Annotated in this window: 40 protein-coding genes and 1 pseudogene (1 of these 41 running past the window's edge); 19 read left to right on the forward strand and 22 right to left on the reverse strand. The window is 38.6% G+C overall.

The genetic code is table 11. From position 1 onward, the window contains the following. Positions 1 to 459: 459 nt before the first annotated feature. The 4 genes from I6F66_RS01440 to I6F66_RS01455 all read right to left on the reverse strand — a co-directional run bounded on the left by I6F66_RS01440 (position 460) and on the right by I6F66_RS01455 (position 3,536). A complete protein-coding gene (locus I6F66_RS01440) occupies positions 460 to 927 on the reverse strand; it encodes a glycine zipper 2TM domain-containing protein (RefSeq protein ID WP_008134100.1) in 468 nt (155 codons plus the stop codon). A 178-nt stretch (positions 928 to 1,105) separates the two neighbouring features. After that, complete coding sequence (gene lpoB / locus I6F66_RS01445; protein WP_165735115.1) at positions 1,106 to 1,726, reverse strand: penicillin-binding protein activator LpoB; 621 nt, start codon at positions 1,724 to 1,726, stop codon at positions 1,106 to 1,108. Between the two features lie 11 nt (positions 1,727 to 1,737). Then, a complete protein-coding gene (locus I6F66_RS01450) occupies positions 1,738 to 2,163 on the reverse strand; it encodes a YcfL family protein (RefSeq protein ID WP_007582549.1) in 426 nt (141 codons plus the stop codon). A gap of 8 nt (positions 2,164 to 2,171) precedes the next feature. Then, positions 2,172 to 3,536, reverse strand: coding sequence for a COG3014 family protein (locus I6F66_RS01455; RefSeq protein ID WP_165727387.1), 1,365 nt, complete (start codon positions 3,534 to 3,536; stop codon positions 2,172 to 2,174). A 511-nt stretch (positions 3,537 to 4,047) separates the two neighbouring features. On the opposite strand from I6F66_RS01455, the gene I6F66_RS01460 reads away from it, so the two are divergent. Further along, complete coding sequence (locus I6F66_RS01460; RefSeq protein WP_165740186.1) at positions 4,048 to 4,917, forward strand: DMT family transporter; 870 nt, start codon at positions 4,048 to 4,050, stop codon at positions 4,915 to 4,917. Positions 4,918 to 4,940: 23 nt separating this feature from the next. Here I6F66_RS01460 and I6F66_RS01465 read toward each other — a convergent pair whose 3' ends face one another. The 7 genes from I6F66_RS01465 to I6F66_RS01495 form a co-directional block, all read right to left on the reverse strand. Continuing rightward, positions 4,941 to 5,627 carry a M15 family metallopeptidase gene (locus I6F66_RS01465; RefSeq protein WP_197208527.1) on the reverse strand — a complete coding sequence of 229 codons (687 nt, stop codon included), beginning with the start codon at positions 5,625 to 5,627 and terminating at the stop codon, positions 4,941 to 4,943. Continuing rightward, complete coding sequence (gene dapE, locus I6F66_RS01470) at positions 5,627 to 6,757, reverse strand: succinyl-diaminopimelate desuccinylase (RefSeq protein ID WP_197119732.1); 1,131 nt, start codon at positions 6,755 to 6,757, stop codon at positions 5,627 to 5,629. Before dapE ends, I6F66_RS01465 begins: the two co-directional genes overlap by 1 nt. After that, the gene (locus I6F66_RS01475) at positions 6,757 to 7,101 is read right to left on the reverse strand and encodes an ArsC family reductase (RefSeq protein WP_165727391.1); all 345 of its coding nucleotides are present in this window, start codon (positions 7,099 to 7,101) and stop codon (positions 6,757 to 6,759) included. The genes dapE and I6F66_RS01475 overlap by 1 nt, the downstream gene beginning before the upstream one ends. Before the next feature lie 4 nt (positions 7,102 to 7,105). Next, positions 7,106 to 7,603 carry a PTS glucose transporter subunit IIA gene (locus I6F66_RS01480; RefSeq protein ID WP_165740194.1) on the reverse strand — a complete coding sequence of 166 codons (498 nt, stop codon included), beginning with the start codon at positions 7,601 to 7,603 and terminating at the stop codon, positions 7,106 to 7,108. Positions 7,604 to 7,606: 3 nt separating this feature from the next. Further along, positions 7,607 to 7,993, reverse strand: a complete 387-nt coding sequence (locus I6F66_RS01485; RefSeq protein WP_007582563.1) for an ACT domain-containing protein — start codon at positions 7,991 to 7,993, stop codon at positions 7,607 to 7,609. Between the two features lie 226 nt (positions 7,994 to 8,219). Beyond that, complete coding sequence (gene pta, locus I6F66_RS01490) at positions 8,220 to 10,379, reverse strand: phosphate acetyltransferase (protein WP_165727393.1); 2,160 nt, start codon at positions 10,377 to 10,379, stop codon at positions 8,220 to 8,222. Between the two features lies 1 nt (position 10,380). Continuing rightward, positions 10,381 to 11,595, reverse strand: a complete 1,215-nt coding sequence (locus I6F66_RS01495; protein ID WP_165727394.1) for an acetate kinase — start codon at positions 11,593 to 11,595, stop codon at positions 10,381 to 10,383. 284 nt (positions 11,596 to 11,879) lie between these two features. On the opposite strand from I6F66_RS01495, the gene yfbV reads away from it, so the two are divergent. Beyond that, the gene (gene yfbV, locus I6F66_RS01500) at positions 11,880 to 12,326 is read left to right on the forward strand and encodes a terminus macrodomain insulation protein YfbV (RefSeq protein WP_024596543.1); all 447 of its coding nucleotides are present in this window, start codon (positions 11,880 to 11,882) and stop codon (positions 12,324 to 12,326) included. Here yfbV and I6F66_RS01505 read toward each other — a convergent pair. From I6F66_RS01505 to xthA, 3 genes are read right to left on the reverse strand one after another with little or no spacing between them, the layout of a single operon-like run. After that, positions 12,323 to 13,138, reverse strand: coding sequence for a putative RNA methyltransferase (locus I6F66_RS01505; protein ID WP_197208529.1), 816 nt, complete (start codon positions 13,136 to 13,138; stop codon positions 12,323 to 12,325). The two genes, yfbV and I6F66_RS01505, sit on opposite strands and share 4 nt — an antisense overlap. Then, on the reverse strand, positions 13,135 to 13,782 hold the full coding sequence (locus I6F66_RS01510) for an energy-coupling factor ABC transporter permease (protein ID WP_165727396.1): 648 nt from the start codon (positions 13,780 to 13,782) through the stop codon (positions 13,135 to 13,137). The genes I6F66_RS01505 and I6F66_RS01510 overlap by 4 nt, the downstream gene beginning before the upstream one ends. A gap of 5 nt (positions 13,783 to 13,787) precedes the next feature. Then, positions 13,788 to 14,594: an exodeoxyribonuclease III gene (gene xthA / locus I6F66_RS01515; protein WP_165727397.1), complete on the reverse strand. Its 807-nt coding sequence runs from the start codon at positions 14,592 to 14,594 to the stop codon at positions 13,788 to 13,790. 240 nt (positions 14,595 to 14,834) lie between these two features. Between xthA and I6F66_RS01520 the strand changes: the two genes are divergently transcribed. The 4 genes from I6F66_RS01520 (at position 14,835) to rluB (ending at position 17,626) form a co-directional block, all read left to right on the forward strand. Further along, positions 14,835 to 15,266 carry a hypothetical protein gene (locus I6F66_RS01520; RefSeq protein ID WP_007582577.1) on the forward strand — a complete coding sequence of 144 codons (432 nt, stop codon included), beginning with the start codon at positions 14,835 to 14,837 and terminating at the stop codon, positions 15,264 to 15,266. Positions 15,267 to 15,493: 227 nt separating this feature from the next. Beyond that, positions 15,494 to 16,015, forward strand: a complete 522-nt coding sequence (locus I6F66_RS01525; protein ID WP_165721507.1) for an EF-hand domain-containing protein — start codon at positions 15,494 to 15,496, stop codon at positions 16,013 to 16,015. A gap of 151 nt (positions 16,016 to 16,166) precedes the next feature. After that, positions 16,167 to 16,757 (forward strand): SMC-Scp complex subunit ScpB, encoded by a 591-nt coding sequence (gene scpB, locus I6F66_RS01530; RefSeq protein ID WP_024592539.1) that lies wholly within the window; start codon positions 16,167 to 16,169, stop codon positions 16,755 to 16,757. Continuing rightward, on the forward strand, positions 16,754 to 17,626 hold the full coding sequence (gene rluB / locus I6F66_RS01535) for a 23S rRNA pseudouridine(2605) synthase RluB (RefSeq protein ID WP_007582584.1): 873 nt from the start codon (positions 16,754 to 16,756) through the stop codon (positions 17,624 to 17,626). Before scpB ends, rluB begins: the two co-directional genes overlap by 4 nt. A gap of 83 nt (positions 17,627 to 17,709) precedes the next feature. On the opposite strand, the gene I6F66_RS01540 is transcribed toward rluB, so the two are convergent. Next, positions 17,710 to 18,456, reverse strand: coding sequence for a YciK family oxidoreductase (locus I6F66_RS01540; RefSeq protein WP_007375386.1), 747 nt, complete (start codon positions 18,454 to 18,456; stop codon positions 17,710 to 17,712). A 206-nt stretch (positions 18,457 to 18,662) separates the two neighbouring features. Here I6F66_RS01540 and I6F66_RS01545 point away from each other — a divergent pair, with 206 nt between their 5' ends. Continuing rightward, on the forward strand, positions 18,663 to 21,092 hold the full coding sequence (locus I6F66_RS01545; RefSeq protein WP_165741769.1) for a VolA/Pla-1 family phospholipase: 2,430 nt from the start codon (positions 18,663 to 18,665) through the stop codon (positions 21,090 to 21,092). 100 nt (positions 21,093 to 21,192) lie between these two features. Beyond that, on the forward strand, positions 21,193 to 22,209 hold the full coding sequence (gene sohB, locus I6F66_RS01550) for a protease SohB (RefSeq protein WP_197208531.1): 1,017 nt from the start codon (positions 21,193 to 21,195) through the stop codon (positions 22,207 to 22,209). Positions 22,210 to 22,305: 96 nt separating this feature from the next. Here the strand turns inward: sohB and I6F66_RS01555 are convergent, their stop codons facing one another. Further along, a complete protein-coding gene (locus I6F66_RS01555; RefSeq protein ID WP_007582590.1) occupies positions 22,306 to 23,640 on the reverse strand; it encodes a dicarboxylate/amino acid:cation symporter in 1,335 nt (444 codons plus the stop codon). A gap of 193 nt (positions 23,641 to 23,833) precedes the next feature. Here I6F66_RS01555 and I6F66_RS01560 point away from each other — a divergent pair, with 193 nt between their 5' ends. Both I6F66_RS01560 and topA read left to right on the forward strand, forming a co-directional pair. Further along, positions 23,834 to 27,157 carry a hypothetical protein gene (locus tag I6F66_RS01560; protein WP_165741797.1) on the forward strand — a complete coding sequence of 1,108 codons (3,324 nt, stop codon included), beginning with the start codon at positions 23,834 to 23,836 and terminating at the stop codon, positions 27,155 to 27,157. A 248-nt stretch (positions 27,158 to 27,405) separates the two neighbouring features. Continuing rightward, on the forward strand, positions 27,406 to 30,114 hold the full coding sequence (gene topA / locus I6F66_RS01565; RefSeq protein ID WP_165727402.1) for a type I DNA topoisomerase: 2,709 nt from the start codon (positions 27,406 to 27,408) through the stop codon (positions 30,112 to 30,114). 316 nt (positions 30,115 to 30,430) lie between these two features. On the opposite strand, the gene I6F66_RS01570 is transcribed toward topA, so the two are convergent. Continuing rightward, the gene (locus tag I6F66_RS01570) at positions 30,431 to 30,673 is read right to left on the reverse strand and encodes a hypothetical protein (RefSeq protein WP_007582596.1); all 243 of its coding nucleotides are present in this window, start codon (positions 30,671 to 30,673) and stop codon (positions 30,431 to 30,433) included. A gap of 239 nt (positions 30,674 to 30,912) precedes the next feature. On the opposite strand from I6F66_RS01570, the gene I6F66_RS01575 reads away from it, so the two are divergent. Then, positions 30,913 to 31,458 carry a TIGR00645 family protein gene (locus tag I6F66_RS01575; RefSeq protein ID WP_165741611.1) on the forward strand — a complete coding sequence of 182 codons (546 nt, stop codon included), beginning with the start codon at positions 30,913 to 30,915 and terminating at the stop codon, positions 31,456 to 31,458. Between the two features lie 92 nt (positions 31,459 to 31,550). Here the strand turns inward: I6F66_RS01575 and I6F66_RS01580 are convergent, their stop codons facing one another. Continuing rightward, the gene (locus tag I6F66_RS01580) at positions 31,551 to 33,173 is read right to left on the reverse strand and encodes an alpha-glucosidase family protein (protein ID WP_165727403.1); all 1,623 of its coding nucleotides are present in this window, start codon (positions 33,171 to 33,173) and stop codon (positions 31,551 to 31,553) included. A gap of 661 nt (positions 33,174 to 33,834) precedes the next feature. Between I6F66_RS01580 and I6F66_RS01585 the strand changes: the two genes are divergently transcribed. The 6 genes from I6F66_RS01585 to I6F66_RS01610 all read left to right on the forward strand — a co-directional run bounded on the left by I6F66_RS01585 (position 33,835) and on the right by I6F66_RS01610 (position 45,947). Continuing rightward, on the forward strand, positions 33,835 to 36,618 hold the full coding sequence (locus I6F66_RS01585; RefSeq protein WP_165740487.1) for a TonB-dependent receptor: 2,784 nt from the start codon (positions 33,835 to 33,837) through the stop codon (positions 36,616 to 36,618). Positions 36,619 to 36,727: 109 nt separating this feature from the next. Further along, on the forward strand, positions 36,728 to 38,218 hold the full coding sequence (locus I6F66_RS01590) for a tryptophan halogenase family protein (protein ID WP_197208533.1): 1,491 nt from the start codon (positions 36,728 to 36,730) through the stop codon (positions 38,216 to 38,218). Positions 38,219 to 38,220: 2 nt separating this feature from the next. After that, positions 38,221 to 40,071: a glycoside hydrolase family 13 protein gene (locus tag I6F66_RS01595; RefSeq protein WP_165740482.1), complete on the forward strand. Its 1,851-nt coding sequence runs from the start codon at positions 38,221 to 38,223 to the stop codon at positions 40,069 to 40,071. A 90-nt stretch (positions 40,072 to 40,161) separates the two neighbouring features. Next, entirely contained in the window at positions 40,162 to 42,021 is a 1,860-nt protein-coding gene (locus I6F66_RS01600) for an alpha-amylase family glycosyl hydrolase (protein WP_165740480.1), read from the forward strand. Further along, positions 42,014 to 43,519: an MFS transporter gene (locus I6F66_RS01605; protein ID WP_010555040.1), complete on the forward strand. Its 1,506-nt coding sequence runs from the start codon at positions 42,014 to 42,016 to the stop codon at positions 43,517 to 43,519. Before I6F66_RS01600 ends, I6F66_RS01605 begins: the two co-directional genes overlap by 8 nt. A gap of 10 nt (positions 43,520 to 43,529) precedes the next feature. Then, complete coding sequence (locus tag I6F66_RS01610; RefSeq protein ID WP_165740479.1) at positions 43,530 to 45,947, forward strand: glucan 1,4-alpha-glucosidase; 2,418 nt, start codon at positions 43,530 to 43,532, stop codon at positions 45,945 to 45,947. Positions 45,948 to 46,285: 338 nt separating this feature from the next. On the opposite strand, the gene I6F66_RS01615 is transcribed toward I6F66_RS01610, so the two are convergent. The 3 genes and pseudogenes from I6F66_RS01615 to I6F66_RS22495 form a co-directional block, all read right to left on the reverse strand. Next, on the reverse strand, positions 46,286 to 48,193 hold the full coding sequence (locus I6F66_RS01615; RefSeq protein WP_165741319.1) for a S9 family peptidase: 1,908 nt from the start codon (positions 48,191 to 48,193) through the stop codon (positions 46,286 to 46,288). Between the two features lie 73 nt (positions 48,194 to 48,266). Next, a complete protein-coding gene (locus I6F66_RS01620) occupies positions 48,267 to 51,452 on the reverse strand; it encodes a TonB-dependent receptor (protein WP_197139515.1) in 3,186 nt (1,061 codons plus the stop codon). Between the two features lie 318 nt (positions 51,453 to 51,770). Further along, positions 51,771 to 52,094 (reverse strand): annotated as a pseudogene (locus I6F66_RS22495) (substrate-binding domain-containing protein); the annotation flags it as partial. Between the two features lie 777 nt (positions 52,095 to 52,871). On the opposite strand from I6F66_RS22495, the gene I6F66_RS01625 reads away from it, so the two are divergent. Beyond that, entirely contained in the window at positions 52,872 to 55,799 is a 2,928-nt protein-coding gene (locus I6F66_RS01625) for a TonB-dependent receptor (RefSeq protein ID WP_197175259.1), read from the forward strand. A 371-nt stretch (positions 55,800 to 56,170) separates the two neighbouring features. Here I6F66_RS01625 and I6F66_RS01630 read toward each other — a convergent pair whose 3' ends face one another. After that, on the reverse strand, positions 56,171 to 57,187 hold the full coding sequence (locus I6F66_RS01630; protein WP_007582612.1) for a LacI family DNA-binding transcriptional regulator: 1,017 nt from the start codon (positions 57,185 to 57,187) through the stop codon (positions 56,171 to 56,173). A gap of 292 nt (positions 57,188 to 57,479) precedes the next feature. On the opposite strand from I6F66_RS01630, the gene glk reads away from it, so the two are divergent. Then, positions 57,480 to 57,671, forward strand: partial view of a glucokinase gene (gene glk, locus I6F66_RS01635; RefSeq protein WP_165740594.1) — the 5' portion only. Its footprint extends 801 nt past the window's final position; the window shows 192 of its 993 coding nt (coding positions 1–192); it begins with the start codon at positions 57,480 to 57,482; its stop codon lies beyond the right edge, outside the window.

Genomic DNA, 57,671 nt, shown 5'->3' on the forward strand with positions numbered 1-57,671 from the left:
TTGTTCTATATTCACAAAAAAATCCGTAGTTAGTTTCCTAACTACGGATTTTGCATGATCGTTTGGATCGGTCAACCTGTAATTTTCTTAACTGATCGGCATTAGCCAAATTTGGCTCGTTTTTTACTTTAGTCATGAATATATTAACAGGGCGTGTTGATCTTTGTGGATTGAAATTTGTTCAATCTAGGGGCGATTTAATCGCGACGCGAGGTTTGTAACCTAGTGGGCTAAGTAAAAACCGAGCAAAGCTTCCGCGTCCTGCTCACGCCCCTTACCTACATCCATGTAGGCAACAAAGAGTTAATTGCCGCTAGGCAGAACCCTTCGGGCAGCGCATGTTTGGCATTTATGCTGCGTTATCGCCTATTTATAGGGAACAACCACAGTTCATAGGCTCTGCCTTGTCTAAATACCAAATATTCTGCTGCAAATTCAACCACCAAAGTTCAGCACGTCCTAGTAAGCTTTATCTACACGCACTGTGTTGTCGTTCAAGTACACTAATCTTACGTTATCGCCTTTGCTAAAACGCATTGATTGGTCCTGATCTTGAACAACCATAAACTGGTCGCCATTTTCAACTTGTATTAATAACTCTACAAAGTGATTTTGCTGATAATGACTTTGCTGCTGCCTATTATGTGCAACACTGCCGCCAATTACCGAACCTAATATTGTTGCTACTGTGCGGCCGCTACCACCACCAAACTGGTTGCCTACTACGCCACCGAGTAATGCACCGCCGAAGGTTTTCCAGCCGTTGTTTTTGTCTTGAATGATTTCTTGTTCGGTAATATTGCGTACCGATTTTACGTCACCAAATAAAACTTGCTGCACAGGGACTGCTTTGTTGCGCTCGTATTTAGCAAACGTAGGCGCGCTTATTGTAAGTAAAGCGCACATAATTACAGTAATTGCTTTCATAACTTGCTCCTTTTATACCAACCTGCATAAATCTTTGATCAATTTAACGAATTAAATTGCGCTATAACGTCGTTAAAAATTTTTTATTTAGAACAACTAAATACAAAAATTTTTGCCTAGTACTAGCGTAATTTTCTTAACGTTAAATAGACCCCATATATAAGCAGATTGGTATTAGCTACCAGCCAAAGGTTGATTTTTCTTTAGTTTTACGAATTTCAGTTTCGTCTGCCCACTCAACTAGGCCGCTTTCCATATCCATTAAACGCATTGTAAATTTATAGTATACGTCTGATTTATCGGCATTTGATTTAACGATGCTTGATAAGTTTCCGTATAACATATATTGCGCACCAATTTGTTTACCAAATGCAACGGCTGTTGCAGGGTTAACAAGAGCATCTTCATTTTGAAACGTTAATTGCTCACGTACTGACTCAACACGGGTCATATCTACAAAACGGAACTTACCGCTGCGTAGCATTTGTGTTGAGATTGAATCGGTGATTGATTCTGTATCAATGTGCTCGCTGGTTTTATTTTTAATACGTTCAACAAATACTACAGGGCGTTTATTAGCGGTCATTGTGCCAACAACAGGTGAGCTGAGTAATGAGTCGGTCATTTGGCTCGCTACTTTTTGTAAGTCGGTAGAACCAAAATTAATATCTGTTGTTTCAACTGCTTGTGCATCGCCATAACTTACTACGGCTTTATTAGCACAGCCACTTAATACTAAAGCGCTCAAGCCAACTAAAGCGTAAGTTGATGCTGTTTTAAATTTGTTACTGGTGATCATGGTTGTTTCCTTTAATCTTTAAATTCTTGTGATTCGGTAGACACTTCTCTTACTGCTAAAGAAAAGGTAACCGCATCAGAGCTAGGTGCTAAGCCCGGTAATTGTGTTTTTGCAAAACCAAATAAGGTGAGTGCTTGCCAAGGTGAATGATTGCCTTTAATAACAAAGCCGTCTTTATCAAACCAATTAAATTGATACTGCAAATACTGTGATTTTTTATACTGGCTCGAAAGTGTCACTACTACATCGGTTAACTGGTTGGTTTGACGTGTTTTAACATCAGTAATGGCCAGCTTTTTACCGAGCTCTGGGTTATCTACACGTAATTGCTCATTAAACTGATTTTTATTTTGTTCAACAGAAATACCCGATGTAACCGGTTTGCTGGAACATGCACTGAGCATTAAGACTGCTAATAATGGCGCTATGTATTTCATGATGGCTCCTAAAGTTGAACTACGTGGTAATTAAAGTAGTTATTAACGGAGGTTAAGTAAATTAACGTTAACCCTTGCTTACTAACGGTAAAATTTATAGGTGCTTGTGTGCCTATATGCAGAGAATGCTCACCTGTATTTAGGCTTTGCCTTGCAACACTTATTTGATTTGGAAGTGTAAGCCAGCTACGTGTATCAGCTTGCTCAGACGCCAAATTATAAATATTAGCAAGTATGTTACCTACATCACCGGCACTGCGAGCAAGTTCTGCACGCACTTTCTCTTTAGCTACTAATCTGAGTACTTGGCGAGCTACTTTTGCAGGTATTTGATCTTCTAATGTTTTTGCTGCAAGTGCTTCAATGTGTACTAATGGGCTCAGCTCTATGCTTTGTGCATCTATGTTTATATTATTAAGGCGGCGCACATAGGCATTATCTTTATACACTGGCATTGCAAGGCTGTAAAAGCGTGCATCGCCGCGTGATGAATAAATTGGTAAGCGCAGTTTAAATTCATCTTGTTTTGGTACTAAGCCTTGTTCAAATAAAACAATTACTTCGCCTTGCGTTGCAGAAATTGTGGGTGCATCACTAAAACGTTTTTTAAATTCACTTAGGTCTTGGTCAAACCCTTGTTTTTTAGCAAGGCGCATTACGTCCTGCTGTAAATAAATATTGTTAGGTTGTATAGCCAGTGCTTTTTTATAATCAATATAAGCATCGTCATACTGTTTAGCACTTTGATAAAGCAAAGCAGATAAATAAAATGTGTAGGCATTTTGAAAGCCATTTTTTACATCTCTGGTTACATTGCCCATGCTAGGGTAGTGCTGCTGCGCTTCTTTAACTGTTGAGTCGCCATCTGTTTTATTTTCGCTTAGTGCATCAACTTGTACTTTATTAGCGCGGCGAATTTCGACCAAAGCGCCTTCTACATCATTTTTATACACGTAGTTAAGTGCTTTATAACTATGAAGCATACTCATTTCGTAAGCCGGTGGCACATAAGTTATGGCTGAGTCGTTAGTAAATAACGCATTGCTTTGCTCAAGCCCCGCACTTACTTGTATTTTGGCGGCTTCACGTTTTTTTTGCATTTGCGTATACACGTTCTCAAATTTACCTTGTGCCTCTTGTGGCATATTGGCTAAGTCGTTTAAACGAGCTTGCTCAAGTTGGTTGAGTAAGTAGCTGCTGTGCATGGTGCTATTATCGGCAATAAGGGATTGCGCTTCTTCGATATTGTTTTTCTCGATCGCATTTCTTATTGGTGTCATTTGCGTGGCATAGTCATTAAATAGGTCATTAAAGCCCATTGTGCTACACCCACTTAAAATACAACAAAAGCTTAAAATTATACTTAGGCGCACTGCGCACTCCTCTAAATTCACCTGTATACATTAACATATTATTTTTAGCTAAATGTGTGAAATATTGTAAAAAATCGTAGAGTAAAACTGCCTGCTAATAAAGAAATATAAAATGACATTGGTGAACAAAGTGTGAATTTTCTTGTTGGGTAACAATATTGAAATACTTAAGGTACTTTATTGGTCTTATTGAATACAATGATCCCTAAAGCGTAATGATAAATGAATTTTTTAAATGAAGTAATTGCTATTCACTAAGTCGTATACGAAAAATACTAAAAGGATATCTTGTGTTGTAGACACCGTATTTTGCAAATGCGGCTAAGATTTTAGTATAAATAATCTAATTTATTAAAACTAAATACTCCCTTTGCACAGTTATACCAATCCTGTTTAAATGTGCTGCTCAGTAAGCGGTTTTATAGGCGCTTATGACAATGTTTTTAGCTTAGTAGGTTAATTAATTAATTGAAATAACGCTGTAATTTGTTTTTATTGCTAAGGAATTTTTTTGAAAGCTACGTTGTACACAATAATTGCTTTAATTGCGTTTGCTGCAAACTCTCTTTTTTGCAGAATGGCTTTAGCCGAAGGCTATATAGATGCTTGGAACTTTACAGTTATTCGCTTACTCAGTGGTGCTGCGTGTTTGGGCATTATAATGGCTATTTATACTCATAATTTAAAACGAAAAGGCACTTTTAACCCCGCTATTTTAAGCGATAAAGGAAGCTGGCGAAGCAGTATAAGCCTATTAGTTTATGCACTTTGTTTTTCGATTGCATACGTAGAGCTGGATACAGGCACCGGTGCACTGATTTTGTTTTCAGCCGTGCAACTCACTATGATTGGCTGGGGTATATATCAAAAAGAGCAGTTGAGTGTGCTTCAGTGGTGCGCGTTTATAGTGGCGCTAGGTGGGTTTGTATATTTAATGCTGCCATCTGCTGCTGTACCTTCATTATTAGGTGCATCACTTATGGCACTCAGTGGTGTGGCATGGGGTATTTACAGTATTCGCGGTAAAGTGTGCGTATCGCCACTGCGTACTACGGGGTTTAACTTTATAAGAAGCTTAGTGGCTATCCCTGTTTTATTACTTGTTGGCATGAGTTATTTAAAAAATATGAGTATTGAAGGGGTTTTGCTTGCATGTGCCTCGGGTGCGATAGCGTCTGGAATTGGTTACAGTGTTTGGTATGTGGCTATGCCACTGCTTAAAAGTACCCAAGCTGCTGTTGTGCAGCTTTGTGTACCTGTACTTGCAGCCGTTGCTGGGGTCTTGTTTTTATCAGAGCAGGTAACAATGGAATTTATAGTAGCAAGCTCGTTAATATTAGGCGCTGTGCTGGTATTTATTTTAAATAAAAAGAAGATTTAATATCATTTAAGTTAACCTTCTTTTTAAGGGGAACTCACGTTTGTTACAAAGCGTGTATAAATAGCGGGTAAGTTATCAAGTATTGCCTGCTTACCCTGTAGTTCACTGTTTTTTATGCATTCAAAAAGTACTTGCTCGCTAAGCTTATTCACTAATAATTGTGATTGCTTAATATGGCTTATATGCCAAAGCTCAGGTGCGACACCACCTAAATCATGCTGGTAAGGGCGATAAAAGCCAAATTTATCTAAGTTAGTATCAAGCCAATTACTTAAAGGCGCAAACGGCCCACCTTGCAGATATTCATCGGGTGTTAGCTGTAGTTTATAATCATCACTTACCGCAGCTTTATCAAACACGTCTAAATCGGTGCCTAAATGGTGCCTGCTTGCCCCAGGTAATGCAGAGTAGAGCATTATTGCTATGCATTTATCTACATCATTTAATTTAGTTAAATCTACAACCTTTTGCTGGTTATTGAAAACAGGTCTAATACCTAAAAACTTATTATTCCAAATAATTGATTGACGATTAAAGTCGCGAAAACTTGAGGCAATAGTAAGCTCAAATCCTGCTTTTTGTGCTGCACTTTGCAGCGCTAAAAAGTCGCTGATAATAGCGCTGTGCAAGCGATGATTTTGTATATCAGTTAAATGTGTATCACTTTGCCCTGTGATACACATTATTGGTGTTGGTTTAGTTACATCCATTATGCTAAAAGTTGCTCTAATATTTGCTCGTAAATGTCGGTAAGGGCTATTAAATCATCGGTACTTACGCATTCATCTACTTTATGGATAGTGGCGTTACGTGGTCCAAGTTCAATTACTTTAGCCCCTGTTTGTGCAATAAAACGACCATCTGATGTACCACCCGTGGTTTCTAGATTAGTGGTTAAACCGGTTACTGATTTAATAGCTGTAACAGTGGCATCAACAAGCGGCCCGTGCTCGGTAATAAAAGGTAAGCCATTTACTATCCAACTTAATTCATAATTTAAGTTATGCTTTTGTAGAATGTCATTTACACGCTGTTGGAGTTGCTCATGTGTTACTTGCGTGCTAAATCTAAAGTTAAACTGTACTTCTAGATCACCCGGGATCACGTTACCAGCACCTGTGCCGCCATTAATATTCGAAATTTGAAAGCTGGTAGCAGGGAAGTATTCATTTCCGTTATCCCACACAGTTTGGCTAAGCTCAGTAAGGGCAGGCGTTGCTAGATGAATTGGGTTTTGTGCTAAATGTGGGTAGGCGACATGACCTTGTACGCCTTTAACCGTTAGGTAAGCGGTAAGTGAACCTCTTCGGCCATTTTTAACAACATCACCTAATACATCTCGTGATGAGGGTTCGCCTACTAGGCACATATCAATTTTTTCACCGCGTGCCTCTAGCGTATCTATTACACGTGTTGTGCCGTTTATAAACGGTCCTTCTTCGTCAGAAGTGATTAAAAAAGAAATCGAGCCTTTATGATCTGGATGTTTAGTAACAAAACGCTCTGTTGCTACAAGCATTGCGGCTAATGAGCCTTTCATATCGGCAGCGCCACGCCCGTGCAGTAGGCCATCTTTTATTAATCCTGAAAACGGCGGGTGTTGCCAATTTTTTTCAGGGCCTGTTGGTACAACGTCGGTGTGACCAGCAAAACAAAAGTGCGGCGATTGTGTGCCTTTTCGAGCCCAAGTATTAAGTGTGTCGGTAAAAAATAATGATTCTATATTAAAACCAACCGCAGCAAGGCGATCGTTTATCATTTGTTGGCAGCCAGCATCTTCGGGCGTTACCGATTCACGTTGGATTAGCGCTTGGGCGAGTTGAGTTACGTCATTAGTCATTATTTAAAAATCTCGTCGTATTGGGCTGCTTTAAAACCTAAATGGTAACTGCCATTGTTTACCAGTACTGGACGTTTGATCATGGCAGGTTGTTCAACCAACAATGGGATAGCACTTTCTTTAGTTAGACTCTGTTTTTGCTCATCAGTTAATGCGCGATAAGTTGTTCCACGTTTATTAACGATTTGTTCCCAATCGAGCTTGTCTGCAAATTCACTCACCATTTGCTCATTTACACCATCTTTGCGGTAGTCATGAAACGTAAATTCGATGTTGTTATCAGTTAAATGTTTTTTAGCTTTTTTTATCGTATCGCAGTTGCTAATGCCGTATAGAGTGATCATAAATCTAGTTCTTCTTAATAATAGTTAATAGTGTGTCTTCACCCGCATTTACATGCGAGTGCGAGTAATGAAATGTGCCAAGGTTATGGCCGTTTAGTAAAATTAAACTAGCAAGCATTGGAGTATCAAGTTCTCGTAAATCAAAATAAGCAAGGCGTTGACCTTTGCATATTTTGCTACCATTGAGTTGCGCAATATGGGTATGCGTAATTGATTGCGAATCAAAAATAGTTAAGTTAATCAAGACTTTTAGACCATTATTAGCTTGTAGAATAAACTCAGTACCTGCATTTTTTACTTGTAATAAAGTTCCATCAAACGGTGATAAAATTTTATGACTTGTTAGTTGCACCATAATACCAGGGCCCAGAGTGCCAAAACGAAAAAAAGGTTCTGGATGCTCTTTCAGTTCAATTACTTTACCTGTAAATGGGCTGGTAATATTTATTGCATTAAGAGGCGTTTTATTTTGAGCTAAATAGTCAATTTTTTGAGCTTTCATAAGTTAGTTTACCACCACGTTATAACCCTCTTTTTTTAAAGCGGAAATAGCATTTTCTGCAGTGTGTTTTTTTATGAGAATATAATCAGTATCGTAGGTTGAGATTGAAAAGATAGAAATTTTAGCGCGCGCTAATACCCCTGAAATATTAGCCATAATTCCGGTTAACGAAAAGCCAAGTGGACCTACAACCTCTAAAGCTTGCCAGTCGGGTTCGGTATCCAGGCTTTTTACTTCAAAATCGCTTGGGCATACAATTGAAAGTTCATCATGGGTTTTAGAAATAAAAAACAAAGATTGCTTTAAAAGTGCCGCAGGTATGTCGGCATCTACATCTAAACTGTGTATAGATAAAATGGTGCTGTGTAATTGTAATGTTTGTTTTGACATTAAAAGCCTGCGAACAGCAATATTGATAGCTTTATAGTATAGATTATTGGCTTTAAATTAAAGGTGTAACAACGACTAACTCAGCAGTAAATAAGTAGATAAAAGAAGGGAGTAAAAACTTACCCACAATTTCTGTGGGTAAGTATGGGGGTTGCAGGGTATAAATAACCTAACTAGTTAATTATTAAATAAATAATAGCTAGGCTATAAAAAGCACACGTTACGTTTAATGAGTAATTAGCGCTTCTGTTTGAGCTGCCTGAATGGCAGTTAAGGCGATTGTATACACAATATCATCAACTAATGCACCACGGCTTAAATCGTTTACAGGTTTACGCATACCTTGCAGCATAGGGCCAATACTTATCAAGTCGGCACTACGTTGTACTGCTTTATACGTGGTATTACCCGTATTTAAATCTGGGAATATAAATACGGTCGCTTTACCGGCTACAGGGCTGTTAGGTGCTTTTTTAAGTGCTACGTTTTCCATTATAGCTGCATCGTATTGTAGTGGGCCGTCGATAATTAGATCAGGACGTTTTTGTTTTGCTATTTTTGTGGCTTCACGTACTTTTTCAACATCGGCACCTGTACCAGAAGTGCCCGTGCTGTAGCTGATCATGGCAACACGCGGCTCTATGCCAAATGCAGCTGCAGAGTCGGCAGATTGAATCGCTATGTCTGCAAGTTGTTCAGCATTAGGGTCTGGGTTAATCGCACAGTCACCGTAAACTAACACTTGGTCAGGCAGTAGCATAAAAAATACAGATGATACTAGTGATGACCCTGGTGCTGTTTTAATCAATTGCAGTGGTGGGCGAATTGTGTTTGCCGTAGTGTTTACTGCACCCGATACTAAACCGTCTACTTTACCTTGCTCAAGCATCATTGTACCCAGTACGACGTTATCTTGTAGTTGCTCTTGTGCTACTACGGCAGTTAGGCCTTTGCTTTTACGAATTTCGACCATAGGCGCAATATAATCATTAATAATGCTTTGAGGCTCGATAATACTTACATGTTCGTTTAGCTCAATACCTTGCTGCTGTGCAATGCGCATTATTTCTTCGCGATCGCCTAGTAATATAGTTTTAGCAATTCCGCGTTGACCACAAATAGCAGCCGCTTTAATTGTACGAGGTTCATTACCTTCTGGTAGAACCACGGTTTTACCTGCTTTACGCGCTTTAGTGGTAAGTAAGTAACGAAATGCGGGTGGTGATAACTTACGAGTTTTACCTACACTTTTAGCTAGAGTATCTAGCCAGCTTGAATTGATATGCTCTGCGTTGTGATCTTTTACTTTTTCAATACGCTGGTCATCATCATTTGGTACTTCCATATTAAAGTTATGCAGTAGTAATGATGTACGCCACGTGTCTGCATCGGTTGCGAGTATTGGTAAGCCGGTTTGCATGGCTTGCTCACACAAGGCCATAATACGTGGCTCTGGCTCAAAACCACCGGTGAGTAATATAGCACCAAGTTTAGTGCCGTTCATAGCAGATAAGCACGCAGCAACAAGTATGTCAGAGCGATCGCCCGGTGTTACTAATAAAGCGCCTGGCGTAAAATAATTTAAAATATTTGAAACCGTACGAGCACAAAAAGTAATACGGCGCAGACGACGATGAAGCATATCGCCTTCGTTAATAATCGTGGCTTTTAAGTATGCGCTTAAGTCTTTTACGCGCGGCGCTACTAAGTCAAAATCCCACGGGATTGCACCAAGTAACATAAACGGATTTTTTTTAAAAATAGGCAGGGAGGCTAAACGATTTAACTCGTTTTCAAGCTCTTCAGGTTTATAGGCATCGACTAAATCGGCGCGTGCACGACCTTCTTCATCAAGTGGCGCATTTACTTTATTAAAAATACAGCCCAGTACGCGAGGATGATCGATACCACCGTAGTTACCTGCTGCAATTTCAAGGCGGTCTTCTATTTGAGTAATGGTGTAATTACCTGGGGTAAGTACAAATACAATTTCGGCGCCGAGTGTTTGCGCAATTTCGCGGTTTACACGCCCAGCATAAGGTTGGCGACGAGTAGGTACCATACCTTCAATAATAGCGACTTCGTTATCGTTTATTTTACTTTCAAAGCGTTCAACAATTTCCTCTAGGAGGTCATCACCTTTACCGTCGCCAATCATTTGCTCAGCATAATCAAGTGCAAAAGGCATTGGTGGGTTGATAGGTGAGCCTTGAGTAACTATTTGCGTTGATTTTTCAGGGCCTGTTTCACCAGAACGTGGCTGAGCTATTGGTTTAAAAAAGTTAACTTTAACTGTTTTTTGTTCAAGTGCACGCACTAAACCAACTGATACCGACGTCAAACCCACACCGGTAGAAACAGGAATTAACATAATACGACGTGCCATATTAAAGCTCCTTTACAATATTTGCAGCATCAAGGGCAATAACCCATTCTTCATTGGTTGGCATTACAACTGCTTTGACGTGTGAATTTTTACAGCTAATAACGCCTTCTTGACCAAAGCGCGCATTGAGGTTGGCTTGCGGATTACAATTAATGCCTAAAAAGGCAAGTTGTGTAATTACTTTTTCACGAATAATATCTGAGTTTTCACCAATACCACCAGTAAATATAACAGCATCAAGGCGCTGTAATGGCACCATATACGCCGCGATTTGTTTTGAAAGTCGGTAGCAAAACATTTCAATTGCGAGTATCGCTTTTTTATCACCGGCTATAGCGGCTTCTTCAATGGTACGGCAATCGTTAGAAAGCTCGCTAATACCTAACAAGCCACTTTTTTGATTTAGTAGGTTATCTATTTGCTGGGCTGTGTAATCAAGTTGAGTGGTTAAAAAGTTAAATAAACCAGGGTCAATATCGCCGCTACGTGTGCCCATTATCAGCCCCTCTAGAGGCGTTAGTCCCATGCTGGTATCAACACTCTTACCATTTTTAATAGCGCATACAGAACAGCCGTTGCCTAAGTGGGCACTAATAAAATTGCTTTGCTCGATAGGTTGCTCAAGTAACTTTGCTGTTTGCCCTGCAACATAAAAATGACTTGTGCCGTGAAAACCATAACGCCTAACACCAAACTCGGTGTACAACTTATATGGAAGAGCGTAAAGAAAGGCAACTTCATTCATAGTTTGGTGAAATGCAGTATCAAACACCGCGACTTGTGGCAAACCTTCAAACGATGCCTGCGCTGACGATATACCTAGTAAATTAGCGTGCCCATGAAGCGGCGCAAGCGTTGCCGACTGTGTAATGCCTGCAATTACTTTTTCGTCAATCAATACCGATCGCGTAAAGTGCTCGCCGCCATGTACAACACGATGGCCCACTGCGATAAGTTGCTCGTCTAAGTTGTGATCTTTTATTAAGCTTACAAGCGTATTTATAGCCTTAGCATGTGCTTGATTAGCCGCTAAGTCGATAACTGTTTTAGTACCATTAAATTTGTATTTAATAGAGGGTGCTTTAGCGCCTAAGCGTTCAGCAAGGCCTGAAATAATTTCGTGACCATCGTTCGCATCAATAATGGCAAACTTTAAGCTAGAGCTACCACAATTTAAAACTAAAACGTGTTGTGATTCAGGAGAGGTTGTTGGCATAGATTCAATTTCCATAAACAAATTTAGTAAGTAAACGTTAATTCGTAATCGTTACACTTACGGTATTAAGTAAAGCTAAAACAATTGAATGTTCAATTGCAGAGTAGTTAACGCAATGTTAAATACTTTACCTTAATTGAGATGTTTAAGTTAGGATTGTTCGCCATTAAAAGGTAAATTTAAGCTGTTTTACTGAGAAAGTGTAACTCTTTCATTTTGTGTTACACTTTGCGTATAGCTCGTATTTCCATTGTATTTAAAAGCAGTATCTGTGAGGAGTCATGATGCAAAAAAGTGTGATGTCACAACTACAAACAGGCCGTTTGTATGGTAAAAAATGGCCAATGCGCAAAGAGCTTGCGCCTTTGTTTTTAGAGTTTAGGGTAATTAGAGCGACTGAGCTTGCCATTACAGTAATGCCAATCTTAGCCATGCTAACATTGTTTTTTCAGCTAAATTACTTGGGTTCTGATTTTTTACCGCAAGCCATTGCAAGTGCATTATTTTTTATATCGTTACCTTTACAAGGTTTATTTTGGTTAGGCAAACGAGCGCAAACGCCTTTAGATCCTGCGATGCAAAAATGGTACAACGAGCTGTACACTAAAATGGCGGCTAATGGATATCAAACGCAGTTAAGTGAAAACAAGCCCCGTTATATGGAGCTTGCTAACTTACTTAAAGATATGTTTGAAAAAATGGATAGAGCATTTACTAAAGAGCAGTTTTAGCGGGTTATACCATTATCTATTTTGGTAAACTGAGTAATATAAAATGATAAGGTGACAGTGTGTTCACCTTTTTGTTCGAGTGCTGTCCAGTGCTCGGGTCTAAATTTCCATGCAAATGGCGTCATCATTATTAAGTTTTTAATATCAGTAAAGCTAAGCGCTACATGCTCTGTTAAAAGGATCTGCTCTGATTTTTGAAACCCTTTTGGAGTGGCTATTTCAGTATGTTCGTTTACTTCTGAATATATATACGATTTTAGCTCTTTTAAATGACAAGGTCCTGGGCTTGCAACTACTAATGTTGCGTTTTGATTTGCTAGGCGTTCAAGCTCTTGCTCAAATAAAGGTGCAAATACACTAACAAGTACATCAGCAAATTGGCTTTTAAAGGGAGCTTGGCTGATTGATGCCACACTAAAATGGCAATTAGGGTAGCGCTTTGCTGCATATTTAACCGCTGATTTTGAAATATCGACACCGTATACAACAGCATTTGTTTTATTCGCTATTGCTTGGGTATAAAACCCTTCACCGCATCCTAAATCAATAATAGTTTTTGCACTTATATTACTGATTATATCACTAAGGCTTTGCTGTAAAAAACGATAATACCCACGCTCTAAAAATGCACGTCTGGCTTGTACCATTTCAAGTGAATCACCCGGCTGTTTTGAATTTTTCTGTTGCACAGGCAGTAAATTAACATAGCCTTCTTTAGCAAAATCAAAGCTGTGGTTGTTAGCACAACGAAGTGTTGAATCAGTTTTCAAAAGTGCTAGGTTACACAGGGGGCATTGATATTCAAGACTCATGAGCCTAGGTAGTCCTTATCGTAAAAAGTTTTTACCCAATGCGGGCGATAGGTGATCATAATTGTTATAGCCATGCCGTTGAGCATTGCTTCAGGAAACCAAATTATGGCACTTAAATAAACGTAGTTATCTGCAAGTTCTTGCCAATTGTATTGCCCTATAGCTAAGTAAAATAAAGCACCTAGGCTTATTTTTATACAGGCTATAAATCCTGCGGTTATAAACGCACAAACAAATATATAGACAAAAAAATGACGAGGTAAATATTGGTAACTAATTATAAAGCCAAGATAGCTCAATAAAATAGGAATAAACGCACCAATAAGCAGTTGTACTGGTAACAGCTCAAGTTCAATTTGACCAAAGGCAGCGAGTAGGGCTGTGGCAAGTAGGCTACTTAAAATAGTCAACCGCCAGCCTAAAATTAATGTAGCAGCCGTAACACCTAGTATGTGTAAATCAAGGCCAGTTAAAATGCCAGCCTTTATTCGCCAAAGCACTGCAAACACTAACGCACACGCAAGTACGCCAGTTTGACGGACTGGCGTATTAAGCAATGTTTTATATGTTTTTTTATCAAAGCTTAATAGAGCAATAATAATTACAAGAGCCCAAAGTAGCCCCTGCATTGTTAGGCTGAGCATAATAATTACTTAAATGTTGACCATATAGGGGCATGATCTGACGGTTTTTCAATACCGCGAAGTTCGTAATCAATACCTGTATCTATGCAGCGTGCTGCAAGCTCATTGGTTGCAAGCACTACATCTATACGAAGTCCTCGATTATCTACAAACCCTTTAGAGCGATAGTCAAACCATGAGTATTGATCGTCTGTTTCGGGGTTTTGCTCTCTAAAGGTGTCTTTAAAACCCCAATTAAGTAATGTTGCAAGCCATTCACGCTCTACCGGTTGAAAAGAACATTTACCCGTTTTTAACCAACGTTTAGCATTTACTTCGCCAATACCAATATCTAAATCGGTAGGTGATATGTTGATATCACCCATAACGATGACGTCTTGATCGGGTGTGTGATTGGTTTCAAGGTGTGTCATTAAATCTTTATAAAATTGACGTTTATAAGGGAATTTAGTTTCGTGATTAATATTATCACCTTGTGGGAAATAGCCATTCATGACAGTAAGGTCGCGACCGTTTTCTTGTTCAACAGTGACGCTTATCATGCGTTTTTGCGATTCATCTGTATCGGTGGCAAAACCTTTTAAGACCGATTTAGGCTCTTTTTTGCATAACATAGCTACGCCATAATGCGCTTTTTGACCATGAAAGTAGACGTGATATCCCATTTTTTGAACATCTTCTAATGGGAATGCTTCGTCGTGAACTTTAATCTCTTGCAAGCCAATAACGTCTGGTTGATGTTTGTCGATAATTGCTTGTAATTGGTGAAGACGAGCACGCAGACCATTGATATTGAAAGAAATCACTTTCATAAAATTTACCTTAAAATTGGTTCTATTTAATAGATTAAATTGTATCAGTAAATACGCGCACATAACATGACTGAATTGAGATAATAGCTGCGCAAATGTTGATCAAATGATGGGTAAAGTTTAAACATTGTGAATACAATATTAATTATTTAAATAAATAAAAAATTCAATTGAACTTAACTTTATTGAATATATAATGCGCGAAATTCACTTGTTTAGCTCGTTCAAATAGGATCTCTCATGAAAACTCAACTACTTTTAGCCACTGCTTTACTAGCATCTGCAACTGCGTCAGCTCAAAGCAATACTTACTTTAGCCAAGATAACAAAATTGAGTCTAAGTTATGTGTACTAAGTGCAAACGAAGGCTTTAGCGTTGCTCGTAAAGAAGCTGCCCAGCACGGTGTTTACCTATCTCGTTTTTCTAAAAGCATTTTATGTAATGGTGAAGATATTCGTGATATTGCTAAAAAAACGACATTAAGCAACGCATCAGTTGAGAAAGTAGAAGTATTTGCAAAAGACGCTCAACAAGAAACTCAATTATGTATGACGGCTTTAAAACAAGGTTTAGCACCTGTTCGTCAAAAAATTGGTAACCTAAACTCATTAAAATGTAATGGTCAAAACGTTACTGAGTTTGTTAAACGCTACCAAAACGCAGCAATCTAATTATTAGCTTAACTATAATAAGTAAATTTGAAATGCCTGGTTTTTACCGGGTATTTTTTTGCAAAAATTACAAGGTTGTTTGCAAAGCTTGCAAGCTTAACTTATTGAAACTGTTTAATAAATATACCGATCGAGATTAAGTTATTGATTATTATAAGTTAACTATTATTGGCATTGGATTTGTATTAGTTAAAGTGACATTTAATTAATTACGAAGGATACGTCTTATGAAAAAGTTAACATTAGCAGCCACTATTTTAGCATCATTAAGCCTAGCGGCTTGTTCATCTAATCAAGGTCTTGAAAGAATAGACAGTGACTTTGCAAGTTTAGATAATGATAGCGATGGCTACATCTCAAAAGTTGAAGCTGATGACGATAGCATTTGGGGCCATTTTTCAAATATTGATACCAATATGGATAACGAAATTAGCCGCAAAGAATTTAACACTTATATGAAGCTTAATAATGGCAAAGTAGCCACTGATTCTGAAGTAAGTGAGTCGGCATTTAAAGCTGAAATTGCTAAATTCGATAAAATTGAAAGCAGCTTTGCAAGTCTAGATAACGACAGCAATGGCTATATCTCGGTAGTTGAAGGTAACGATGATGATATTTCAAATCATTTTGGTTACATGGATAAAAACCAAGATAAGCGCATTAGTAAAAGCGAGTTTATGGGTTACATTAAAAAATACGGTAACGCAGTAGCTGAAGATGATGCATTAGAAGCTTTTAAAAGTAACTAATAGTTACCATTTTAGTAAGTAAGATTAAAGCCAGTGCTAGTCACTGGCTTTTTTGTGTTTTAAATTTAGTTATTTGATAGATATATTTTCCTAGTTTGGTGTTGTTCTGTCATAATAGATGGCTGTGTATTTTTATTTGTTAAGAGTGTGTATGGCGGGTCGGCGAATTAGTGATGAACAACTAGTTGAGATCATTGAAGCAGCTATTTTTGTTGCAGATAAGCCTGTTAGTAAACGCCACCTTAAAGACATCGTATTAATAGATTTAGCTATTTCTATGACGCGAATAAATGACGCAATAGATACAATACAAGAACATTTTCAAACTCGTGGTATTCGCTTAGTTGAAGTTGGTAGTGGGTATCGGTTTCAGGCATGCAGTAGTTTAAGCCCTTGGTTAAATAACTTGTGGCAAGAACGCGCACCAAAATACTCGCGTGCTTTACTGGAAACATTATCACTTATTGCATACCGGCAGCCCATTACACGCGGCGAAATTGAGCAAGTAAGAGGTGTTACTACGGGTTCGAATATTATTAAAACCTTACTCGAAAGAGAGTGGGTTAAAGTGGTAGGGCATAAAGAGGTTCCGGGAAAGCCGGCTTTATATGCAACTACTAAGCAATTTTTAGATTATTTTTCGTTAACTGGACTTGAAAATTTACCTGCGTTGCCAACAGAGCAGCAAAGTAAAATTAACCAGTTATTGAGCGATCCTTCTGTGAGAGAACCATCCGAATGAGTATTATACAAGGTGAAAAGTTACAAAAAGTCTTAGCCCGTGCAGGCGTAGGCTCACGCCGTGAAATGGAAAAATACATTGACGCAAACCGCGTTAGTGTAAACGGTAAAGTGGCAAAGTTAGGTGACCGTGTTGAAGAAACCGATTTGATTCGTGTTGACGGTCACAGTGTAAAAATTGAAGAAAAAGCAGACCGAATCTGTCGTGTAATTATGTATAACAAACCAGAAGGTGAGTTAAGCACACGTAAAGATCCTGAAGGGCGTCGTACTGTATTTGACCGACTTCCGCGTATTGATGGCGATCGCTGGATTGCGGTTGGTCGACTAGACGTTAATACATCGGGTTTAATGCTTTTTACAAACGATGGTGAACTGGCAAACCGTTTAATGCACCCAAGCTATGAAGTAGAGCGTGAATACTCTGCACGTGTATTTGGTGAAGTAACCAACGAGACGGTTAAAAACTTACTACGTGGTGTTGAGCTTGAAGATGGTCCAGCCAAATTCACGACTGTAACCCCTATGGGTGGCGAAGGCGTTAACCGATGGTTTAATGTAACGTTAAATGAAGGGCGTAACCGTGAAGTTCGTCGTTTATGGCAGTCTCAAGATGCGGAAGTATCTCGTCTTATTCGTATTCGTTACGGTAAACTAGAGCTTGATAAGCGCGTGCCACAAGGTGGTTGGATGGAGTATGATTTAGAAACAGTAAACTACTTGCGTAAAACCGTTAAATTAGGCCGCGAAACACAAACTAAGCTTTCTGTTATGCCTGAAAAACGCAAAGATAAACGCGCTAAAATCAACCAAATTCGTAAAGCAGTTAAAAAACACAATCAGCGTGTTAAGCCGACTAAACGTAAATAATCAATTAGTTATTTATTGAACACAAAAAAGCCGCTAATTGCGGCTTTTTTAATGTGAGTTGTTTAAACTATTTAAACTCCAAACTACTTTTTTACTTGAGCATCTAACGATTCGCCATTCACTTCACTTGAATCGTCACTCATTAGATATAAATATGTAGGCATTAAATCCTCTGGTGTAGCAAGTGCGTCTCTATCTTCACCTGGATATGCAGCAGCTCGCATTGAAGTGCGAGTAGCGCCTGGGTTAATACAGTTTACACGAATATTCGTTTTACCTACTTCACATGCCCATGTTTGCATCATACCTTCTACTGCAAATTTTGAGATGGCATAAGGCCCCCAAAATTCACGACCTTTGCGGCCTACACCTGATGACGTAAATACTATCGATGCATTATCAGACTTACGAAGAACAGGAAAAAGTGCTTTAGTGATCATTGCTTGTGCAGTCACGTTTACTTTCATTATGTTTTCGAACGTAGATGAGCAAAAATGTTCAAGCGGACCGAGTGACCCTAAAATACCTGCATTATTAAGCAACCCGTCAAGGCGTCCAAACTGATATTCGATTGTTGCAGCAAGGTCACGGTAGTTTTGCTTCGTTGCGCCTTTTAAATCCATAGGGACTATTGCAGGTTTAGGGTAGCCAGCATTAACAATTTCATCGTAAACACATTCAAGTTTATTAGTTGTTTTTCCTAATAAGATAACTGTAGCGCCGTATTTTGCATACGTAATTGCTGCAACTCGGCCAATACCATCACCGGCGCCTGTTATTAAAATAACTTTATCTTTAAGTGCGTTTTCAGCTGCTTGATATGTGTGCATAAAAGTACCAATTCATATAATTTTTTTGATTTTAACATAGCGAAACGTGAAGTAATCGAATTTATTGTAAAATTAGGTGGCGAAAATAGAAACTTTACGTTAAGTTTAACTGGTCTAATGTCTCATTAATAACCTGATTACATTGTTTTAACTTAATACACTGATTAAACACACTATAAAAATAAAATACGTGCGGAGCCAACAATATGAAAAAAATGCTACTTTCACTCTCGGTTACAGCTGCTTTAGCAGGTTGTGGCGGTGGAGAAACGTTAACAGATGTCAAAAACGACACAGCACCAGTTATCCCAACAGCAACAGTTACATTTGATCCAGCAGCAGGTATCTTATCGGTACCTAATGATTTATTAATGAGTGGAACTCAAGACGGTACACTTAATATTCCTGGTGAATTAGATGACAACAATGTGTCTATTTCGCGCGCAGCTTATGCAAACCCTCAACTTGCACTAGGTGCACTTGATGGTTGGTCTTCGCAGGTTCCTTATAAAATCGATTTAACATTCCCACCAAATGTGAGTTTAGATGAAGCGTCTGCTGGGACCCCTGGTACAGTAAGAATTTTTGAAGTTGTAATGGGTGCAAGTTTAACTGATGCAGAATGTTCAGTTGTAGCTGCCGGTACTGCTTGTAAATTGATCGGTGAGCTTACTTTTGGTGTTGACTTTGTAACTCAAGCTTCAGGTGATGGCGTTGCAATTATTCCTTTAAAGCCATTTACGGCAGGTAGCTCATACATCAATGTATTAACTACTGGTCTTAAAGATTCATTAGGGCGCTCTATTGAGCCTTCTTCTACTTATGGGCTGGTTAAACAAGAAGCGCCATTAATTACAGAAGCCCAACTTGGTTTGCAGGGTGCTGTTAACAGTTACGAAAATGTAGTTGTAAGTTCAGGAGATATCACAAAAGAAGATATTATTTTTTCTAGTGCGATGACTATTCAATCAGCAGGCCCTGTACTTGGGACAATTAAAAAGTTACTAGCTGCAAGCTTGCAACAGCCTGCGTTACCAACTCCTGCGCTTCAAGTTCCTGAACAGCCTATGGTAAATGTACAACAAGTATTTGCTTCTCAGGGTGTAGAAGTCTCTGCTGCTTTCTCTGGTGTGCAATATCAAAAAGGTAGCATTATGTTACCGATGTATTTAGGTACGCCAACGGGTACTGATATTAGTGATTTAAGTGATACATATTGGCAAGGTATGTGTGATAACGCAGTGGCAATAATTGGTTATAAGGCCGTTGCAGGCGATGCATTTCCGACAGATCCTATTAGTGAAAATGATGGTTTATGTTCTGCATTAAGTGACGGACAATTACGTGACTTAGGACTAGACAGCACACGCCATTTAACAAAATACAACTCAATTCCAAAAGTACAAAGCATGGCAAATGTGCCAGTGCAAGTTACTAAACCTATTTTACCGATAATTAATGGTGTCCGTGCACAGTTACAATTAGATCCTATCGCTATGCCTGAAGGTGGATGGCCTGTTGTGATTATGCAGCACGGTATTACAACACAAAAAGAAAGTATGCTTGCTTTAACTGCGCAGCTTTCTATTCAAGGCTTTGCAACGGTTGCTATTGACCATCCAAGACATGGTGAGCGCGGAATAGATGTTGATGGTGATGGAACAGACGACTTTAATGCAACAACGGGTTCTGTGCTTAGTTACATGAACTTAAGTTCATTACTTGTTGCACGTGATAGCTTACGTCAATCGGCTGCTGATTTATTAGGCCTTCGTTTAGGCTTAAACTTTATTAACGATACAACTATTAATAGTAAAGACGTTACCTACATTGGGCATTCGCTAGGTTCTATTGTTGCTCCAGCATTTATTGCTCAAGCTAATACGCCAATGGCAGAAACGCTTGATCCGCTATTTAATGTAAACACGGTAGCTCTTGCAAGCGGTGGTGGCGGTATAGCAAGCTTCTTACTTGAATCTGCTGCGTTTGGTCCATTTATTCAAGGTTCAGTACTTTCACAAGCGGGTACAACAGAAGCTGATGAATTTACTGCATACTTACAAGGAGATGCAGTTTCTAACTGTGGCTCATTAATACCAGACATGGAAGCTTACTTGACATGTGGTTATAACGAATATATTGCATCACTTACCACTGCGGGTGAAACGACTAAACTTACTAACATTCAAGGTGTATTTACACAGTTTGCTTTTGCGGCGCAAACTGCGCTAGATAGTGGTGATCCAACTAACTACGCAGCCACTGTGAAAGCATTAGGTACTCCTGTTTATACTAATGTTGTTGTGGGTGATGGTGTTGATAACAAGCCTGACCAAGTGATACCACCAATGGCAGCTAATAATCCTATTTCTGGCACAATTCCATTAGCTAACTTGATGGGTCTTGAGACAGTAAGTTCTTCGCAAGCATTGAGTGAAACACCAGCAAGCTACTTAGTTAAATTTACTAAAGGGCATCATGGTTCTATATTAACACCAGCTCAAGATGCTGCACAGGCTGCAACTGTTGAAGGCAGTGCTGCCGCTAATGCAGAAATGCAGTTGCAAGTAGCTACTTACTTAGCTGCTCGCGGACGGATGTTATTAGTTTCCAACCCTGAGGTTGTGACTGATTAATAACCAGTAAAATAATTAACCTTTAAAAGCCACTGAAAAGTGGCTTTTTTTTGCTTTAAAGCATGCTAAATTAGCTGAAATTTATAAATGGAGAAACCAGTTGGAATTTTTATACGAATACGGTTTGTTTTTTGCTAAAACAGTTACTTTTGTTATCGCTATCGCAGTTGTTTTAATGCTAATAGTTGGCGCTGCAGTTAAGCCAAAGGCCAAAAAAGGTGAAATACAAATTGATGATATATCAGAGCAGCTAGTTGAACTTAAAGAAAGTTTTTTACAAAATACGTTGGGTAAAAAAGAGTTTAAAGCGCATCAAAAACAACTTAAATCAAAGAGTAAAAAAGCAGATAAAGATGAGCCTAAACCTCGTTTATATGTAATTGACTTTGTGGGTAGTATGGACGCTCACGAAGTAGAAAGCTTACGAGAAGAAATAACGGCTATTATCTCTATTGCCGATCCAAGTAAAGACAAAGTACTTATTCGTTTAGAAAGTGGTGGCGGTGTTGTACATGGCTACGGACTTGCTGCATCTCAGTTACAGCGTATTAAAAGTGCGGGTATTCCTCTAAGTGTTGCAATTGATAAAGTGGCAGCAAGTGGTGGTTACATGATGGCGTGTGTCGCGGACGAGATACTTGCAGCGCCTTTTGCAATAGTTGGATCTATTGGTGTGATAGCTCAAATACCTAACTTTAATAAAATATTAAAGAAAAATGATGTTGAATTTGAGCAAATAACAGCAGGTGAATTTAAACGCACACTTACTTTATTTGGTGAAAACACAGATAAGGCCCGTGAAAAATTTCGTGAAGAAATTGAACAAACACATGGTTTATTTAAAACGTTTGTAAGCACTCAACGTCCAAGCTTAGATATAAACTTAGTTGCGACAGGTGAGCATTGGTTTGCAACTCAAGCAATTGATAAAGGCTTGGTAGATGTTATAAAAACAAGTGATGATGCATTGCTAGAGCAGCAACATGAGCGCCAAATTTATAAGATTAAATACAAAGTTAAAAAAGGGTTGAGCGATAAGCTAGCTCTTGGCTTGAGTAGTGGTGTAAATAAAGTGGGAATAAACTTACTTTCTAAGTTTAAGTTGTTAAATCCTTAGATTAGAATCTTTTTCAGGATTCAGTTAAATTATTTTTACTCGAAAAAAACCTTGATGGATTGCATCAAGGTTTTTTTATAGCTGTATAAATGTAGCTTATGAGTCAATAGATTTATGATAATCTTCTAAGTCTTTAGCTGCATTAGGGTCGTTAAAAATGCTCTCATCTAGCTCACCTTCAGACTTGGCAACAACACAGGTAACCATACAATCGCCGGTTACATTAACTGCTGTACGTGTCATATCAAGTAATCTATCTACACCGATAATAATTGCAATCCCTTCTACAGGTAAGCCAACTTGGTTAAGTACCATTGCCAGCATTATTAAACCAACACCAGGTACGCCTGCTGTACCTACAGAGGCAAGTGTTGCTGTTAATATAACCATTAAATAATCAGATATTGTCAAATCGACACTAAACACTTGTGCAATGAACACGGTAGCCACACCTTGCATGATGGCAGTGCCATCCATGTTAATGGTAGCACCCAGTGGGATAGTAAATGAGGCAACCGAGTTATTAGCACCTAACTTTTTAGTAGCAGTTTCAAGTGTAATAGGCATAGTTGCGCTTGAGCTCGAGGTACTAAATGCAAATAAGCATGTGTGCTTCATTTTTGCTAAGAAAATAAGCGGGTTTAAGCCCGTTAATATTTTTAAAAGCAATGTGTAGTTTACAAAAGCATGTAATAACAGTGCAAGCACTACAACGCCAAAGTACTTCGCTAAGCTCACAATTAAGTTAAGCTCAATTGTTGTAAACAGTTTTGCCATTAAAAAGAACACGCCATAAGGGGCAATATTCATTAAAAGCGTAACTAGTTTTAAAATCACAGTGTTTAAATCTTCAAATACGGTAGCAACACGTTTTCCTGCTTTACCACTTAATGCCATTGCTACACCAAATAAAAGTGCAAACACAATAACTTGAAGCATATTGCCTTTGGCCATTGCTTCAAAAGGATTTGTAGGAAACATATCTATAATTACACGTGCAAGGGTAGGTGCTTCTTTAGCATCGTAGGTTGCATTAGATGGCAAGCTTATACCTTCACCCGGGCTAAATAATAAGGCAAGTGTAATCGCCACTGTTATAGCAATAGCTGTAGTTAATAAATATAAACCAATAGATTTACCACCTAGGCGGCCTAGTTTTTTAGGGTCACTTAAGCTACAGGTACCACAAACAAGCGATACAAAAACAAGAGGCACAACTAACATTTTCAAGCTGGCAATGAATATTTGACCACCAACATGGAAAATACCATCAACAAAAAAGGCTTTAATTGGCAAAGAGAATAACCCAAGTGGTATTAGATAATCGTCTTCACCAGCTAATATAGCCTGAAATATAAAACCTACAGTAACCCCAAGCGCCATACCAATCATGATGCGAGTGGTTAAACTCATTGAACGGATTTTTGACATATTTCCTGATCTACATTTTATAAATTTGCCATAGACTACCAGCAAGGAAATATTTACTACAGAAAAAGTTAGTATTTATTTAAAAATATTTTGCACAAAAAAGTAATAAAAAACTGTGATTTTAGACTAAGTTATAGGTTAATATTAAGTGTAAATTAATTTTAATTATAATAACAACGCTAGGGAGAGGTTCATGCCTTTAATGCGACTGCTCGGCATTTCATTGCTAAGTTTTTTACTCACAGCCTGTGGTGGCGGTGGGTCACTTGAAAAAGACGGTTCTATAAGTGATGGTGATTCCACTACAGAGGCTGCTACATACTCGGTTTCATTAAAGGGGTATTCTCAAACAGACGCAACAGAGTCAAATTCTGTTACCGCTACCTCCTCTTTAGATTTACGCGCAATTCTTACTCAAGACGGTGTAATTGTTGCGGGTAAGCGCATTACGTTTACATTAGAAGATGAGATTGGTGAACTGTCTCCATCAAGTGCATTAACTCAAAACGATGGTATTGCAACGGTTGAACTTACAGCCGGTGCTCAAGCCGGTGCTGGAGAAGTAACCGCTACCTATACAGTCGATGGTGAATCTTATACAAGTACTTTTGCTTTTCAATCAAGCGGTGGGCAGGGTGATGATACTGGTGTTAGTGGGTCAACAACTCTAACAGTAAATATTGTCGATGAAAATGGTGCTAAGTATTCGGATACAAACCCGGTTACAACTGACAACTTAGGCACGGTTACAGCGACTTTAAAAAATGATGGAGTTGCACTTAGCGAGCAGCTTGTTACTTTTACTACAAACTTCACAGGTAAAATAACGCCAGACTTAGGAACTGCAATTACAAACTCAGCGGGTGAAGCAAAAGTAACTCTCTCTAGTGGTAGTTTTAAAGGCGCAGGTCAAGTTGTTGCAACTTATAATCCTACTAACTCAACAGAAGTGAGTAATACAGCTGTATTTTATTCATCAGGTGATTCTGCACCAGTTGATCTGGCACAATTCTCTATATCAGTAAAGCTCTTAACAGGCTGTAACGCAGGCTGGGACGATAATCGTTCTAGCGTAAAACTTGACCCTACACAAGCAGCATCGGGTTGTACGGTAGCTAATACTATCTCTTCATCAGAACTAGGTGAATTATTTGTTGAAGTCATTGATGAGCAAAGTGGTGAAGGTAGTAAAAATTCGCTAGTTAATATTTCAACAAATTTAGGTTCTGTTCTCCCTTCATCTGGGACAGCCCTTACTGATAACTTTGGTATTGCTTTACTAAAATTGCAACCTGGTAATACTGGTGGCGCAGGTACTGTTACTGTAACGTCTGTAGGTGAAAGTAATTCAACTAATTTTGCTGTAGGTATTGCTGATTTAACCCTAGAGGTTGATAACGGGCTAAATAAAGATTCTTCAGGAAATGTTATTCCTTTAAAAGCAGGTGGTAGTACAGTTATTGAAGTAACACTTTTAGATGAAGATGGTAATTTATACTTAACTCCAACAGATGTTGAGTTCAGCTCAACGTGTGTAATTAGCGGCGACTCAGTAATTGATGCATCAGTAAAATCATCAAGTGGTATCGCAACATCAACATACCGAGCTACAGGTTGTAGTATTGACGATGATATTAATATCACGGTTGAGACAGGCGGTAAAAACTTTACTGCTACTACGATTATTCCTGTGGAAACATCAGCGGTACAATCAATACAGTTTGTTGATGTCAGTGAAACATTTATTGCATTACCTCCAGGTGAAGGCGGCGCCCCGACTCAATCGATCGTTAGATTTAAGCTAATAGATGCGGATGGTCTTGCATCTACGCAGCAACGTATTGATTTCAAGTTAACAGATTCAGTGGGGGCAGCTAAACTGTCACTTAGAACAAGTGATACAAATAATGAAGGCTTTGTTCAGACAACGGTTGAATCTGGCATAGTGCCTGGTCCATTAGTGGTAAAAGCGTGTTTTATTTCTAAAGAAGATGTTAATAATTTACCTGAAGGTGATGATTTAACGTGTTGGGTTGATGATGTAGAACTGTGTACATCAGAACCAAGCAATGAAATTTGTCCAGACGGAACACTTACTTTAGTACCATTGAGCGAGCAGATAAGTTCTGTATCGGCTCAATTAACGCTCGCTTCAGGCGTAACAGACCAAAACAGTTTTGATGCAAGCCCAAATACGTTCAATACTAACTCACTTAATTATAACGGTGTTTTAAATGATATTACGGTATATTTTGGTGACCAATTTAATAATTATAACGGTGACGGTGTAGAGGCAACTATTTTAGCTGAAGCTGGTGTCATTGGCTCATCTAGCAATGAAGTTACTTGTAAAACTGACGATGCTACTTGTGTTGTAACCTGGCGCTCTCAAGGAGACCGTCCATTTTATGATTACAAATGGGGTAACCGAATTGGCGATATTGACGGGGACGCAACAACTACAGAAGGTATTAATCCAAAAACAGGTATTATAAATTGTGACCCATATTTTGGTATTGCAGCTCCTTGTATAAATGGTATTACACGCGCTAAAAATAATGCTGATGGCGTTGTTATGGGAGGACGTGTAAGTGTTCTCGCTGTCACTAAAGGACAAGAGAACTTTGTAGATGAGCAAACCACTGATGATGTTAAACGCACCAATGGCTTGTTTGATATTGGTGAGTATTATACTAGTTACGATTTACCTGAAGCATTTATAGATCACAATGAAAATGCAGCCTTCGATAAAGCAAACTGTAGTGATGCAGATGCTTCAAATTATGACCCGTCTACGGATGAATGTTCTGAGTTAATTTCACGAGGTGGTCATAATGAAACATGGCGAGACCTAGATAATGACGGTATTTATGACTTTGCTGATGGTAAATATAATGGCTTATTATGTAGCGAAGCCGCTGAAAATGCAGGTGAGTGTTCTCGAGAGCTAATTGAAGTGCGTAAACAAATTGAATTGGTTATGTCTGGAGATAGTCCATATGTTCGTTTTTCTGTGTTGAAAACAACGGATATTCTTGATGCACCGTATCCTGTTTATGTACCAGCAGATTGCTCTGTTTCAGTTACAGCAGTACTTGAGCCATCCGATGTATCTGAGCGTTGTGATATATCAGCAGTTGATTTATCAAATGTTTTTGCAGATAACCCTGAATATGATGAAACGGATCCAGATGAAACTGATCCTCAACTATTGGAAGTTGGCTTATCTGGTATTACAGTTCGTATTCACTACACAGATGAGTTTGGTAATCCACTACCAGCGGGTACAACTGTATCTATAGCCTCTACAAATGGCGACTTATCTATTATCGAAAATAACGCTATTATTCCAAGTACGAATACGGATAAACCAATGTATTCAGATGTTCGTATTTCTCGTGAAGCGGATGGTAATGATAAATTTGACGGTGTACTTTCAATAACATTTGAGTTTACTACTCAGGCTGGTGGCACTAAAACAGTCTCCAAAGGAATCGAAATTTACGATAGTAAATAAGGCTTTATTTTAAAAATGCCAACCTTTAGGTTGGCATTTTTGTTTCTGTTCTATATATTCCACATCAATTAATCTAAAAACACTAGTTTGTTTAATTTAACGACAAAAATTGTTCGTTTATTCAGTAAATACTGAAAAGTTTGTATTAAAAGCTTGTAACAACTAGTGTTTGTAGATATACCTATAAATATTCGCGCCGCTTATGTCGGCAAAACACATTTTCAATATTTGGTTAGAAATAGGCAACTATGGGCAAATCGCTAGTAATTGTAGAGTCTCCTGCTAAGGCTAAAACAATTAATAAATATTTAGGTAATGACTTCATCGTAAAGTCCAGTATTGGGCATGTACGAGATTTACCTACTTCAGGTTCGAGCAAAGCTAAAGTGCCGGCAACTAAAACGCCAGCAGAAGTTCGTAAAATGGAACCTGAAGAGAAAGCAGCGTATAAAAAGCAACGAGATTATACAAACTTAGTCGCGCGTATGGGTATAGACCCAAACCAAGGCTGGGATCCGCATTACGAAATACTGCCTGGTAAAGAAAAAGTTGTTCAAGAATTACAAAAGCTGGCTGAAAATGCAGACCAAATATATCTCGCAACGGATTTGGATAGAGAAGGGGAAGCAATTGCTTGGCACCTTCAAGAAATCATTGGTGGTGATCCTGCTAAATATAAGCGCGTAGTTTTTAACGAAATTACTAAAAACGCAATACAGCAAGCGTTTGAAACACCTGGCGAGCTTAATACTGATATGGTTTACGCTCAGCAAACACGTCGCTTTTTAGACCGTGTTGTTGGCTTTATGGTATCACCTTTATTGTGGGCTAAAGTGGCCCGCGGACTTTCTGCAGGACGAGTTCAGTCTGTTGCTGTACGTTTATTAGTAGAGCGTGAACGTGAAATTAAAGCATTTATTCCAGAAGAATTTTGGGATATTCACGCTGACGTTAAAAATACTGAGTCTGAGTTACGCTTAGAAGTAGCCAAACAAGCAGGAAAGCCATTTAAGCCTGTAAATGAAGCTCAGGCTAGCGCAGCGGTTAAAAGCCTTGAGAATGCAGAATATAAAGTAATTAGCGTTGAAGAAAAACCAAGTAAAAGTCGCCCAAGTGCGCCATTAATTACTTCAACCATGCAGCAAGCGGCAAGTACACGTTTAGGTTATGGCGTTAAAAAGACCATGATGCTTGCTCAGCGTTTGTATGAAGGCGGTTATATTACGTATATGCGTACCGATTCAACTAATCTTTCAAAAGACGCGGTTGAAATGTGTCGTGAGTATGTAACAAACGAGTTTGGTGCTAAATATTTACCAAAAGATCCAATTAGCTACAGCTCTAAAGGTAATGCACAAGAAGCGCATGAAGCAATACGTCCTTCAAGCGTTACCGTGTTATCTGGGCATGTTGAAGGTGTAGATGCTGATGCTAAAAAACTGTACGAGCTAATTTGGCGTCAGTTTGTAGCGTGCCAAATGGTACCTGCTGAATACGATTTAACAACACTAACTGTTGCAGCTAACGACTTCCAGCTTAAAGCGAAAGGCCGTGTGCTCCGCTTTGATGGTTGGACAAAAGTACAACCTGCGATACGTAAGAAAAACGAAGAAGATCAATCACTACCGGCTGTTAAAGAAGGTGAAGTCCTTACTTTAATCGAACTTGATCCTAAGCAACATTTTACTAAACCGCCAGCGCGCTTTAGTGAAGCAAGTTTAGTAAAAGAGCTTGAAAAACGCGGTATTGGTCGTCCATCTACTTATGCGTCAATTATATCAACGATTCAAGATCGTGGTTATGTACGTGTAGAAAATCGCCGTTTCTTTGCTGAAAAAATGGGTGAAATAGTTACCGATCGTTTGGTTGAAAACTTCACTGATTTAATGAATTTTGATTTTACAGCAAAAATGGAAGGCCGTTTAGATGACATCGCTGAAGGCGAGCGAGTATGGACTGAAGTTCTTGATAAATTTTATGCTGATTTTTCAACGCAATTAACTGTCGCTAAAGATGAGCCAGAAAATGGCGGTATGCGTCTCAACGAGATGGTTGAAACGGATATTGAATGTCCTACGTGTAGCCGAAAAATGGGTATACGCACAGCATCAACTGGTGTTTTCTTAGGGTGTACTGGCTATAGCTTACCACCTAAAGAGCGTTGTACAACGACAATGAACTTAGTGTCGGGCGATGAAGCGGTTGCAGCCGATGTCGAAGACGAAGAAACTGAAAAGCTAATGCAGATGAAACGTTGCCCGATTTGTGAAACGGCAATGGATTCATACCTAATTGACGAAACCCGTAAATTACATGTGTGTGGTAATAATCCAGCATGTAAAGGGCATATAGTTGAAGAAGGTACCTTTAAAATTAAAGGCTATGACGGACCAATTATCGAATGTGATAAATGTGGCTCTGACATGGAGCTTAAATCTGGTCGCTTTGGTAAGTACTTTGGCTGTAATAATGACGAGTGTAAAAATACACGTAAACTACTTAAAAGTGGCGAAGCTGCTCCACCAAAAGAAGACCCTGTTCACATTACTGAATTAGAATGTGAAAAGTCAGATGCGTATTTTGTATTACGTGATGGCGCCGCGGGTATATTTTTAGCTGCAAATACTTTTCCTAAGTCTCGTGAAACACGTGCACCTAAAGTAGAAGAGTTAAAACGCTTTAGAGACCGTATTTCGCCTAAGTTTTATTACTTAGCAGATGCACCTGCTAAAGATCCTGATGGTAATCTTGCTGTTGTACGCTATAGCCGTAAAAATAAAGCTCAGTATGTTATGACTGAAGTTGACGGTAAAGCTACTGGCTGGACTGCTCATTATGAAGCAGGTAAATGGACAGAAGAAGCGAAGAAAAAGGCAGCACCTAAAAAGAAAGCTGCTGCAAAAAAGGCACCAGCTAAAGCAAAGCCTAAAGCGAAAGCTAAAAAAGAAGATGAATAAGCACGTTATCGCTTATTCATAACTTTTTATAGGTTTTAAAAAACCATAAAAAAACCGGAACGCACAGCTTGTGTCTATTCCGGTTTTTTTGTGCTTAGTTGAATGTTTTCGCAACGGCTTTATTAGCAGTACATTCAACTAAGCGTATTGGAGATACCAATTTTATTAAAAAATGGTCATTATATTGCACTAAATAACCCACTCACTGCGTTAAAAAACATTCATATAAAACAACTATATGTCATGCTATTTCACTTGCTATTGAGCTATTTTCTTAGCGGTATAATAGAACATTAATTTAATGCAATTGGTATGATTAAATCTTAACAGAAGATACTTTTTTATAGCCTTCAGATTCAAGCTCATCATTTACGCATTTTAATACGTAGGCATTTAGCTCTTCATTGCTTACGTCATCATCTTTAGCCCAGTTAACACACATTTCTGTGTATTCTTTTACCATTTCGGCTGAAGCTGTTGGCGCATCGTCTGCTACCGCGTAAGTCGCAGATACTGCAAATAGTGGAGCTACGATTAATGCTAGCAATGCTTTTTTCATTCGTTTATTCCTAAAAAAATGGTGTGATGACTGATTTACCCAGTTTAAGATTAGGTTTAAACCAGTAGTGCCCAATCCAGAACAACTCTGTTGGTATACTGATTTTTAAACGAAAACGAAATAAAAGATAACGAAATTTTTTTATCGTGAGGATGAGTAATTTACTTGTCAGGATTTCGCAGCATTGTGTTGCAGTGGTTTATAAGCTAAGGTCGCTTTTTTAATTAAAAGACAAATCAATGTCATCACACACCCCTAATAAAAAACCACGCCAAGCTAATAAAGTAGAGCATGCATTAGAATCTTTTATTTTTAAAGGGCGTTGGCTACTAGCCCCATTTTTTGTGGGTTTACTATTTGCAGTTGTACTGTTGTTAATAAAGTTTTTTAAGCAGCTTTATTTAATGGGTATTGCGACATTTACAGCAACCAATCAAGAGTTACTTGTCGGTATTCTAACTTTAGTTGAGACAGCATTATTAGCGGGGTTATTGCTGATCATTACATTTAGTGGTTACGAGAACTTTGTTTCTAAGCTTAATATTGATAATCACGAAGACAGACCATCTTGGATGGGAAAGGTTGGTTTTTCAGGTCTAAAGATGAAATTAATAAGTGCGATAGTCGCTATTTCTGCTGTTGAGTTATTAAAAGTATTTATAAACTCAGGCGCATATCCAAGTGATGAGCTACTTTGGAAAGTGACTATTCATGTCACGTTTGTAATGTCAGGCGTTTTATTTGCTTTAACTGACTACTTAAACAGTAAAACCCAAAGTCATTAGAAAAATTAAATGCACAAAAAAGCCCAAGTAATTTACTTGGGCTTTTTATGTTTAGAACTTAGCTGTAATATTAAGTGTAATTCTTGATGTCATTAACACTTTGCATAAAAGCAAGCGAAAGGCTCAAGCGTAAGTGTGTCTTGGCTTAATTTTGCGCTGTGGTGGCTAAGCTCATTGTATTCTTTAACGATTGATGTTGGCATATCAATACTTGTTTGTTGAGAGTTTAGATTAAATATGCACAGCATTTTTTGCGGTCCAAGCGTTCTATAAAAAGCAAGCACAGGCTCAGGCGTTTCAATAAACTCAATATCACCCTCAAGTAAAACAGTTTGGCTCTTGCGCCACGCCATAAACTCACGGTAGGCGTTTAAAATTGAGTTGCTATCATTAGTTTGCACAGCGACTGATTGCTGTTTGTGTGCATCATCAACAGGTAGCCAAGGTTTTACGTCACTAAAACCCGCATGAGGTGAATCAGCTTGCTCCCAAGGCATTGGCGTTCTACAGCCATCACGCCCTTTAAAATTAGGCCAAAATGTTATGCCATATGGGTCTTGTAAGTCTTCAAAGGCAACACTTGCCTCACCTAAACCTAATTCTTCACCTTGGTACATACATACACTGCCACGAAGGGAAGCAAGTAGGGCGGTTAGCATTTTACATTGCTGAGGGTTTATTTCGCCATTTTCACTCCAGCGACTTGCTACGCGCTCTACATCATGGTTGCTAAATGCCCAACACGGCCAACCCTCAGTCATACGTTGTTCAAGAGTTTGAACCGTAGTTCTAATATATTCACTTGAATAATCATTTGTTAAGAGCTCAAAGCTATATCCCATGTGCAGCTTATCGCCACCTTGGGTGTACTGCGCCATTGTCGCCAATGAATCCTCTGATGAGATTTCGCCAAGCGATACAGTACCTGGGTATTTATTAAGTAATGTGCGAATGTCTTGCATAAACTCAATATTTTCTGGCTGAGTGTTGTTGTAGTAATGATACTGAAATGCGTATGGGTTATCTTCACTAAAACCACGACCCTGGCGCTTATCTTTTGGTTTAGCTGGGTTATCGCGAAGTTGTGCATCGTGATAACAAAAGTTAATAGCATCTAATCTAAAGCCATCAACGCCTTTTTTAAGCCAAAACTCTACGTTATCAAGTACAGCTTGTCTTACGTCAGGATTATGAAAGTTTAAATCGGGTTGTTCGGTTAAAAAGTTATGCAAATAATATTGCCCACGGCGAGGTTCCCACTGCCACGCGCCACCACCAAAAATAGACAGCCAATTATTAGGTGCTGTGCCGTCATCTTTAGCTTCAGCCCAAACATACCAATCCGCTTTATCGTTATTTTGATTTTCGCGGCTATCTGTAAACCATTGGTGTTGATCTGATGTATGGCTTAGTACTTGGTCAATTATAATTTTAATGTTGCGATCGTGGGCTTGGCTAATAAGTTCATCAAAATCGTTTAAATCACCAAAAAGCGGGTCAATGTCACGGTAGTCACTAATATCGTAGCCAAAGTCTTTCATCGGCGATTTGAAAAAAGGTGAAATCCAAATTGCATCAACGCCTAAGCTTTTAATGTAATCAATACGATTAATAATCCCTTTTAAGTCACCAATACCATCGTTGTTGCTATCTTGAAAGCTACGCGGATAAACTTGATAAATAACCGCACCTTTATACCACTGCTTTTGGGTCATGCTTTTCTCCGTCATTCCACACAGTATTTAGACTATTCTTTATTGTGATTACGATTAATCACGTTATTTTCAAAAAGCATACGTGAAGCCTGTAATTCTGTAAAAAGTCTGCATACGTATGCACTAAAAATAATGCAATAAAATTATTTAAAATAAGCGCTTAGCGCATCTTTAGCGGTGTTCGTTTTGTGTGTTTAATGTTTACCAATTATGTTATTCATTCATATTTTAGTTAAATTTCACCTAACAGTTTGTACTATAAAGGAAATATACCCTTGGTTTTACTAGAAATGGTCTGACCAATTTAACACTTAGTGAGTGTGCAATTATTTAAACGTTATATAACAGCGCTAATTAATTTCATCTTGTTTACATTCAAGTAGGGAGGCTATTAGTTTTCTACAGAATAGATTTAATATATCATTCCCTTTCAGTGTTTTTTGTTTTGTTTATTTTTAATAAAATCATATGGTTAAAATTATATTCGTGTAATGTATGTTAATGTTAGGCTATATTGAGATTGTTGAATACGTATGCATAAAGTTGTTAATAAAATAAATCTGGCGTTAATATTCATCCTGACAACAAAATTAGCTCGCCTTGTTTAACTATCACTTAAGCATTGAACGCGGGTATCACAATATGGGTAACGGGAAACATTATGTCTATGTTCAAACCAAGTATATTAACTTTGGCATTAACAGCTGCAGGCTTATCAAGCTTTGCTACACAGGCTGCTCAAGAAGATACAATAAAAAAAGATGATGTAGAAGTTATCGAAGTTAAAGGCTTTCGTGGCAGTGTGGTTGAGTCTATTAACACAAAACGCTTCTCTACACAGGTTGTAGAATCTATATCGGCTGAAGACATTGGCAAATTGCCAGATTCTTCAATTGCTGAATCAATTGCACGTTTACCAGGCTTAACAGCTCAGCGCTTAGACGGGCGAGCAAGTCGTGTCTCTATTCGTGGTTTTGGCGAGAATGAAAGTGGCACAACGTTTAACGGTCGTGAGCAGGTATCGATTGGTGATAACCGTGGTGTAGAGTTTGACCTTTATCCATCAGAAATAATGAGCGGTGTAACCGTTTATAAAACGCCAAATGCAAGTATTGATGCTGAAGGTATTGCCGGTGTTATTAATATGCAAACCGTGCGCCCTTTAAGTAAAGGCGAGCGTGTTGTGCAAGTAAATGGGCAGTATGAGCAAACCAGCTTTGGTAAATTAAATCCAGACGGTAATGATGACGGCTATCGAGGCACTATCTCATACATTGATCAGTTTGCTGACGATACAATTGGCGTTGCATTTGCTTTAAATACAATGAGTTCACCAAATCAAGAAAAACGTTGGAATTCATGGGGCTACCCAGAATTCACCGAAAATGGTAACGATTATTCAATTTTAGGCGGCGCTAAACCATTTGTACGTTCATCAACCCTTGAGCGTGATTCGGCAATGCTAGTACTTGAAGCAGCCCCTACTGACAAATTAAACATGACGTTTGATGCGTTATATGTAGATTTTACAGATGAAAAAATTCTACGCGGTATTGAAGTTCCATTTGCATGGGGTCAAGGTAGTATTGATGCAAATAGTGTTGTAGTTGATGAAGCATCTGGCTTTATAACAAGTGCAGTAACACAAGGCCAACGTGTAGTAGTTCGAAACGATTATGAAGAACGCGAAGCTGAACTTACAGCTTTTGGTTTTAATACTAAATATGATATTGACGATTCGTGGTCAGTAGAGTTTGATGCAAGTTATTCACAAGTAGACCGTAAAATCTGGAGTGTTGAGAGCTATTCAGGTACAGGGCGTGGTGATGCTCGCGGTGTTGCAGATAACTTAGGTTATACATTTAATGGTGGAAATACCGGCGCAAGTTTTACTCATGACTTAGATTATAGCGATTATGGTTTAATACAGTTAGGTGGCCCGCTATCGTGGGGTGCAAGCTCTGCACTTAACGATAAATATGGTTTAACTGGTACTGAGTATGAAAACCAAGCGCAAGATGGTTTTATTAATGCACCGACCATTGAAGATGAGCTATCAACATTAAAAATAGCGGCTTCAAAGGTATTAGAAAACGAGTACATAAGTTCTATTGAATTTGGTATGTCTTACAAAGAACGTGAGAAAACAAAAGATTCAGAAGGTTACTTTATGACGTTATCTAGCTTTTCGCTTAATAACCCAGGCATGCTTAATGTGCCAGAACAGTACCGTAACGGAAGTGTTGATTTAGGTTTTATAGGCATGGGCGATATGATTGCTTATGACGTAAATGGCTTAGTTAACGACGGTTATTACGACTTACTGGCAGAGAGCTTAACAAATACAAGTCATGCGACTAAATCGTGGACTGTAAAAGAAGAAATTACTTCTGCATTTGTTCAAGCTAATATTAATGCTGAAGTAAGTGGCCTTGCATTAACGGGTAACGTGGGCGTGCGTTATGTACAAACTGATCAATCATCACAAGGTAATGCATTTAGTACTGTTGATGGTGTGGTTGTTACATCACCTACAAACATAAGTCATGATTACTCGCACGTATTACCTAGCTTAAACTTGTCACTTGCGATTGATGAGCAACAAACGATACGTTTTGGTGCTGCTAAAACAATTTCTCGTGCACGCTTAGATGAAATGAATTCATCAGTTAATGCTTCATATAATCAAACACCTGATGAAAATGGCAACTATTGGTCTGTATCGGGTGGTAACCCAAATTTAGAACCTAAAGAAGCAACCGGCTACGATTTTACTTACGAGAATTACTTTAGCGATGAAGGTTACTTCTCTGCTGCGTTTTTCTATAAAGATTTAACTCAGTGGATTTTTGACGGCACGTATGCAATTGATATGTCAGGCGTAGCTGACCCTTCAACAGGTGAAGTTCCTGCAACATCATCAGGTACAGGCAGCGGTAAAATAAATGGCGGCGGTGGCGATTTATATGGTTACGAGCTTTCACTGGCGTTACCATTTAAAATATTCCATCCATCTCTTGAAGGTTTTGGTTTAATTGCCAGCCATACTGGTATTGAGTCTGATATTGAAGATCAAAACGGTAACGATTACGAGCTACCAGGTCTTTCGGATAAAATTCAAAGCTTAACAGTTTACTACGAAATGCATGGTATGCAATTACGTACCAGTATGCGCAAACGCAGTGCCTTTAAAGGTGATGTATATGGTTTAGGTTTTAACACTGAACAAGTTGATATTTTAGGTGAAACTATTTGGGATGTTCAAGCAGGTTATGACTTCTCTGAGGCCGGCATTGAAAGCCTTGAAGGTTTATCAATTCAGTTTCAAGTACAAAACTTGACAGAGGAACCGTTTACGTCGCTTTCAGGCGATAATGCTCTACAAGTACGTGATTACCAAGATTACGGGCGTACTTACTTGTTAGGCTTTAGCTACAAGCTATAATAAAAACTGTGTGTAGAAGCCCTTGTAATTTGTGTTACAGGGGCTTTTTTATAGCTAGTTTACCTAACTTTTTAACCGTACTTAAATTTAATAAAACGTGGATAATAATATGAAACCAATAAAACACGTGGTAATTGCAGGCGGTGGTACCGCAGGTTGGATAACAGCAGCCTTGCTTAATAAAGTGTTAGGTAAAGTAATTAATATCACATTGATAGAATCATCGTCTATTGGGTCCGTGGGGGTTGGCGAAGCCACTATACCGCCGATTGTTAAACTTAATAACGCGCTGGGTATAAACGAGCAAGATTTTATTAATGCCACTAATGCTTCAATAAAATTAGGTATTGAGTTCGAAAATTGGAAAACGCCAGGGCATAGCTACATGCATGCGTTTGGCTCGTTTGGTAAAGACTTTCCTTTTTGTGATTTTTATAATTTTTGGTTAAAAGGCCAAGTTACGGGGTGCGAAGACGAACTATGGGATTTTTCACTCAATTACCAAGCGGCTAAACAGCATAAATTTGCCCCTTTAAATACCATTCCTAATACCCAACTACCTGGGCTGAGTTACGCATATCATTTTGATGCGACGCTTTACGCTGAATACTTAAAAAAGTTGGCTATATCGCGCGGTGTTAAACACATAGATGCAAAAATAAGCCATGTTGAACAATGCGATACAGGCAATGTTAAAAGCCTAGCACTTGATAACGACAGTCAAATTAGTGGGGATTTATTTATAGATTGCACCGGGCTGCGTGCACTATTAATTGAACAAACACTAAATACAGGTTTTATTGATTGGTCTCATTACTTACCATGCGATAGTGCAGTAGCCGTACAAACAAAAAGTACTCATGAGCTTAAGCCCTATACGCGATCTATTGCACATAGTGCTGGTTGGCAATGGCAAATACCACTGCAAAATCGTATTGGTAATGGCCTTGTTTATTGCAGTAGATACTTGTCAGATGATGATGCTAAGCAGTTACTGCTAAAAAGCTTACCCGCTGAGCCAATTACAGAGCCCCGTATTATAAAATTCAAAACAGGTCGGCGTTTAAAGCAATGGCATAAAAATGTGGTGTCGGTTGGCCTCTCAAGTGGTTTTTTAGAGCCGCTAGAGTCAACCAGTATTCATTTAATTCAAACTGCGGTTACGCGTTTAATTAAGCTATTTCCACACAACGGTATTAGCGATGCGTTAGTAACGGAGTTTAATAAACAAAGCGTTATTGAATTAGAGCACATACGTGATTTTATTATTTTGCATTATAAACTCACCGAGCGAGAAGACTCCTCATTTTGGCGCCAATGTAGGCAAATGGATATACCTAACTCCCTGAGCCAAAAAATGAATTTATTTAAGCAAACAGGCAAGGTAGTACGCGAAGACGACGAGCTATTTGCTGAGGTTGCTTGGCAGCAAGTAATGATAGGGCAAGGGCTTATCCCTGATGACTACAATAGTATTGTGGATTCGTTAAGTGATGAGCAACTGAGCGATTTATTTTCTACCTTAAAAACATTGATAAACTCAACAGTTGCGCAGCTACCAACTCATCAAGATTTTTTAGCCAGTATTAAAAAGGTTTAATAATGCGATTTTTAAACACACTTTTACTAGTAAGCGCATGTAGCTTACCAAGCTTTAGTTATGCACTTAATGTAGAGCCGGCCAATTGGTGGGTCGGAATGAATAAAAATAACATTACAGTACTCGTGCATGAGCAAAATATAGCTAACGAAGAATTTAAATTAGATAAGTATAAAGGGGTTGAACTTAATAACGTAACACGTACCGACAACCCTAATTATGCTTTCCTTCATTTAAATATTAGCGATAACGCCAAAGCAGGAACGCTCAAGTTTAACAGCACTAATACAGCGCATAGCTTTGAGTTTCCTTTATTTACTCGAGATAAAAATAGCGCGCAACGCCAAGGTTTCACAAGTGCAGATGCTTTATATTTAATTAACCCAGATCGCTTTGTAAATGGCGACTCCACAAATGACACCGTTAAAAGCATGCTAGAAGCTGCAAATCCAGGCTTTAAAGGCGGGCGACATGGAGGGGATATTCAAGGTGTTATTAACGCATTACCGTATTTAAATAATTTAGGCGTGACACAGCTTTGGCTAACGCCAGTACTTGAAAACAACATGCCAGATTATTCTTATCATGGTTACGCGATCACAGACTTTTATAACGTTGATCCACGTATGGGTTCAAACCAGTTGTACAAAACGTTATCTGTAAAAGCAAAAGAGCAAGGCATAGGCCTTGTTATGGATATGGTACTTAATCATTTTGGCTCTGAACATGTTTGGGTTAAAGACAAACCCACCCAAGATTGGATTAACTTTAATGGCGAATTTAAAAATGGTAAAAATGCGACAAGCCATGCGCGCCAAACAATTCAAGACCCGCACGCTAGCAACTACGATAAACGCCAATTTAGCGATGGTTGGTTTGTTGCTAGCATGCCTGATTTAAATCAGCGCCAACCATTATTAAGTGAATATTTAATTCAAAATGCTATTTGGTGGATTGAATACGCGGATTTGAGTGGTATTCGTGTTGATACTTACTCTTACTCAGACAAAGCATTTTTAAGTGATTGGACAAAAGCCATTATGGACGAATACCCACACTTTAATATTGTTGGTGAGGAGTGGACTTCAAACCCTGCAATAGCGTCGTATTGGCAGCGCGGTAAAGTAAATCAAGATGGGTATGTGTCAAGCTTACCCAGTGTGATGGACTTTTCGTTGCAAGAGGCGGTAATTCGAGCTTTAAATGAAGATGAAAGTTGGAGCACAGGCTGGGTTAAAGTATATCAGTCATTAGCTAACGATTTTTTATACCCAGACACCAATAACATTATGGTGTTTGCTGATAACCACGATATGAGCCGTGTATATACGGAGCTTGGGCAAGACTTAGCTAAAACTAAAATGGCGATGACTTTGTTTTTAACAACGCGCGGCATTGCTCAAATATATTATGGAACCGAAATATTATTGGATAATACGCCGAGTAAAGATCATGGTGATATACGCATTGATTTTCCTGGTGGGTTCAAAAATCAAAACGCTAATGCGTTTACTGGAGTCGGGTTAAGTAAAGATCAGCGCGATATGCACGAAACTATAAGCACGCTACTTAACTTTAGAAAGCAAAGCCCGGCGCTTGCAAAGGGTAAGCTCGTTCATTTCAGTCCGAATAATGGTGTTTATAGTTATGCTCGCGTTAGTGATACGCAAACAGTATTAGTTTTTATGAATAAAAACAAAGTAAAACAAAAGCATAATCTTGATTACATGCAAGAAGCCATACCAAAAAATGCCAATGCGCAGGCATTATTCACACAACACACTTTTAAACTAACTAACAGTATTAACTTAGAGCCAATGGCTGCTACGGTATTAGTGATTAATACGCCGTGAATGTTTAAGTGAATACGTATGCAGCAACTGTATGCTTGCTGCAGTTATCTTTAGTATAAAGCTATAACACTACTGACAAAAAGACACACAATGAAAAAATCAGTTTATGTACCCGCATTACTGTGTAGCGCACTTATAACAAGTGCGTGCTCAGACAATAATGAAATCGAACAACAGCAAATGCCTAAACAGGCGCAAAATGAGTTAACAAAGCCTGTTGTATACCAAGTGTTTACACGTTTATTTGGTAACACACAAACCGCAAATGTACCTTGGGGTACAAAAGAGCAAAATGGTGTAGGCAAATTTGCTGACTTTAACGATGCTGCATTAGCTGGCATTAAAGAGCTAGGGACGACCCATGTTTGGTATACCGGTGTTTTGCACCATGCGTTAGTGGGCGACTATACACAGTACGGCATTAGCCAAGACGATCCGGATGTAGTAAAAGGCCGTGCAGGTTCACCTTATGCAATCAAAGATTACTACGACGTTAACCCCGATTTAGCCATAAATGTGACTAATAGGTTGGGTGAGTTTAGTGATCTGATTGAGCGCACTCATCAACATGGTATGAAAGTGGTTATTGATATTGTCCCTAACCATGTTGCGCGTGATTATAAATCAGTAGCAAAACCCAAAGGAGTAAAAGACTTTGGTGAGCAGGATGATAAAAGTAAAGAGTACGATAAAAATAACAACTTTTATTATGTACCTGGGCAGTCTTTTCAGGTTCCAGCGTCAGAAAGTTACCTCGTTTTAGGTGGTAATACGCATCCATTAGCTGATGGTTTTTTTGATGAAACGCCAGCAAAATGGACGGGGAATGGGGCGCGAGCACCAAAACCTGATATAAACGATTGGTATGAAACCGTAAAAGTTAACTATGGTGTAAAGCCAGATGGCAGCTATGACTTTCCTGCATTACCTAAAGAGCTAAAAAACCAAGATTATCGCGCTCATTACGCTTTTTGGCAAAATAAAGAGCTTCCTAATAGTTGGTATAAATTTAGAGATATCACTTTGTACTGGCTTGATAAAGGCGTTGATGGCTTTAGATACGATATGGCCGAAATGGTGCCAGTTGAATTTTGGAGTTTTTTAAACTCATCAATCAAAATGCAAAAACCGGATGCATTTTTATTGGCTGAAGTTTATAACCCGAAAATGTACAGAGCGTATATTCAGCAAGGAAAAATGGATTATTTGTATGACAAAGTCGGCTTTTACGACACATTAAAAGCCATTATGCAGGGTAAGCAAGCTGCTAATACGATTTTTGCAGCCCAAAGCCACGTTAACGATATTGAATCGCACATGTTGCACTTTTTAGAAAACCACGACGAACAACGCATTGCGAGCCCCGATTTTGCAGGTGATGCACGCTGGGGGAAACCAGCAATGGTAGTTTCTAGCTTAATTAGTCGCGCACCTACTTTATTATATTTTGCTCAAGATGTGGGGGAGGACGGATCTGAAAACGCAGGTTTTGGCACATCTACTCGCACCAGTATTTTTGACTACATTGGTGTACCAGCGCATCAAGCATGGATGAACAACGGCAAATTCGACGGCGCTAACTTGTCAAGCGAGCAAGCATCACTTCGTGATTATTATAAATCAATAATGGCTCTTAATAGTTTACCCGCTGTTGTAGGTGGAACCATGTCAGAGCTTTCACTTAGCAATAGCGAACGCGTTGTTGGTTTTGTACGCTCGCTGGGACAGCAATCTGTTTATGTTTTTAGTAATTTTAGTGAGGAGCCACAAACGGTATTAATTAATTTAACACCAGAGCAAGCTAATACCTTTGAGCGAAATAAACCGCTACACGACTTACTTGAACAAAACACGGTAAAGATCATCACTGACAAAGAAGTTACAAAGCTTATGCTTTCGCTAGATGCATTTAGTAGCGCAGTTTTAACTAATAAGGCTAATCATGAATAATCAAAATAATAATTATGACAGCAACAAACCAAATCTAAGTTTTTGGCAAATATGGAATATGTGCTTTGGCTTTTTGGGTATTCAATTTGGTTTTGCACTACAAAACGGCAATGTGAGCCGTATTTTTCAAACCCTAGGCGCACAAGTGGATGATATTCCTATTTTATGGGTTGCAGCACCGCTAACGGGCTTAATAGTGCAACCAATAATTGGTTATTGGAGTGATAAAACATGGGGGCGTTTTGGTCGTCGTCGTCCATTCTTTTTCATAGGGGCGGTACTTACTACTATCTCACTCTTTATCATGCCGCATTCACCAACCCTTTGGATTGCTGCAGGTATGTTATGGATTATGGATGCCTCAATCAATGTCACTATGGAACCTTTTAGAGCACTTGTAGGCGATAACCTGCCAGAAAAACAACGTGCTACGGGCTATGGCTTGCAAAGCTTTTTTATTGGTATTGGTGCGGTATTAGCCTCAGCGCTACCATGGATGATGACCAATTGGTTTGACGTAAGTAATACCGCTGCGCCAGGGCAAATCCCTGAATCTGTTAAATATTCATTTTATTGGGGTGGGGTCGTATTGCTAGTCGCAGTTCTTTGGACAGTTATGCGAACCAAAGAATATAGTCCTGAGCAATTAGCTGCTTTTGAAAACCACACTGCCAAACCGACTAACACCGCATTAGTAGATATCAACTTTAATAAAGGTGCCATTATTTTTGTGGTGCTAGGTTTAGCAACCCTTGCATTAGTAATGGGTTTATCGCTTGAAAAAGAGTTATACCTACTTGCTGGTGGCTTACTAGCGTTTGGTATTGTGCAGTGGATAGCAAGCGCATTAAAGGCTGCTAACAAAATACAAGGCGGTTTTTACCAAGTAGTACAAGATGTATTTACCATGCCAGAGGCAATGAAGCAGCTTGCTTGGGTGCAGTTTTTTAGCTGGTTTACGTTATTTGCTATGTGGATATACACCACAGCCGCAGTAACAAGCTTTCATTACGGCAGCAGTGATGCAACAAGTAAAGCCTTTAACGATGGGGCTGATTGGGTCGGCATTTTATTTGCAGCTTACAATGGCTTTGCGGCTATTGCCGCTATGTGTATTCCATTCTTAGTTAAAAAGATGGGCTTAAAAGGCGCACATTGCTTTAACTTACTACTAGGTGCATTGGGCCTTGCGAGCTTTATGTTTATAACAGACCCAAAAATGCTTCTTATTCCAATGATAGGCGTTGGTTTTGCATGGGCTTCTATTTTATCACTTCCTTATGCAATGTTAAGTAATGCACTACCGAGTAATAAAATGGGCGTGTATATGGGGATTTTTAACTTCTTTATTGTTATACCGCAATTGCTTGCCGCTAGTATTTTAGGGCTTATTTTACGCCACGTATTTTCTAACCAGCCTATTTACGCATTATTAATTGGTGCTGCATCATTCGTTGTTGCTGCGATTGCTGTAATGCGCGTTAAAAATTCAAACTAAGGGTCACACAATGAAAAAATATAACCTTATTACTACCGCTCTTTTAACTTTGGGCTTAACAGCCTGTGGTGCACAAAATACGAATAACGAAAATATTGACGCTACAGTTTCAGCAGCTCCTGGCGCACCAGGTGCACCAGGTGCTGAACCATATTGGGCTTACGCGGGTAAAACCGGAATTGGTACTTCTTTTGAGCAATACCAAAACGGCCAATATAATAACAATGCTGCGACAGGTGAAGTATCAAAAGTATGGTTTTCAATTGCCAAAGGTATGATCACCGAAACTATGTTTGGACTCATTCACCAAGCTCAAATTAAAGATATGCAGTTTGTAGTAACCGGTAAAGATTTTACAGTCACTGAAGCTGACGACTTAGACGTTACAATTGATTACTTACATAAAGACGATAAAGGCAGACCACTATCGCTTGCTTACAAAGTAACAAGTACAGATAAGAAAGGGCGTTTTACCCTCGAAAAACACATATTCACCGACCCTGACGGACAAACATTGTTTGTACGCAGTATTTTTAATACATCACTTAAAGGCGTGAAAGCGTATGTTGCTGTTAACCCTTATATAAACAACAACGGCTTAGGTGATTTTGCAAAAACCACTGAGCAAGGCTTAGTAGCATGGGAAGATGATAATTTTTTAACGTTGCAATCATCTACGCCATTCAAAATGCAAAGTGTAGGCTTTACAGGTGTGAGCGATGGCATCACCTCACTTAAAAAACAAAACACACTAAGCAAACAATATTCAAACACTGGCGATAAGGCCGGTAACGTCACTCTGCTGGCAGAGCTTGGTAATATCGATAGTAATACCACATTTGATTTAGCACTAAGCTTTGGTAAAACGCAGCAGCAAAGCCAGCAACAAGGTGCACAGAGCTTATCTAAAGGTTATCAAAATGTGCTTGATGCCTACAACGGTAAAGGTGAAGCGCTAGGCTGGGAAGATTATTTACAAAGCCTTGAGCCATTAAATACAATGGTTAAGCAAACAGCCGATGACGGTAAGCTACTTTATACCAGTGCAATGGTACTAAAAGCGCAAGAAGACAAAACTAATGCGGGTGCGCTCATTGCCTCACTTTCTAATCCTTGGGGTGAAACTGTTTCAGCCAAAGAGGGTTCGACTGGTTACAAAGCGGTATGGGTTCGTGATTTTTATCAAGTAGCTATGGCATTTATGGCCTTAGGCGATACAGCGACTGCAAAAACGGCCTTCGAATACCTTGAAAAAGTACAAGTTACTAGCAAAACCCCCGGTAACAATGGTGATACAGGATGGTTTTTACAAAAAACACATGTTGACGGTGAACTTGAATGGGTAGGGGTACAGCTAGATCAAACGGCTATGCCGATTATGCTTGCGTGGAAGTTACATCAAGCAAACGTACTAAGTGATAACGAACTTAAAGATTGGTACGCACGCATGCTAAAACCGGCAGCTGACTTTTTAGTTGATGGCGGAAGAGCTAAAATTTTATGGAACGACATGCAAATCACTCCACCTGCTACACAGCAAGAGCGCTGGGAAGAGCAAAGTGGTTATTCTCCCTCTACAACGGCTGCCGTTGTTGCTGGCCTTATAACAGCCAGTGACATAGCAACACTCAGCGGTGATACTCAAAATGCAGATCGTTATTTAGCAACGGCTAAAAAGTACAACAATGATATAGAATCGCAAATGTTTACCACCGAAGGTAATTTAAAAGGTGATAGCACCGATGGCGAGTATTTTATTCGTATAGGTCAAGACACCGACGCTAACTCTAATACTAAAATTAACGCCAACAATGGCCGTGAAGGTTTTAACAAAAAGCAGATTTTAGATGGTGGTTTTTTAGAATTAGTCCGCTATGGAGTAAGAAGTGCCAACGATTCAAGTATAGTTAAAACCCTACCTGAGTATGACGACGAAACGCTTGAAGATAACTTACAAGTTAAATACAGCTTTAACTTTACCGATGGTAGCGGCACATTTGCAGGCTATCGCCGTTATGGCAACGACGGTTACGGCGAAGATGAAACCACAGGTACTAATTACGCCGAAAGCAGGAGCAACACGCCAGGCCAACGTGGTCGTGTATGGCCATTTTTTACAGGTGAACGCGGACACTATGAAATAGCGGCCGCAAACGCAAATAATACGCTAGATGATGCAAAACAAGCGGACATTAAAAATAGTTACGTAAAAGGGCTAGAGCAATTTGCTAATAGCGGCATGATGCTACCTGAGCAAGTATGGGATGGCGTTGGCGTAAATAAAGCAGGTTATGAATTAGGCGAGGGCACAAACTCAGCAACACCTCTAGCTTGGACACACGCAGAATACATCAAGCTTGTACGCTCACTCAGTGATAAACAAGTTTGGGATTATTACCCTGTGGTTGCCGAATCGCTTAAAGACTAATATATAATACCAATTCGCTTAATTAAGTGAGCTATTTTGAGGCAGGAAAAACGTGTTGTTAGCTAGGCAAAAAATTCGCTATTTAGTTGTTCTCGGCAATTGCTCCTGCATTGCTCTACCTTCTGCATCCATGCAGTCGTAAATGAGAATTTTTTAACGCAGTTAGCGACACGTTTAGCCCCGCAAAATGATTAAGTATTATTGCGGATTGGTATAAAATGCTGTAGTTATTAAAAAAGGCTTCTAAATAAATTTAGAAGCCTTTTTGTTATGTACTCACTTAATATTAAAACAAAAGAATGCTCTTCAAATAAAATGAGTGTCACTTTTTAGTTACATTATTTGAGACCACACTTATTATCAAACCATGATAACAACTCGGTATAAAATTCTTTTTTATGATCGTAGAAAAGCGTATCAGAAAAGTGATCAGCATCTTCAAGCTCAATATATTTAAAGTCTTTTTTGTACTTCTCAAGCTCAGATACGAAGTCTCTACTGTGTTTTACTGGAACACGACTGTCTATATCACCATGCACAACTAGTATAGGAATATTTACTTTATCTACTTGCTCTACAGGAGAGACACCTGTAATCGTAGGGCGTTGTAAAATACTTAAAAAGCGATTTTCGTTAAGAGTTGCATTAATACGGCTTAAATCACTTACCCCTGCACCGGCAACAACACATTTATATATGTTGTTTTCACGCATAGATGCAGCAAATGCAGCATAACCGCCATAACTCCAACCAAATAAAGCAAGCTTATCTTTTGTTGCTAAGCCTTTATCTATTAAATATTGTGCCGCGTCGTCTAAATCATCTTGTTTTTTCAAGCCCCAGTTATTATCACCGGCTATCCAATGCTCCAGACCGTACCCCGTAGATCCACGATAGTTTGGTTGAATAACTACGTAACCATGATAGGCAAGTAACTGCGCCCAGTCATCAAATACAACAGAGTCACGCACCCAAGGACCACCGTGAGGAAGTACTATCGCAGGGTAAGGACCTTTAGTCGCAGGGATGGTTACATACGCTTTTATTTTGCGTCCATCTCTTGCTTTATAAGAGATATATTTAACGGATCCTAATTTACTTTTATCAATAAACGGAAGTCGGTCACCAATTTTAGTCAGCTTCTGCTTATTAGTAACAATGTAATAGCTGCCTGGGTTATCGTCAGCAGATACTCTCACCACTAATACGTTATCGTTATCAGAGCTACTAATGATTTGTACAAACTTATCTTTAAATAAAGAAGCAACAGATTCGTTAAGTGCTTGAAGGTTTGGGTCTGTGAAATAAAACTTAGGCTGCTTGGTTGTATAGCGAAAGCCTTGTAAAGTGCCGTCGGTATCAAGTATAACACCGTCTGTATCTACAGATTTAAGACCAAATTGACGTTCAGAATACTGACCTGTTTTAATATTGTAAATATAAATGCCAGTCGTATTTTCGCCTAAGTTGGCGTTAACATAAACTTCGTTAGGATTACCTTTTGCAAATCCTAATATCTCAAAGTTTTCACGCTTTTTAGGACTAACTTGCTTAATTACTTTCCAATCATCATTGCCTTTATCTCGGGCATAATAATCGATTGCGTTATCAGATTTATTCCAACCTTGGGCTATTCTTATTTCACCATCGTAGTCAGAAACAAACGAGCCTGATACTTTTTCATTTCCGCGCATTACAGTAACGCTTCGTCCAGTGTTAATATTAAATCTCACTACATCTGGAATGTAGTTATTATTAATATCAACTTCTACAAGTACTTCATCTTTTTTGTCTGGAAGTATATTTATTATATTAAATTGAACATTTCGCTTTTTCTTAAATGGTAATAACCAGTCGCCTTTACCATCTGCATCAGTTATTGCAAACTTATTAACCCAGTATTTGCGACTTCCATCTTCTAGTATTTGTCTAAACATAACGCCTATTTTTTCATCGTTTAACCATACGATGGAAGATATCAGCATTTTATCAGCGCCCAACCTTACGGGGTCTGCTTCTAGGTTATTTGGATCTCTTATCTCAATTATATAGTCACCATTTTTGGTAGTAGCTCTTAAAATAGCAAGCTTCTTACCATCAGGTGATGCTACAACACTACGAATAGCAGATGACATTGAGAAAGCATCGATACTGCTCACTTGTGTCGCATCTTCAGTTTCGCTATTAGCGAAAGAAGATAGGCTTAGTAAGGTAAATCCTACTAACATTCTTTTTTTAAGTTTCATTTTTTATTCCCTCAAAAAAAATGGCCTAAAATTTTAGGCCATCTGGATTGAATATATACTCAGCCAATTCTAATTAAAAAGAAGCTGTAAAACTGATGTATGGGCTACGTCCTGAAGTATCATAACCAACACCTAGAGGGATGTTAGTATTTGAGAAAGAACCATTTGGGTCTACTTTTGGTGGAGCTTCATTAAATACGTTACGTACACCAAAGTTCACTTTATAAGCATCGTTAGACCAAGTCATACCGATGTTATGTACAAAGTAGTCATCAGTGAAACCAACAGGGCGACATTTAAGTGGAGCACCATTTGCGTCAGTTAAACCACGACAACCTGCAGTACCTTCTTCGAATTCACCTAAATCATCTTCATCTTCACGACCTTTACCGATGAAACGTGTTTCCCAGTTAAACCTAAAATCAGAATATTTAAGTTGTAAGCGTGCTGTACCGCGCCATTCTGGTGAATCTGGCTCACCCATATTGTCATCAATAGTACCAAGTACATCAAAAACTTGCTCTGTCATGCGCGTGGCTTGAAGGTCTAGTGTAATACCTAAGTTTTCTTCTGCAATTACCGTATCTGTTTCAAAGTAGATATTGTAATCAAAACCTTTAGAAGAGATTAAACCAATATTGATAAAGCTAGCATCAACTAAATCAATTTGACCATTTTCGTCACGGCCGATACGGCTACAAAAAGCATCATTACCATCAGCAGAATAACACTGACCAATACTGTAGAAAGCACTTGGCTCTGCAATACTATTTGTTACTTCAATATCAAAACGAGTTAATGACATTGTTAAATCAAATGCATCAGTGAACGGTTGTTCAAAGATAAAACCGTATGTTTTAGCCACTGATGTTTCAGCACTAAGCTCAGTTGTACCGCCAGTTTCAATCTCAGCGCTATAAGTTCCAGTATATGAATCAGTCCCACCTTGACCTAAACCAAGAGTAGTTGGATCAATACCTGATGCTTGACAAGCGTTTAATACCGCTGTATCGCGTGTTTCTTCAGCTGCATTATATGTAGCTGCTGAACCTGGGTTCAATGGGTCAATATTACGAGCATCTTCCGGAACAACACATGGATCGGCAACTGTATTAAAACCAGACGTACCGTTTAAGAAACGTTCACGTAAGTTTGGCGCTCTATAAGAAGTACCTTTTGTAGCACGAAGAGTAAACCAATCAACAGGACGGTAGATAGTTTTAAGACTATAAGTTGATTCAGCATCGTAGAAAGATTCCTCAGAAACACGGCCAGAAGCTGTAAATGTAAGTTCTTCAGCACCTTTAACTCCTTTAAGTAAAGGGAAGTCAACTTCTGTAAATATTTCTTTTAGATTACGAGAACCATCAGCGCCTTGGTCAGCAAAGTAGCCCCATAGTAAGCCTTGTGATGCTGCTGCATTAGGATTTGATTCAATCTCATCACGACGATATTCAATACCAACGATACCTGCAACTGTTTCGTTATTCCATGGTAGTGCGAAGAAGTCACCACCCATGAATGCATTAAAAACAAACTGGTTTACTTTAGTTTCGATGTCGCGGTCAATAAATAAATAGGCCGCTTCTTCAGGTGAAAGCGTACCGCCACCTTCTTGGTAAATACTGTCTGCAAATAAATTAACAGGAACACATCCATCAGAACCGGTACCACAGGTAACAGTACCATCATCATTAAGAACAGCGGTTTCTAATGAGTTAATTAAGCGTTCTTCATCAATACCAACACGGTGGTCAGTACCTTTAGATGCGCTGTACGATACAGACGCGTCGTAGTACCAATTGTCTAAACCAATGTTTTCGAACATACCTAGATTACCAGTAACACCGGTAACTAAACGATATTGTGATACTTCAACCTCAGTTTGATCACGGTCACCACGGATATTGATGATTGGCTGAACGGCCTCAGGTCCACCAGGGCCCACACCTAACACGCCAAAACAGTCAATACCGTTTGTACCACAAGGGTTATATGGGTTTGATGCCGCTACTTGTTGAAATATTTGTGCACCAGGGCTAAAAATTGGAGATTTACGACTAGCGTATAAACCTTCATAGTAGAAAGTTGTGTCGTTATCGTCTTGGAAGTTGTATTCACCATTAAGCATTAGTGAAATACGTTCATTTTTACTTCTGTAATCACCACTTTTGTAGTAATCAGATTGTTGGAAAGCGTATAGAGGGTCTTGGAAATCAACGTCACGGAAACCATCTCCGTTACCATCAACAAATACACCATCATTAATACCATCGCCATCGAAATCGCCAGCTACCCATGAAGGTAAAAATCCTTCAAGACTTGATGGTACAGTTGATTCGCTGAAGTTTGGAATACCAGTGTTTGTAAAATTAGGAGTGTAATAAACACTACCAAAGAAAGAAGGTACGCTAATACGATTTGTTAGAGGGAAAATATCACATGAATCTTCACCACTCGCCACAGGACCATAGCCACTGTTTCTCGTTACGATACTGCCATCTTCAGCTTCCCAAATACGCTCTTCACACCCTTTAACAAAAGGGTTACCAGATAAAGATTGAGATTTTTGTTCTGAATATTCAACGCCTATAGTGATAAAACCATTATCCATGGTTTTGCCCCACATACCCGAAAGTACAGTTTCTTCACCGCCTTCACCTTTAGGTTGACGATAAGATGCATCAAAAATAAAACCTTCAACATCTTTTTTTAATATTACGTTAGCTACACCCGCTACCGCATCAGAACCATAAACGGTTGATGCGCCATCAAATAAATTCTCTACACGCTCAATCATTACGCCAGGTATTAAGTTCAAATCAGGGGATGTTGGTGCACCACCAACGCCAGCAGGAGCCATTCTTCGGCCATTAATAAGTACAAGAGTTCGTTCAGCACCTAAACCACGAAATCCGATTGTTGCAGCGCCCGGACCGTTATCTAGTACAAAACCACCAAATGTATTATCTATTTGAGCACCAGCCGCTTGGCTGGTCGATTGAAGCATTGAGCCTGCATCAAATAAACCCATTTCACGAGATAAGTCGCCATTGATAATTTGAATTGGTGATGCATTTGAAAATTCAGCTTTTCTTATACGTGAGCCTGTTACAACTATTCGTTCAGGTGCTTCTTCTTCTAATTCTACGTCTGAATTCAAGTCATTTTCTTGAGCTAGCGCGTTAGGCGCTAAGGCTACAGAGCCTAGCAATAAAGAGTATCTTATTGCATTTGATAGAGCTTTAGTTTTAAACATATGTAAATCCCTGAGATATTGTTGTTATTTAGGCTATAAAGTTACAGATCAAGATCATAGCGGTACAATAAATTTACATTATAGAAACAAAATAGTAAATGCAGTTAACAAATTGCTGTTGCTAAGGAATGTGTAATTGATGTTTTTTTGATGAAAAAGTATAGTTTTTTGGGTGGTGTTTTTTTTAATATATTGTTTATTATATGATTTTATTGTTTGTAAATGAATGTGAACAGATGTAATCAGTATTTGCTTAATTAAGAAGGCTCAGCTTGACCTTCTAGAAGTGAGAATAGGATTTAATAGGGCACTTTGTACTTATTCACCACATATCAATTTTAATAAGTTCTCTACTACATTTGCCCAGCAACAGTGGTGTTTCGATCTATTGTAGTTAGTTGTGAGTTTACGTAATTTGCAATGACTGTAATAACAAAGCCGATGCAACAAATTTTGGTACGTTAATATTAGCTTCTTTAAGTGCACGTATAGCGCCAATAGCAATTAAGTCGCTTGCAGCAAATAAGGCGTTAAATTTAATATTATTAGCGATAAGTGAACGGCGTGATACCTCAATTATTCAGTGGGTATAGTATTAGCCATTTTTCGCTCTCTTATTTTAACGTTATTAGCAAGTAATGCGCTAAATGATGTAAAACAAGCTGATATTAAAAATAGTTATGTAAAAGAGTTAGGGTAATTTGCTAATAGCGGCATTTTTTTACCAAAATAAGCGTGGGATGTATAGGTGTAAATAAAGCAGGTTATAAGTTGGGTGAGGACACAAACTCAGCTACACCTAAAGTTTGGATACATGCAAAATATATTAAGCAGGTACGTTTACTCCGTGGTAAACGAGTTTGGGATCATTATTTGGTGGTTTTCGAGTCATTTAAGTAATGATTTAGAAATTATATGACATAAAAAAAGATTTTAATTAGGCGTTTTTTTTTCTAAATTAAATTCCGTTTTTTGCAACGGTATAGGGTTTGTGAAGTGTAGTGTGAATATTTATGCTAATTAAGTGGGATAGTATTTTGATAGGGGTTTTAAGTCAATTGTATAAGAGTTGTTCTTTAATGGTGTTTATGGCGCTGTTTTTATAAATAATGGAGCCTGCTTTTTATTCATTTTGTTGGTTTTGCAAACAACTAACAATGTAAATTATATGTTTGTTTTTTTGTTTTTATTTTGTTTTTTGGTTTTATCCTTGGTTTTTTGTTAATTTATTGTTTTTTATGGTAATTTTCCTGTTAATTGCTGTCGCATTTTGTTGGCAAGTTTGTTTTTATTGTGTTATTAATTTGTTTCTCCTTACACGTTAAGGGGGTTAAATACTTTAAATTAGTAGGCGTTATATAAAGTATTTAACGTAAGACATAAAAAATAATAATCTAATTATCTAGGGATAAATCAAAAATGAACCATAATTTTTCTAAGACATTTAAACGCTCATTCACTGCTGCAGCAGTTGCAATGACGTTAAGTGCGGCAATGCCAGCAATGGCAGATAACGTTAATGGCGCTATCAAAGGTAGCTTAACGGCTCAGTCAGGTGTTTCATTAGCGGGTGCATCAATAACAATAACAGATAAAAGCAAAGGTTATTCTAAAACACTAACTGCTGATGCAAATGGTGAGTTTGATCTTAAGCAAGTGCCAGTAGGTAAGTATGATATTACAGTATCCCAATCTGGTTTTGACCAAGCTCAAGTTAAAGATGTTGTTATAGGGGTAGGTAAAACAGCTCTCATTCAAATTCCACTAACTACAGGTAATATCGAAAGAATTGCTGTTGTAGGTGGCTCTATTCGTGCAATAGATGTTTCTGCATCAGAGTCTTCATTAAATATTAGCTCTGAAGAACTAGCGCTACTACCAATATCTCGCTCAGTAACTTCAGTAGCATTGCTTGCGCCTGGCGCAACTGAAGGGGATAGTCGTTTTGGCGACCAAGCTTCATTTGGTGGTGCTTCTGTAGCTGAAAATGCTTATTACGTGAATGGTCTAAATATGACTAATTTCCGAAATGGTCTTGGCGGTGCAACAATCCCATTTACCGCGTACGATAGCTTCCAAGTTAAAACGGGTGGTTATTCTGCAGAGTTCGGGCGTACTACCGGTGGATTAATCTCATCAGTTACTAAATCTGGTTCTAATGATTTTCACTTTGGTGTTGAAACGATTTATTCATCTGACTCGTTAAGTGAGCAAGCTCCTGATTCACTTTACAAGCAAAATGATCGCTGTGAAGACGCGGATGGCCATTGTATTGGCGATTTATATGTTAATAACCAAGACGACTACGACAATTCATTTGAAACAAGTATTTATGCTTCAGGTGCAATAGTTGAAGACACATTATTCTTCTATGGTATTTACACTGCAAGAGATAATGACTACGAATACGGTAATGCATCTCAAACAGATTTAACAGTTGAAAAAGATGATGACCCATATTACCTAGCTCGTTTTGACTGGAATATTAACGAAGATCATCAACTAATGCTTTGGGGCTTTAGTGATAAACGAACTTATTCTGAAAAAACAATTTCAGACCCTCAAGGAAATGGTAATTACACTGAAGATGGTGGTACAGCTTACCATAAGCGAGGCGGAGAAAGTTTTGCATTGCGTTATACTGGTAACCTTACAGATGATCTAAGTATGTCAGCAATGTTTGGTCAGGTTAAGTTTTCAGAAACTGATTACTCAGACTTTGATGATTGTCCTACAGGTTATGATGCCGATTTAGGTGAGGATACTACGTGTTATGTAAACTTTACCGTTGGTGAAAATGAAGATAAACGTGAGCAATTGCGCGTTGACTTTGATTATTACCTAAACGATGAGCATACGTTAAAATTTGGTTATGATTCTGAAACTAATACAGCTGATTCAACAACACAAAACTCTGGTGGCGTTTACTACTATTATCGTACATACGAAGAAGGCGCTAGACTGGCTAATGGTTATGTCTTACCTGAAGAAATGAAGACAACACGTGTACGCGATTATAAAAATGGCGGTTCGTTTGAAGTAGAAAACTGGGCTATTTATATTGAAGATCAATGGTCAGTTACTGAAGATTTAACATTAACATTAGGCCTTCGTAATGATAGTTTTACTAACTACAATGCAGATGGCGAAGAGTTTGTTTCTATTGATAACCAAATTGCCCCTCGTATAGGTGGTTCTTGGGATATTAATGGAGATGGCGATAGTAAGTTGTTCTTCACTGCTGGTCGTTATTACCTACCAGTTGCAGCTAATACAAATATTCGTTTAGCGGGTGCAGAGACTTATATTCAAACATGGTATGCATATGAAGGCTTAAACGCAGACGGTACTCCTGTTGGTTTAGGTACTCAGCTAGGTGATCCTGCTATTTCTAATGGTGGTGACGGTACTGCAAAACCATCAAATACCTTATCTGATAAAGATCTTGAACCAATGTATAACGATGAGTATATGATTGGTTATCAAGCAGCAATTAATGATGATTGGTCATGGGGTATCAAGGCAACTTACCGTGTTTTAGGTAATCAAATTGATGATGGTTCTTATATCTTTAATGATGAAAATGGTGAATATTTAGGTGAGAACTGGTTCTTATTTAATCCTGGCAATGGCGCTACTTTCAATTTCGATCTTGATGGTGACGGCACCACTGAAGAATATAGCTTTACTGCACAAGAGTTAGGTTACCCGGAAGCTAAGCGTAAATACGCATCAGTTGATTTAACATTAGAAAAAACATGGGATCAGGTTTGGTCTTTAAAAGCGCTATACACATGGTCTCACAACTATGGTAATACAGAAGGTTTTGTTAAATCTGATAATGGTCAAGATGATGCTGGTCTTACGCAAGATTGGGATTACCCTTATTTAATGGATGGTGCTAATGGTAATCTACCTGCAGATCGTCGTCATAACATTAAAATTTATGGTGCATTTGCTGTTACAGAAGACTTCTTAATTGGTGCTAATGTTAATATCGCATCTGGACGTCCTTGGACTGCTTTAGGTCAAGGTTATACTCCAGACCCTGATCAATACGTATACGGTGATACTTACTATGTAGGTGACAAACGTTTCCCTCGTGGCAGCATGGGTACTACACCATGGACAGCACGTTTAGATCTTAACTTTACTTATAACCTTCGCTTTAACGATCAGAAAGTTCGTTTAGCTATGGATGTATTTAACGTATTTGATGCTTCTACTGAAACTCGTTACGACGAAGCTGCAGAAATAGCTGCTGGCGATGGAAATGCTACATTTGGTTTAGCTCAGTCTTACCAGTCTCCTCGTAGAATTCAATTATCAGCGTCTTACGATTTTTAATAACTTGTTATACCAATTCGCTTAATTAAGTGATTTATTTTTAGGATGGAAAAACGTGTTGATAGCTAGGCAAAAAATTTGCTATTTAGTTGTTCTAAATAAGAATTTTTTAACACAGATAGCGACATGTTTAGCCCCCGAAAAATGATTAAGTATTATTGCGGATTGGTATTAGTCTGAGTTAAAAAAGAATTTAGCAAAAAGCCTCGTTAGAGGCTTTTTTTATATCTAAATTTTGAATTTTTGTGAGATATGAATACATCAGAAAGAAAAGTGAAATGAATAGATAAAAATATACTGAATAAAATTTAAGTAGTTGTAACTGCCAATTAGAATGGTTTGTTAATTTTGCTTTATTTTATCAGGCAGGCTCAGCTTGACCTTCTAGGAATTAGAATAGGAGCTAATAGGGTACTTTGCACTTCTTCACCACGTATCAGTTTTAATAAGTTCTCTACGAGCATTTGCCCAGCAACAGTGGTGTTTTGCTCTATCGTCGTCAGCGGTGGGTTTACATAACTAGCAATGGCTATGTTATCAAAGCCGACTACCGCAACATCTTTTGGCACGTTAATATTTGCTTCTTTAAGTGCACGTATAGCCCCAATAGCAATTAAGTCACTTGCAGCAAATAAGGCGTTAAATTTAATATTATTAGCGATAAGCGAACGAGTGGCGTGATATCCAGATTCTTCAGTAGATATAGCATTAGCCATTTTACGTTCGTTTATTTTTACGTTGTTAGCCAGTAGCTCATCTTTAAAGCCCTGAAAACGACTAAAGAATTCAGGGCTATGATCAGATGCATCACCAATAAAAGCGCAATCAGTTCTGCTGTGAGCAATAAAGTGCTCAGCGGCAAGCTTACCGCCACCGTAGTTATCACAACAAACAGTTAAATCGGGACGGTTATCAACGGTTGCACCCCAACAAACAAACTTAGTGTTTTGTTCAAGTAAGGTATTAAATTTTGGTTGGTAATCAATGTAATCGCCATAACCGAGTAAAATAATACCATCGGCTCTGTGGCTATCTTCATAGTCTGCTTGCCAATCAGCACTGGCCGATTGAAATGATACTAATAAATCGTAACCTTCTTTAGCGCAAGCACGGGTAATGCTGCCAAGCATGGCTAAAAAGAAAGGATTAATTTGTGACTCATCAGAAGTAGGGTCTTCGAAAAGAAGTAATGCAAGTGTGCTGCTTTGTTGTGTACGCAAGTTGCTGGCATTTTTATCAACTTTATAATTAAGCTTTTTAGCTATATCGAAAACACGTTTACGTGTTTCTTCATTAACAAGATGGCTGTTACGTAAAGCGCGAGATACAGTTGATTGAGATACCCCTGCATAGTGGGCAATATCAAATGAGGTGGCTTTACCTTTCATTGTTACAACTTAATTAATTTGATAAATAATTGTGCCATTTTCGGTTATTAATGAATAATTTCAAGCTTTTTGTGAATTAACGTATATTTTTATTGATAAACGGCTGACACCGGTGTCATAATGTCAATGTTTTATCATTTTGTTGTCAAAACGTATTCGCTGTTTATATATTTTATAGGCAGCATTTTTTTACTGTGATAGCTACTTTGAGGTGATAGCTCAAAGTATAAATAACAATGGTACACCATTGTAAAATAATAAGCATGAGTCGCTTAACAAAAGAGATAATACTATGAGCCCAAACGCTTCTGCACAATTTGATCCCATCTTAGTTGCTGATGTTGGCGGCACTAATGCCCGCTTTGCTTTAATCACTGCTTTTAATGAACACACCAACCAATTTGTAATAGAGCACATTAATATTTTCCCTAGTGCTAATTTTGGCTCACTTCAAAGTGCGCTTGAGCAATATTTACAAACAGTC

It is taken from the genome of Pseudoalteromonas sp. NZS100_1 (genome assembly GCF_015864285.1).
GTDB lineage: Bacteria > Pseudomonadota > Gammaproteobacteria > Enterobacterales > Alteromonadaceae > Pseudoalteromonas > Pseudoalteromonas arctica.

Coding starts and splice junctions, on each gene's coding strand:
- I6F66_RS01440 (WP_008134100.1), bottom strand. CDS start 927: ATGAAAGCAATTACTGTAATTATGTGCGCTTTACTTACAATAAGCGCG.
- lpoB (WP_165735115.1), bottom strand. CDS start 1,726: ATGATCACCAGTAACAAATTTAAAACAGCATCAACTTACGCTTTAGTT.
- I6F66_RS01450 (WP_007582549.1), bottom strand. CDS start 2,163: ATGAAATACATAGCGCCATTATTAGCAGTCTTAATGCTCAGTGCATGT.
- I6F66_RS01465 (WP_197208527.1), bottom strand. CDS start 5,627: ATGGATGTAACTAAACCAACACCAATAATGTGTATCACAGGGCAAAGT.
- dapE (WP_197119732.1), bottom strand. CDS start 6,757: ATGACTAATGACGTAACTCAACTCGCCCAAGCGCTAATCCAACGTGAA.
- I6F66_RS01475 (WP_165727391.1), bottom strand. CDS start 7,101: ATGATCACTCTATACGGCATTAGCAACTGCGATACGATAAAAAAAGCT.
- I6F66_RS01480 (WP_165740194.1), bottom strand. CDS start 7,603: ATGAAAGCTCAAAAAATTGACTATTTAGCTCAAAATAAAACGCCTCTT.
- I6F66_RS01485 (WP_007582563.1), bottom strand. CDS start 7,993: ATGTCAAAACAAACATTACAATTACACAGCACCATTTTATCTATACAC.
- pta (WP_165727393.1), bottom strand. CDS start 10,379: ATGGCACGTCGTATTATGTTAATTCCTGTTTCTACCGGTGTGGGTTTG.
- I6F66_RS01495 (WP_165727394.1), bottom strand. CDS start 11,595: ATGCCAACAACCTCTCCTGAATCACAACACGTTTTAGTTTTAAATTGT.
- yfbV (WP_024596543.1), top strand. CDS start 11,880: ATGCAAAAAAGTGTGATGTCACAACTACAAACAGGCCGTTTGTATGGT.
- I6F66_RS01505 (WP_197208529.1), bottom strand. CDS start 13,138: ATGAGTCTTGAATATCAATGCCCCCTGTGTAACCTAGCACTTTTGAAA.
- I6F66_RS01510 (WP_165727396.1), bottom strand. CDS start 13,782: ATGCTCAGCCTAACAATGCAGGGGCTACTTTGGGCTCTTGTAATTATT.
- xthA (WP_165727397.1), bottom strand. CDS start 14,594: ATGAAAGTGATTTCTTTCAATATCAATGGTCTGCGTGCTCGTCTTCAC.
- I6F66_RS01520 (WP_007582577.1), top strand. CDS start 14,835: ATGAAAACTCAACTACTTTTAGCCACTGCTTTACTAGCATCTGCAACT.
- I6F66_RS01525 (WP_165721507.1), top strand. CDS start 15,494: ATGAAAAAGTTAACATTAGCAGCCACTATTTTAGCATCATTAAGCCTA.
- scpB (WP_024592539.1), top strand. CDS start 16,167: ATGGCGGGTCGGCGAATTAGTGATGAACAACTAGTTGAGATCATTGAA.
- rluB (WP_007582584.1), top strand. CDS start 16,754: ATGAGTATTATACAAGGTGAAAAGTTACAAAAAGTCTTAGCCCGTGCA.
- I6F66_RS01540 (WP_007375386.1), bottom strand. CDS start 18,456: ATGCACACATATCAAGCAGCTGAAAACGCACTTAAAGATAAAGTTATT.
- I6F66_RS01545 (WP_165741769.1), top strand. CDS start 18,663: ATGAAAAAAATGCTACTTTCACTCTCGGTTACAGCTGCTTTAGCAGGT.
- I6F66_RS01555 (WP_007582590.1), bottom strand. CDS start 23,640: ATGTCAAAAATCCGTTCAATGAGTTTAACCACTCGCATCATGATTGGT.
- I6F66_RS01560 (WP_165741797.1), top strand. CDS start 23,834: ATGCCTTTAATGCGACTGCTCGGCATTTCATTGCTAAGTTTTTTACTC.
- topA (WP_165727402.1), top strand. CDS start 27,406: ATGGGCAAATCGCTAGTAATTGTAGAGTCTCCTGCTAAGGCTAAAACA.
- I6F66_RS01570 (WP_007582596.1), bottom strand. CDS start 30,673: ATGAAAAAAGCATTGCTAGCATTAATCGTAGCTCCACTATTTGCAGTA.
- I6F66_RS01575 (WP_165741611.1), top strand. CDS start 30,913: ATGTCATCACACACCCCTAATAAAAAACCACGCCAAGCTAATAAAGTA.
- I6F66_RS01580 (WP_165727403.1), bottom strand. CDS start 33,173: ATGACCCAAAAGCAGTGGTATAAAGGTGCGGTTATTTATCAAGTTTAT.
- I6F66_RS01585 (WP_165740487.1), top strand. CDS start 33,835: ATGTCTATGTTCAAACCAAGTATATTAACTTTGGCATTAACAGCTGCA.
- I6F66_RS01590 (WP_197208533.1), top strand. CDS start 36,728: ATGAAACCAATAAAACACGTGGTAATTGCAGGCGGTGGTACCGCAGGT.
- I6F66_RS01595 (WP_165740482.1), top strand. CDS start 38,221: ATGCGATTTTTAAACACACTTTTACTAGTAAGCGCATGTAGCTTACCA.
- I6F66_RS01600 (WP_165740480.1), top strand. CDS start 40,162: ATGAAAAAATCAGTTTATGTACCCGCATTACTGTGTAGCGCACTTATA.
- I6F66_RS01605 (WP_010555040.1), top strand. CDS start 42,014: ATGAATAATCAAAATAATAATTATGACAGCAACAAACCAAATCTAAGT.
- I6F66_RS01610 (WP_165740479.1), top strand. CDS start 43,530: ATGAAAAAATATAACCTTATTACTACCGCTCTTTTAACTTTGGGCTTA.
- I6F66_RS01615 (WP_165741319.1), bottom strand. CDS start 48,193: ATGAAACTTAAAAAAAGAATGTTAGTAGGATTTACCTTACTAAGCCTA.
- I6F66_RS01620 (WP_197139515.1), bottom strand. CDS start 51,452: ATGTTTAAAACTAAAGCTCTATCAAATGCAATAAGATACTCTTTATTG.
- I6F66_RS01625 (WP_197175259.1), top strand. CDS start 52,872: ATGAACCATAATTTTTCTAAGACATTTAAACGCTCATTCACTGCTGCA.
- I6F66_RS01630 (WP_007582612.1), bottom strand. CDS start 57,187: ATGAAAGGTAAAGCCACCTCATTTGATATTGCCCACTATGCAGGGGTA.